This is a genomic window from Streptomyces sp. NBC_00259, assembly GCF_036181745.1.
Lineage (GTDB): Bacteria > Actinomycetota > Actinomycetes > Streptomycetales > Streptomycetaceae > Streptomyces > Streptomyces pratisoli.
Window position 1 is genome coordinate 2572530 of sequence record NZ_CP108080.1, and the last position, 57671, is coordinate 2630200.

A 57671-nucleotide genomic window follows, 5' to 3' on the forward strand; every position below is an offset into this window, starting at 1 on the left:
CGCCCCGGTGAGCATGCGGCGACGGATCAAGGGCGCCGGCATCTGGTACCAGATCAGCGCCGGAGCGTACAAGGGCTACTGGATCGGCGAGGCGTTCCCCAACGCCTTCCTGCGCGGTGAGTACCTGCCGACGGACTACCGGGTGCAGCGCACGCTGACGTTCCGCACCAACACCGACATCCCGGTGTACCAGTTCGGCACGAACGGTGTGGTCGGCACCACCAAGAACGTCAAGTACGCGACCGCCACCACGGCAACCTTCGACCGGAGGTCCATCGTGAACGGCCGGGCGATGTGCCGTATCTCGGCCGGTGAGCTCGCCGGCTACTGGGTCCCCGCGAACCAGGTCGTGACCGACGGAGCCTGATCACCTCCGCACACCACCCAGAGCAGATACGGGCCGCCCGCCTCCGGCCGCACAGCCGGAGGCGGGCGGCCGTATGCTCGCCGGGAAGCCAGACACCGGAAGGCACAGAAGTGAACTACAGGGTCCAGCCCACCGCCCAGGTCGACGAGACCGCCGAGATCGGCGCCGGAAGCAGTGTGTGGGAGCTCGCCCAGATCCGTGAGGGCGCCCGCCTCGGCGAAGGCTGTGTGATCGGCCGCGGTGCGTACGTCGGTACGGGCGTACGCATGGGCGACAACTGCAAGCTGCAGAACTACGCGCTGGTCTACGAGCCGGCCGAGCTCGGTGACGGTGTCTTCATCGGCCCCGCCGTGGTCCTCACCAACGACCACAACCCGCGCTCCGTCGACCCCGAGGGCAAGCAGAAGCGCGGCGGCGACTGGGAGGCCGTCGGCGTGAAGATCGCCGACGGTGCCTCGATCGGTGCCCGCTCGGTGTGCGTAGCCCCCGTCACCATCGGCCGCTGGGCGATGGTCGCCGCGGGCGCCGTCGTCACCAAGGACGTGCCGGACTTCGCGCTCGTCGTCGGTGTCCCGGCACGGCGGATCGGCTGGGTCGGCCGGACCGGCGTCCGCCTGACCGAGCGCGCGGGCGAGCCGGGCGTGTGGGAGTGCCCGCAGACCGGCTCCCTGTACGAGGAGAAGGACGGCGTCCTGACCGAGCGCTGACGGGCCGCGCAGACCCGTTACGGGGTGACGCGCCGCGTCACCCCGAGAAGGCCGGGAGGCCGGCTCAGGCATCCGATCGAGTCGGCCGTCCCCGCTTCCGCGTGTCCGTCACCGCTCCCACCCCGGGGCTCCCCATAGGATCCGCAGCCATCGCTGATCTTCCCCGGGGGGCTCAGGCATGGCTGAGGACAGCCGTTCCACGCTCGACCGCAGACGGTTCGTCCGGCTCGCGGGCGGCGCCGTGCTCGGCAGCGCCCTGGCCGGTGCCGGCGCCGGCACCGCGCAGGCGGTCATCGGCGCCCCGGCGCTGCCGCCGCCCCTCGGCCACCCTCACCAGCCCCAGGTTCCGCCCGTGCCCCCACTGCCCGACCAGCTCTCGGGAGGCAAGGTGACTCCCCCCGCACCGTCCCTCCGTGTCCCGTACGCCCAGGGCACCCCCGCCCCGGCGGCCGTCCGGGAGGCGCTCCCGGACACGCCGCCGTTCACGTTCCGGACCTCCGGCTACACGGCGGCGGACCTGCCGGAGCAGCTGCGGCCCTGGCGCGACCGGCCCACGGCGTGGGCCGCTGTCACCCCGGACACCGCGCACACCTATCTCGATCCGGCAGGCGTCATCAAGTACCGCCCGAGCAGGTCGGCCGCCGGGTACGACCAGCCGGTCACCCAGATCCAGTTCGGCCTCGGCTGCGTCGCCGCCCACCGCACCGCCGGCGACCCGGACCGCAAGGCCCTCTTCCTCAAGCGCGCCAAGGCCCAGGCGCACCGCCTGATCGACAACCGGGTGGAGAGCCGCGGCGCGTGGTACTTCCCGTACCCGTTCGACTTCACGCACAGCACCCACAGCGGGATCTCCTACCGCGCCCCCTGGTACTCGGGCATGGCGCAGGGCGAGGCGATCAGCCTCTTCATCCAGCTGTCCCAGCTCGACGGAGTGACGGCCGCGGAGCGCACGCTCTACCGGACGGCCGCCGACGGCGCCTTCGCCTCGCTGCTGCGCGGGGACGACGCCGCCCCGTGGGTCGTGAACCGTGACAGCGAGGGCCACCTGTGGATCCAGGAGTACCCGGTCGACGCGCCCGGCACGTCCGACTGCACGTACAACGGCATGATCTTCGCCATGTTCGGGCTGTGGGACTACGTCCGGGCCACAGGGAACGCACTGGCGGCCCAGCTCTACGACGGTGCCTGCACCACGGTCGACCACTACTTCCCGACCCTGCGCAACCGGCAGTGGGCCTCGCACTACTGCCTCACCCACCGGATCCCGACGCCTTCGTACCACCAGCACCACATCAATCTGTACCGGCAGCTGCACTGGCAGACCGGCAGCCCTCGCTTCGCCCACATGAGCGACCTGCTGACGGACGACTTCCCCGCGGGACAGCTGCCCGCGGACTCCCCTGTCGTCCTCGCCGCCGGTACACACACCCTGTACCGGTACGACACCAACACCGACGGTGACTTCCTCGCCTCGAAGGGCGACGCGGAACTCGCCCGCAGGACCGTGTCCCTGTCCCGGGCCACCCGGGCCACCGCGAGCCGGCGGCGGCGGATCATGGGCCGCGGGGTGGCGTACCGGATCGACACGGGCCCGTACGCCGGCTGGTGGGTGGGCGAGGCCTTCCCGAAGTCCTATCTGCTCGGCGAGTACCTGCCCAGCGTGTACCGGCCCCAGCGCTCGCTCGTCTTCCCCGCGGGCACCGGCGTGGTCTGCCGCCGTTTCGGCCGGGACCGGGCCGTCGCGGCGACGCGCACGGTGACGTTCGCCAAACCTTCCCGCGCGCCCTTCGACCGCCGGTCGGTCGTCAACGGCAGACCGATGTGCCGGATCGCGGCCGGGGCCCTCAAGGGCTTCTGGGTCTTCGCCGGCGATGTCGTCACCGACGGCCGCTGACCACGGCAGAAGCACCGCTGGAGCACCGTCGGGGGCGTAGGGCCCGCACGTACGGTCCCCGGTGACCCGTTTTCGGCCGAAGTACGCATACGGTTCACGAAATCGTTATGCGGCTGCCGTGTATGTCCGCAGCGGCGTTCTGACCATTGCATGCACACGACTGCCGCCCGGTGCGGCCCCGACGCCCGGGCCTGGTCAGTTCGCGGATTGCCTACCATTGCGAGCAGTGTGAGACCGTGACACGCCTGCCATCGCCCTGACCGAGAAGAAGAGTGCTCAGTGAAAGTCATCAGCATCGTCGGTGCCCGTCCTCAATTGGTGAAGCTCGCCCCCATCGCGGCGGCGTTCGCGGAGACCGAGCACGAGCACTTCATCGTGCACACCGGACAGCACTACGACGCCGATCTCTCCGACGTCTTCTTCGACGGCCTGGGCATCCCCGACCCGGACGTCCACCTCGGCGTCGGTTCGGGCAGCCACGGCGTGCAGACGGGCTCCGTGCTCTCCGCCCTGGACCCGGTCCTGGAGCGTGAGAAGCCGGACTGGGTGCTCGTGTACGGCGACACCAACTCCACCATCGCCGGTGCGCTCTCGGCGGTGAAGATGCACCTGCCCGTGGCGCACCTGGAGGCGGGCCTGCGCTCCTTCAACCGGCGGATGCCGGAGGAGCACAACCGCGTCCTCACCGACCACTGCGCCGACCTGCTGCTGGCCCCCACCGAGGAGGCCATGCGCCATCTCGCGAGCGAGGGCCTCGCCGACCGCGCGCAGCTCGCCGGTGACGTCATGGTCGACATCTGCCTGCGGATCCGGGACGCCGTGCGCGCCGGGGAGCACCCCGCGCCCGCGCTGCCCGAGGGCATCGACCCGTCGCAGCCGTTCCTGCTGGCGACGCTGCACCGCCCGGACAACACGGACGACCCGGAGCGGCTCTCCGCGATCATCGAGTCGATGGCGAAGCTGCCGGTGCCGGTGGCGCTGCTGGCCCACCCGCGTCTGGTCGCGCGGGCCGACGCGCACGGCATCGACCTGACGCAGGGCAACGTGCACGTCGGCCGGCCGCTGCCGTACGCGGGTCTGGTCGCCGCCGTGCTGGCCTCCACCGGTGTGGTGACGGACTCCGGCGGTCTGCAGAAGGAGGCGTTCCTGCTGGAGCGCATCTGCACCACGGTCCGGCCCGAGACCGAGTGGGTGGAAACCGTGGACACCGGCTGGAACGTCCTTGTTCCCGACCCGCACACCCTCTCCCCCGAGGAGTGGGCCGCGACGGTCACCCGTGCCGTGCCGACCGCCGACCCCGGCACCCCTTACGGCGACGGCAGGGCCGCCCAGAACGTTGTCCGGATCATGGAAGAGTGGAAGGGGGGCAGCCGGCACGCGTGACGGAGCACGGGCCCGGGCGCCGCACTCCCTCAGCGAGGGGCGACGCGGCGACAGGTGGCCCGAATCCGTACATGTCACCGTGCTAGCGTCACCGGTTATGTCAGCGTCTCCCAGGTCCGGGCTGCCCGCGGAAGGCAGGCGGCCTCATGTGATCTACCTCGCCATCGGATTCCCGCCGGCCGCCAAGAGCTCGGCGTACCGCATGCGCGAGACCGCGAACCAGTTCATCAACGTGGGCTGGGACGTCACCGTCGTCAACGTCGCCCAGGAGTCCTGGGAACGGGACTCCGGTATCGACCTCACCCTGCTGGAGCAGGTCGACCCCAAGGTCAGGATCGTCGAGCTGCCGCTGGCACGCGAGGATCTCGAGACGGACATCCGCCTCTACGACGAGGCGCGTGCGCTCAACCCCAACGGCTGGGTCGCCAAGCTGCGCCGCCGCCAGATGAAGCCGTTCCCGGAGCCCAATTTCGGCGAGTGGCGCACCGATCTGGAGCAGGCCGTCCTGAAGATCCACGAGGAGCACCCGGCCGATCTGCTGCTCGCCAGCTGTGTGCCGTACGTGAACCTCGCCGCGGCCTGGAAGCTGTGGGAGGAGAAGCAGGTGCCGTACGCGGTGGACTTCCGCGACGGCTGGTCCATCGACGTCATCGAGGGCGTCGAGGCCTTCGGCCGCGACTCCGAAGAGGGCCGCTGGGAGCAGAAGATCCTCGACGACGCGGTCTCGCTCTGGGTCGTGAACGACCCGATCGCCGAGCACTACCGCAGGCGCTACCCCGACTTCGCCGACCGGGTGCACGTCGTGCGCAACGGTTACGACGCCGACAGCTCCCCCGGCCGCGCCCACGCCCCGGACACCGAGTCCGGTCTGGTCTTCGGCTACCTCGGTACGGTCAACTTCACCCCCCAGCACCTGGAGACGGTGCTGAACGCCTGGAAGGCGGCACGGGAGAAGGAGCCGCTGCTGGCCAACGCGCGCTTCGAGGTGCGCGGCCACATCGGCAACGGCGCCGGCCGTGAGGCGAACCGGCACACGGAGATCCTCAAGCAGGCCGAGGCCGACGGCGTCCACTTCGGCGGCCCCGCCGCCAAGGCCGAGGTCGCCTCGATCTACGCCGGCTGGGACGCCATGGTGCTGATCCTGATCGGCGGCCGTTACGTCACCTCCGGCAAGGTCTACGAGTACATGGCCACCGGCCTCCCGATCGTGTCGGCGCACGTCGTCGAGCACGACGCGTCGAACGTGCTGGACGGGCACCCGCTGTGGACGGGCGCCGTCGGCATCGACGAGGAGGGCCTGACCGAGTCGTTCGTCAGGGCCGCGCACATGGCGGTGGAGACGAGCGACGAGGTGCACGCCGAGGCCATGGCCCACGCGGACCAGTTCACCCGTGAGGCGCTGATGACCGTGGCCGTGAAGAACCTCGTCGAGGAGTTCACGGCGAAGTACGCCGCCCAGGGCGCGGCGGAGCTCGTGAGCGGCGACACGGCGCCGGTCACCGGGGACGTGGCGCCCCTCGCCGAGAAGTCGATCGTCGCCGGAGGACCCACCCCGTGACCGAAGTCCTGTTCATCGCCGCGGCCAAGCCGCAGTTCGGCGTGCTCGCCGACTCGGTGCGCAAGTTCAACGCCCTGGGCGCGCGGGTGCACCTGGGGGCCACGTTCCACCTGGAGTCCTCCGCCGAGGAGGTCGTCTCCCTGGAGGTGGCCGGGCTGCACCAGCTGCCGCGGAGCGTCGCGCACCGCAGCCAGGCGCTGCGCCGCAAGGCCCGTACGTCCCCGCTCGGTATGCGGGTGTGGATGCAGTCCAAGGGTGACTCATGGCTGCGCAACCAGGCCCGTAAGGCGGATGTGCTGGTCGCGCTCGACCCGGGCGCCGTGTACACCGTGTGGCGGCTGGCGCAGTACAACCGCGGCGCCCAGGCCATGTTCGGTCTCGCGCCGGGGCTGAAGGCCGTCGAGGGTCTGCGTCCGCAGGGCGGCAGCGTCCAGCGCCGCTCGGTACTGCCGCCGCTCGACGCCGTCGCCCGTGATGTGCGCCGCTCCGTGGACGGGCTGCCGGCCGCGCTGCTGCGGACCGCGACCGCCCGGCCCGTGATGCGGTCCACGGTCGGTGCCCGGCTGTGGCGCACCGCCGTCACCGCTCCCGGTGTGCCCACCAAGGTGCGCGCCGTGACGTCCCGCTACGTCGCCGAGGGCATGCAGTGGGCGGGCCGCACCAGCGGCGCCGCCATAGCGCTCGCGGACGCCGCGTCGAAGATCCCGGACCTCGGGCTCAAGGCGCAGCTGCTCGACGAGGGCGTGATGAAGGAGATCTCCAAGGGGATCAGCCCGCGTCATCTCGACCGGGCGGTCGCCGCCCAGCTCGCGCACGCGGACAAGGAGTTCACCGCGGGCCGCGTCGAGAAGGCGGCCTGTGCGCTGGACCGTGCGCTGTTCCTGGACTTCCACCGGGTGCTGCACATCGACCAGTTGTCCTCGCCGCTGGCGAAGGACGCCGAGGGCTTCGTCGCGCCGCTGTACCGCTCGAAGGCGATGCAGGCGCTGAGCCGTCCGCAGGGCCGCAAGGTCCCGGCGGCAGCGGCCCCCGAGGACCGTCCGCTGCGGCTGCTGGTGACGACGAGCGCCAACGACAACTTCCTCCGCCACATCCTGGATCACTTCGGGAACCACCCCGGGGTCGAGCTGCGCTATCTGGACCTGGCCGCGACGAAGTCGCTGAAGCGGATCGCGTGGGCGGGCCGGCGGATGCTGGAGGACCGGCTCTCCGGCGGCACCAGCGACTACCAGGAAGAGGTCGAGCGACTGATGCGCCCGCACCTCGACTGGGCCGACACGGTCTTCCTGGACTGGTCGGTGGGGCCCGCCGCGATGCTCACCACCATCGACCCGGGCGACACCCGGATCGTGGTCCGGCTGCACAGCTACGAGGCGTTCACCCGCTGGCCGCACATGACGGACTTCTCGCGGATCGACGACCTCGTCTTCGTCGCCCCGCACGTCAAGGACCTGGCCGCCTCGCTCGTCCCGCAGCTGCGCGGTGAGCAGGCGCCCCGCTTCCACATCATCGACAACGCGATGGACCTGTCGGGCTTCGCCCGTCCGAAGCCCGCCGAGGCGCGTTTCAACCTGGGCCTGATCGGGATAAGCCAGGTCGCCAAGGACCCGAAGTGGGCCGTGGACGTCCTGGAGCGGGTACGCCGGCACGACGAGCGCTACCGGCTGATCCTGGTCGGCGGCGACATGGACCCGAAGACGAGCCGTGCGACCCGCGACTACCGCCGCGAGTTCGAGAAGGAGCTGGCTCCGCTGGAGGAGTCCGGCGCGGTCGTCCGGCTCGGCCCGACGGACGACGTCCCCTCGAAGCTCGAGGAGATCGGCACCATCATCAGCTCCTCGGTCCGTGAGGGCTGCCACGTGGGTCTGATGGAGGGTGCGGCGAGCGCCGCGGTCCCGGTCGCCCGTGACTGGCCGTTCTACGCGGGCAAGCCCAACAGCGCCCGGACGCTCTACCCGGAGGGCTGGGTCGTCGGCTCCCCGGAGGAGGCGGCCAAGCGCATCCTGGAGGCCACCGCCTCCGAGGAGGCGTGGCGGGACGCGGGCAAGCTCGCGGCCGAGCACGCGCTGGCGGCGTGGGACTGGCCCGTCGTGCGGAAGCACTTCGAGAAGCTGTTCCTCGGCGAGAGCTGAGAGCCGTACGTGGAAGGGCCCCCGGGACATCGTCCCGGGGGCCCTTCCACGTGGCGCACGCCGTCTCAGGGGTGGCGCAGCTGCCAGCCCGCCCACGCGGACTCGACCATCTCCCGCACCTCGTGGTGCGCGCTCCAGCCCAGCTCCTCGCGGATGCGGTCGGCGGAGGCCACGACCCGGGCCGGGTCGCCGGGGCGGCGTCCGGTGACCTCGGGCTTGACGTCGGTGTGACCGGTGACGTCCTGGATGATGCCGACCATGTCGGCGACGGAGACGCCTTCGCCCCGGCCGATGTTGAGGATCAGCCGGGCGTCCGGGTCGGCGGCGAGCCGGCGGGCCGCGGCGACGTGCGCGGAGGCGATGTCCTCGACATGGATGTAGTCGCGGATGCAGGTGCCGTCGGGCGTCGGGTAGTCGTCGCCGAAGATGCGCGGCGACTCGTCGGCCGTGAGGCGCTCGAAGACCATCGGGACGAGGTTGAAGACGCCGTCGTCGCCGAGCTCGGGGGTCGCCGCGCCCGCGACGTTGAAGTAGCGCAGCGAGGCGGTGGCCATCGGGTGCACCTTGCCGACGGCCGAGACCAGCCACTCCCCGGCGAGCTTGGTCTCGCCGTACGGGTTGATCGGCGCGCACGGCGTCTCCTCGGTGACGAGGTCGACGTCGGGCATGCCGTACACGGCGGCGGAGGAGGAGAACAGGAAGCGGCTCACCCCGGCGGCGACGGCCGCGTCGAGGAGGACCCGCAGTCCCTCCACGTTCTCCCGGTAGTAGTACAGGGGCTTCGCGACGGACTCGGCCACCTGCTTCTTGCCCGCGATGTGCACGATGCCGGTGACGGCGTGCTCGCGCAGGACACGGTCCACGGTGTCACGGTCGAGGACCGTGCCGACCTCCAGCGGAACACCGGCGGGCAGCCGCTCGGTCCGCCCCGTGCTGAGATCGTCGAGGACGACGACGCGCTCGCCGCCGTCGGTCATCGCCTTCACCACATGGGAGCCGATGAATCCGGCGCCGCCGGTGATCAACCAGGTCATGGGGAACCCTCCTGCAAGCGGGCCCTGCCCCACAGGTGCGCGGGGCAGGGCCTCAGGTCGTTACGTACGGGACGGGCCGTCCTCAGCCGCCGATGACGACGCGGCGGACGCCCTCCCAGCGGGCCGGGTCGGTGGTGCGGCGGCCGTCGACCAGGACGGTGACGTCCGGCAGGTCGGAGGCGGCCAGCTCGCGGTACTCGGCGTGGTCGGCCTGGAGGATCGCGGCGGTGACCGTCTCGCCCCGGTGCGGGGTGAGGCCGTGCGCGGCCAGCTCCTCGTCCGTGTACATCGGGTCCGAGACGAACGGCACCGCGCCGCGCGCCTTCAGCGCCTCGACGGTCGGGAAGACACCGGAGAACGCGGTCTCCTTGACGCCACCGCGGTAGGCGGCGCCAAGCACCAGCACCTGCACGTCCTTCAGGTCGCCGTAGGCGGCGGCCAGCAGATCCACGGCGTACTCCGGCATGGCGGCGTTGGCCTCACGGGCCGAGCGCACGACGGTCGCCTCCGGGTCGTTCCACAGGTACATCCGCGGGTAGATCGGGATGCAGTGGCCGCCGACGGCGATACCGGGCTGGTGGATGTGGCTGTAGGGCTGGCTGTTGCAGGCCTCGATGACCTTCTTGACGTCGATGTCGTTCTTGTCGGCGAACCGGGCGAACTGGTTGGCCAGACCGATGTTGACGTCGCGGTAGGTGGTCTCGGCGAGCTTGGCGAGCTCGGAGGCCTCGGCGGTGCCCAGGTCCCACACGCCGTTCGGCTGCGGCAGGTCGGCGCGCTCGTCGAAGTCGAGGACCTGCTCGTAGAACTCCACACCGTGCTTGGCGGAGGCCTCGTCGATGCCGCCGACGAGCTTCGGGTAGCGGCGCAGGTCGGCGAAGACCCGGCCGGTCAGGACCCGCTCCGGGGAGAAGACGAGGTGGAAGTCCTCGCCGGCGACCAGGCCGGAGCCCTCCTGGAGCATCGGCGCCCAGCGGGTGCGGGTGGTGCCGACCGGCAGGGTCGTCTCGTACGAGACGAGGGTGCCGGGCTTGAGGCCCTTGGCGATGGCCTTCGTGGCGGAGTCCATCCAGCCGAAGTCCGGGGTGCCCTCGGCGTCCACGAACAGCGGGACGACGACCACGACGGCCTCGGACTGCGCGACGGCCGCCGCGGTGTCCGTGGTCGCGGACAGCAGCCCGGCGTCGACGGCCTGCTTCAGCTTGACGTCCAGGTCGTGCTCGCCGGGGAAGGGCTCGGTGCCGGCGTTGACCAGCTCGACGACCTTCTCGTTGACGTCGGCGCCGATGACCTTGTGGCCCTTGGCGGCGAACTGCACGGCGAGCGGAAGCCCGATCTTGCCGAGCGCGACTACACAGATATTCATCGGGTCAGTTTCCTCTTCACACGGGACATCAAGTGGCGCAGCGGGCTGCCCTCGCCGGACGGCGGGGACTCCCAGAGCGGAGCCGTGGTGATCACCAGCCGTCCCTTGGCGTTCGCGTTGGCGGAGATACGGTACGGGACCTTCTCGCGCCAGCGCCGTGCCAGGGGCAGCGGCAGGCCCAGGGTCTTCACCGGGACCTCGTACGTCGAGCCTGCCACGTCCAGGTAGGCGCGGACGCCGAGCTTGGCCCGCACGGGCTTGACGGGGATCCGGGCGGTGAGCACCGTCCCCGTGCCGTCGGCGGTGGTGGTACGGCTCAGCTCCCCCGCCGGGGCGGGCAGTTCGGTGCCGACGGGCAGCCGGCGGGCACCCGGCTTGTCGGCGCTCTTCGGCATGGCCTTGTTGGCGAGCCTGATCACGGCGGAGCCGGTCTCACCGGCGACCGGGACGCGGACCGCGAGGGCCAGCGTCAGGTCCTGGCCCAGCTGCTCCCACTGGGCGGAGACGAGTCCGGTGCCGTCGGCGAGCTGCTTGGGCACCGCTTCGCCGATGACCTCGAAGAGCCGGTCCGGGAGGTCCAGGGCCGGGTCGCGGAAGCCCGGATAGCGGACGAACGCGCGGCCGTCCTCCAGCAGCAACGGGGGCGCTCCCCCTACGCCCTGCGGGCGTAGGGGGACCCCCAGGGCGGCCTCGTCGCTGATGGCGCGGATCAGCTCGGAGACGGCGCCGCGCTGGGCGAGGCCGATCCGGACCCGTCGCTTGACGTCCATCGAGTCGCGCAGCGGCTCGGTGAAGTAGTCGTCGGCGAGGGCGGCGATCCCGGCACAGACCTGGACCTGCGTCTCGTGGTCGAGGGCCGGGAAGTCGTCCTGGACCAGCTTGGCGAGTTCCCAGGTGAAGTGGCGCTTGAACACCGCGTCACGCTGGGGGCCGGCCTCGATGAGCCCGGCCGTGAACTTCATGATCTCGGCGGTGCAGCGCAGCCTCGCCAGGTGGTTCGCGCGGTACGTGATGTTGCTCGCGTCGCCGCGCTTCACCGCGTAGTAGTACGTGTAGTCCGCGAGGACCGAGATCTTCCGCGCCCGGACGCACGCCTCGATCGTGAACGGCTGGTCGCTGCCCACGGGGAGGTCCTCGGGGAAGCGCAGCTTGTGCCGCTCGACCAGTTCGCGCCGGAACAGCTTGGTGTTGGCCAGCGTGAACGGCAGCGCCGAGTCGTACAGGCTGATGTCCGGGTCGCTCTTCTTGTAGAGCGCCTGATGGACGTACCGGCCGTTCGTGCCGACCATCTTGCCGACGACGACATCGGAGCCGTGCTCGTCGGCACAGGCCACCATGCGCTTCAGCGCGTCCTTGCCGAGGTAGTCGTCGGAGCCGATGAAGTACACGTAACGGCCGGTGGCCACCTCCAGGGCCCGGTTGCTGGGCGCAGCCGGGCCGCCGGAGTTGGCCTGGTGGATCACCTTCACGGTGCCGGGGTACCGCTCCGCGAAGCGGTCGAGTTCCCGGCCGCTGTCGTCGGTCGAGCCGTCGTCGACGGCCACGACCTCAAGCCGGTCCACTCCTATGCTCTGGTTCACCAGCGAGTTCAGGCACTCGGTCAGGTACGGCATCGTGTTGTAGACGGCGACGACGACGGTGACGTCGGGAGTGGTCAACTGGCCACGTCCTCCGGCGTCAGCTGCACGGTGGCACCGCTCTTGGCCGAGTCGATGACGGCGGCGGCGACCTCGACGGTCCGCAGACCCTGGCGCAGCGTGCAGATGTCCCGCGACTTGCCGAGGACGGCGTCCCGGAACAGCTCGTGCTCGACGAGGAGCGGCTCGCGCTTCGGGATGGCGTAACGGATCATGTCGCCCTCGGAGACACCGCGGAAGGCCTGGAGGGCCTCCCACTCGGTGGTCACGGCCGCGTTCGAGTAGAACGTCAGGTCGGCGGTGAGGGTGTCGGCGATGAAGCAGCCGCGCTCGCCGGTGACCGAGGTGAAGCGCTCCTTGAGCGGGCTCAGCCAGTTGACGAGGTGGCTGACCATCGTGCCGTCGGAGAGCTTGCCGACGGCCGAGACCATGTCCTCGTGCGGGCGGCCCGACTTGGACACGGTGTGCGCCGCGATCGACGTGTACTGCTGGCCGGTGACCCAGGCCGTCAGGTCGATGTCGTGGGTGGCGAGGTCCTTGACCACGCCGACGTCGGCGATGCGGTGCGGGAAGGGGCCCTGGCGGCGGGTGACGACCTGGAAGACGTCGCCGAGCTCGCCGGCCTCCAGCCGGGAGCGGAGGCTGCGCAGCGCCGGGTTGCAGCGCTCGATGTGGCCGACGCCGGCGACCAGGCCGCGCGACTCGAAGGCCTCGACGAGGCGGCGGGCGCCCGCGACGGTGTCGGCGAGCGGCTTCTCGATCAGCGCGCCGACGCCGGCCTCGGCCAGCTTCAGGCCGACTTCCTCGTGCAGCGCGGTCGGGCAGGCGACCACGGCGTAGTCGATGCCGAGCGCGATCAGCTCGTCGACGGTGGACAGCACGGGGGCGCCCTGCGCCCAGCCGTTCTTGTCCCCCATCGGGTCGACGACGGCGACCAGCTCGACGCCGTCCAGCCCGGCCAGTACGCGGGCGTGGTGGCGTCCCATGGAGCCCAGGCCGATCAGTCCGGCCCGCAGTCCAGCAGCAGTCACAGCTTCTCTCCCAGCGCGTTCACGGCGGTGACGATGCGCTCAAGGTCGTTCTCGCTCAGCGAGGGGTGGACGGGGAGCGAGACGACCTCGGCGGCCGCACGCTCGGTCTCCGGCAGGTCCCAGTGACGGCCGGCCTTCTGGTCCGGCTCCCAGTACGGCTTCAGCCGGTGGATGGGCGTCGGGTAGTAGACGGCGTTGCCGACGCCCGCCTCGGTGAGGTGCGCCATGGCGGCGTCGCGGTCTCCGCGGACCCGGATCGTGTACTGGTGGTAGATGTGGCGCGCGCCCTCGGCGACGACCGGGGTGACGACGCCGGCCGTGGTGATGTGCTCCGTCAGGTACGCGGCGTTGGCGATGCGCTGCTCGGTCCAGCCGCCCAGCTTGGCGAGCTGGACGCGGCCGACGGCGGCGGCGACGTCCGTCATGCGCATGTTGGCGCCGACGATCTCGTTGGCGTACCGCTGCTCCATGCCCTGGTTGCGCAGCAGGCGCAGGGTGCGGGCGATCTCCGCGTCGGCCGTGGAGATCATGCCGCCCTCGAGGCTGTGCATGTTCTTCGTCGGGTAGAAGCTGAACGTGCCGCCGGAGCCGAAGGCGCCGACCGGGGTGCCGTTCAGCGCGGCCGCGTGCGCCTGGCAGGCGTCCTCGACGACGGCGAGCTTGTGCTTCTCCGCGATGGCCATGATCTTGTCCATCGCGGCCGGGTGGCCGTACAGGTGCACCGGCATGATCGCGGCGGTGCGCGGGGTGATCGCGGCCTCGACGGCGGCCGGCGACAGGCAGTACGAGTCGGCCTCGATGTCGGCGAAGACGACGTCGGCGCCGACCAGGCGGACCGCGTTGGCCGAGGCGGCGAACGAGAACGACGGGACGATCACCTCGTCACCCGGGCCGATACCGAGAGCCATCAGAAGGAGGTGCAGCGCAGAGGTACCGGAGTTGACAGCCACGCAGTGGCGGCCGTCCACGAGCTCCGAGAAGCCCTCCTCGAACGCGGCCACCTCAGGGCCCTGAACTACCCGGCCGCTGCGCAGTACGCGCACGGCTGCTTCGATCTCTTCCTCACCGATGACCGGGCGGGCAGCGGGAATGGGCTGCGCGTTGCTGCTCGGCATTGGACGTCCTCCTTGAACACCGCGAGAGCTCTTTATGGCAGAGGTCCGGGGTCTGCGGGGCGTCTGTGGGCCGCGCGAACCCCTCCGGCGTGATGGCCGACGCCCTACCGAGGAATGCTGGGACCGGTCTGTCCCTAACCGGGCCGGTCACCGACCGTAGTCTCCGGGCGGGGCACCGGCACGGCAGCAACCGCCGTCACATTATCAGGGATTTCCTAGGCAATTTCTGGGCCGTTAACGGACCCAGGCATCAATTGCGAAACAAAAGCCGTGTCCCGCCCCCCGGTGGTGGGGGACGGGACACGAACGTTCAACGAGCGATCACCGATTGTTCAGCTTCCGGCGGGCCCGCCCGTGGAGGCCGTCACGGTGGGCAGCGCCTGCTGCTCCGCCGCGGCGGTCTTCTTGGTCGCCGACTTGGTGGCCTTCTTGGCGGTCGTCTTCTTCGCCGCGGTCTTCTTGGCCACCGTCTTCTTCGTGGCGGCCTTCTTCGCCGTGGCCTTCTTGGCGGTCTTGCGGGCCGCCTTCTTGGCCGGGGCCTCCGGAGCCTCGTCGGCGGGGGCCTCGGCTCCGGGCTCCTGCCCGGCCTGCTCCGCCTGCGGTGCGGCGGCGACCACGACGACCGCGGCCTCCTCCGCACCGGACGGCGAACCGGCCGGGGCGGTGACCTTGCGGGTCACACGCCGGCGGGCGCGCGGCGGCGCGGCGACCGGGGTCTCCTCCACGGGTGCCTCGGGCTCCGGGGCGGCCGGGATCCCGGCGGCCTCGCCCGCATCGGTGACGATCTCGGCGGCCTCGCTGCCCTTCGGCGAACCGGCCGGGGCCGTCGCCTTGCGGGTCGCCCGGCGGCGCGTACGGCCCGCGGGGGCGGGCTCCTCCGCGGCCACCGGCTCGGCGGCCGGGGCGGGTGCCTGGGCGGCCTCCTCCACCGGCTCGGCCCGCTTGGACTCGGCGCGCTTGGACTCGGCCTGCTTCGGCGCACCCGCAGGGGCGGTCGCCTTACGGGTCGCCCGGCGGCGACGGCCACGGGTCGCTGCGGCCTCGGCCTCGGCGGCGCTGCCGTACAGCTCCTCGTCCGGGGCGAAGGCGGGCTCGGGCAGGGCCACGGGCGCGGCGGCCTCCGCCGCGACCTCGGCCTCGCTCTCCTCGACCTCGGCCGGCGGGGCCTCGGCGCCCTGGGCCTCGACGACGACCTCGTGGTCGTGCTCGTGCTCGTGGACGTGCTCGGCGCCACCGCGGCCGCGCTTCTTGCTGCGCTTGCCGCCGCCACCGCCACCGGCGGTGGACGGCTGCTCCATGTGCACGATCACGCCGCGGCCGTTGCAGTGGACGCAGGTCTCCGAGAACGACTCCAGCAGACCCTGGCCGACCCGCTTACGGGTCATCTGGACCAGACCCAGCGAGGTGACCTCGGCGACCTGGTGCTTCGTACGGTCCCGGCCCAGGCACTCCAGCAGTCGCCGCAGCACCAGGTCCCGGTTGGACTCCAGCACCATGTCGATGAAGTCGATGACGACGATGCCGCCCAGGTCGCGCAGCCGCAGCTGGCGCACGATCTCCTCGGCCGCCTCCAGGTTGTTCCTGGTGACGGTCTCCTCGAGGTTGCCGCCCTGACCGGTGAACTTGCCGGTGTTGACGTCGACGACGATCATCGCCTCGGTCTTGTCGATCACCAGCGAACCGCCGGACGGCAGCCAGACCTTGCGGTCCAGCGCCTTCATCAGCTGCTCGTCGATCCGGTACGTCGCGAAGACGTCGACCTCGGAGGTCCAGCGGTTCAGCCGGTCCGCCAGGTCGGGCGCGACGTGCGAGACGTAGCCCTGGATGGTGTCCCACGCCTCGTCACCGCTGACGATGACCTTCGAGAAGTCCTCGTTGAAGATGTCGCGGACGACACGGACGGTCATGTCCGGCTCGCCGTAGAGGAGGGTCGGGGCGTTGCCGTTCTTCGCCGTCTTCTGGATCTCCTCCCACTGCGCCTGCAGCCGCTCGACGTCGCGGCTCAGCTCGTCCTCGCTGGCGCCCTCCGCGGCGGTGCGGACGATGACGCCCGCGTCCTCGGGGACGATCTTCTTGAGGATGGTCTTCAGCCGGGCGCGCTCGGTGTCGGGCAGCTTGCGGCTGATGCCGGTCATCGAACCCTCGGGCACGTACACCAGGTAGCGGCCGGGCAGGGAGACCTGGCTGGTGAGCCGGGCGCCCTTGTGGCCGATCGGGTCCTTGGTGACCTGGACGAGGACGGACTGGCCGGACTTCAGCGCGGACTCGATGCGGCGCGGGCCGTTGGCCATGCCGAGCGCCTCGAAGTTGACCTCGCCCGCGTACAGGACGGCGTTGCGGCCCTTGCCGATGTCGACGAAGGCGGCCTCCATGGACGGCAGGACGTTCTGCACCTTGCCGAGGTAGACATTGCCGACGTAGGAGCTGGACTGCTCCTTGTTGACGTAGTGCTCGACCAGCACGTTGTCCTCGAGGACGCCGATCTGGGTGCGGTCGCCGTTCTGCCGGACGACCATCACGCGCTCGACGGCCTCGCGGCGCGCCAGGAACTCCGCCTCGGTGATGATCGGCACCCGGCGGCGGCCCTGCTCGCGTCCCTCGCGGCGGCGCTGCTTCTTCGCCTCCAGGCGGGTGGAGCCCTTGATGGACTGCACCTCGTCCGACGGCTCCGCCTTGGGCCGGGGCTCACGGACCTTGACGACCGTACGCTCCGGCTCGTCGTTGCCGGGCTCGGTGTCGGAAGCCTCACCGCTGCGACGGCGGCGGCGACGACGGCGACGGCTGCTGCTGGTGCCGGCGGCGGACGGGGTGCCGGGCTCGGCGTCCTCGTCGTCCTCCTCCTGCTCGGCGGCGGCCTCCTCGCCCTCGGCCTCCTCCTCGGCGGACTCGGTGTCCTCCGCCTCGCCCGACTCGCCACGGCGGCGACGGCGGCCACCACGGCGGCGGCGGCGCGAAGGACGGTCCTCGTAGTCGTCGCTCTCGGTCTCGGTCTCGGTGTCCGGCTCCTCCGCCTCGACCTCGGCCTCGTCGGCGGGCTCGGCCTCGACGGTCTCCACGGCCGCGGCGGGCTCGCCACGGCGGCGACGGCGACGACGCGTGGTGGTCTCGGCGGCCGGGGCGGGCTCGACGGCCTCTTCCTCGTCGTCCGGCTCGGTGGCGGCCGCGGCAGCCGCGGCGGCGGTCTCCGGGGTCTGGAACATCGGCTCGGCGAAGACCGGCGCCTGGAACACGGGCACGGCGGGCCTGGTGGCACGGCGCCCACGGGTGGGCTCCTCGGCCTGCTCGGGCTCGGCGGCGGCCTGCGGCGCGGCGGTCCTGCGCCGGCCGCGGCCGCGCGAGGCGGCCTGCGCGGCGGCCTCGACCTCGGCCTCGTCGGCGGCGATCGTGGCCACGACGTCCGCGGGCAGGCCCTCGCCCGCCGCGGTCTCCTCCTCCTGCGCGGTCGGTGCCCCGGCGGGGGCGGCCGTCCGGCGGGTGGCACGGCGACGCGTGCGACCGCGAGGGGCCTCCTCGGCGACGGGCTCCGCCTCGGGGCGGTCCTCCACGGCCTCTTCCTGCCGGTCGCCCTCGGCTTCGGCGGGAGCGGCCGTCCGGCGCGTGGCACGGCGACGCGTACGACCGCGAGGGGCCTCCTCGGCCGCTTCGGCCGTGGTGCCCTCGGTCGTGGTCGCCACGGACGTGGTCTCTTCGGTACGGGTCTCTTCGGTCCCGGCGGCGGCCTCGGCCTGCTGCGGCGTGCCCGCCGGGGCGGTTGCCCGGCGGCGGGTACGGCGCGCGGGCGCCTTGGCGGCCCCGGTCTCCGTGGCGTTCTCGCTCACGGCACCTTCCTCGATGTCTTCGTCGGCGGCGACGGCCTCGGCCGCCTCCACCGGAGCAGACGAGATCGCGGGCGCCTCGACGGAGGCGGGCTCGGCAACGACCTCGGCGGGAGCCGGCGAACCGGCGGGCGCGGTGACCTTGCGCGTCGCCCGGCGACGGGTACGCGGCGCGGGCGCCTCCACGGCGGCCTCCACGGCGGCCTCGGCAACGGTCTCGGCGGTGGACTCGGCGGCCGACTGCGCGGCGACCGGTGCGGCAGGCTCGGCGGCGGCCTCGACGGGCGCGGGCGGACCCGCGGACGCGGTCGCCTTGCGTGTCGCCCGGCGACGGGTACGCGGCGCGGGCGCCTCCACGGCGGCCTCGGCAACGGTCTCGGCGGCCGGGGCGGCGGCCTCGGCGGCCGGCGCCTCCGTGGCCGGTATGGCGGCCGAGAGCGAGGCGGTCACATCGGCGACGGTCTCCACCTCGGCGGCGGCCGTCGGCGGGCCCGCGGGGCGGGACGCACCACGGCGACGGCGCGGAGGCAGCGTGTCGCTGGGGGTGGAATTCTCGTTTTCTTCGTTGTCCCCGGTCGTACCGGGGTCGTTCGGCTCGAGCATGCGGGCGGTTCTCCCGTCACGCTCCCGGGCGCCGAGCCTCGATCCGGTCCGGAGGGCACGTCCCGCCTGATGAGTGCGGGGCCTCCGTCCGGGGCGCGGGCGCCGCACGGGAGCTGTATGTCTGGCTCGCCGGTTCCGTACGCGATATACGCACGGCCTGGCGAAAGTCTCCTGGTCAGTGCGCTGCCCGACCCAGGTGGCTCCCGAGTACGAGGGCGGCGCTACGACGACTGCTCCCTACGCGGAACCGGTACCCGCAGGTACCGTCGCGGCGGATCCGGCGACCCCTGAGCGATCGGCTGGGGCGGCCGTGACTGCCTCGCGGTCGGGCGCGAGCGGGTCGGTCACCGTGCCGGACTCCTCGTCGAAGAGCCCCTGCGCCAGCCTGGTCACCGCTGCGGGGACCGGCGGCGCCAGGTCGGCCACAGCGTGGAGACCGGACAGGACGTCGTCGGGTCGCACGGCAGGTGTCACGTGCCGAACAACCAGCCGCAGTATCGCACAGGGCCCCTCCCCGGGCCTATCAGGCTGTGGACAACTCGCCTGCAGGCCGGCCACCGCACCACGTGCGTCGAAGGTCCGCAGCCCGTTCTTCGTCCGGCGCTGGACCTCGACGGTCTCCGCCGCGACGAAGGCGGCCACGGCCTTCTCGGCCTCCTCCACGGCGACGCCGTCGAGCCGCAGCTCCCACACGGACGCCGTCAGCCGGTCGGCGAGCCCTGAGGTACGGGCCTCGACCGCGTCGATGACGTCGAGCCCGGCCGGCAGCGACTCGTCGAGCAGCTCGCGCAGCTTCGCGGGGTCGCGGGCCTCGGTGAGCGCGATCTCCAGGTACTCGGCCTCGGAGCCCGTGCCGGTGGGCGCGGCGTTCGCGTACGACACCTTCGGATGCGGGGTGAAGCCCGCCGAGTACGCCATCGGTACCTCGGCGCGCCTCAGCGCACGCTCGAAGGCGCGCTGGAAGTCGCGGTGACTGGTGAACCGGAGGCGGCCGCGCTTGGTGTAGCGCAGTCGGATGCGCTGCACCGCGGGTGCGGGCGGCGGGCCTTCGGGCTGTCGCTTGCCCAGTGGTTCTTCTCCTCGGTGCGGGGCGGGCGCCTGCGGGCGCCGCCCTTCGTGGCCTGCGGTACCCCTGGAGGGCGGCCCGTCCGGCTCACCCCCGCTCGTGCAGGGAGATCTCGGGTCCGGGCGCCACGCCGGGGACAGTCGGTAGGTGTTGCCTGCCTTCCAGGTTACGCGCCCGGACGGATGCCGGTTCCACGGCCCGGGGCTCACGTGCCCCGCCGACCAGCGCCCGCCAGGCGTCCCGGCGCGCCTTCCGCACGGTCTCCCGGGCGGAGGCGAGCGCCCCTCGCGCCGCCCGCCCTGCCTCGACGGCGGCCAGCCTCGCCGGAGCCCAGACCCGGTCGCGGACGACGTGGCCCACCGGGGTGCAGACGCTCCGGTAGAACCAGGCGGCCGGACGCCCGAAGAGGTTCCGGCCGCACCACTTCAGGGCGCGCCCGACGGCCCGCGAGACGTACCCGGCGACGCGCCAGGCGACCTCGAAGGCGTCGGCGATCTCACGGCCGACGGCGGCGAGGAAGCGTCCGAGGGGAGTGAGGATCCAGCGGTACCCGAAGGCGGCGGGCACGACGACCAGGATCCGGAACAGCCATCCGAGCGCGGCCCACAGGCCACGGCCCACCGGGGCGACGCCATGCACGTACACCCAGGTCACGCCGTGCCCGATCGGCGTCAGCACCCACCGGTACAGCGCGATCCACGGCCAGAGGAGAACGGCCCACAAGAGCCACCCGACGCCCTTTCCGAGCGGCGTGAACAGCCGGGCGTACACCCAGCCCAGGGCGCGGGCCAGTCCGTGGCCGACCGGGGTCAGCACGACCCGGTACAGCCACGCCAGCGGAGCCGCGACACCGTGGACGGCCACCGGCACGACCACGTACCGCCACAGTCCCACCCAGGGCCAGTAGAAGACGGCCTTGAACAGCCACGCCACCACCGTGGCGACCGCCGCGACGATCCGGCCGATCAGCCATCCGACCGGGGCGAGCACCGTCTCGTACAACCAGTCCCAGGCCCGGCCGAGCGGCCGCAGCAGCGCGCGCTGGAGCGCCCGTCCGCACACGACGAGCGCGTCCCAGACCATGCGCACGGGAACGACGACGAGCAGCACCACGATCCGCACGGGGATCCTGATGGCCACCGTCAGGCAGCCTTCGGGTGCCGGCTGCCGCTCACGCTTCTCCACGTCCATGAGCAGGGAGACGCACAGGCCGGGCCAGGGGTTCTCGCCCTGCCGGGTCGTCGCAGGAGTGTGACGAGAGACCCCCGGCGGCCGCGGCCTGTGGCGGTACGGGAACGCCATCGGCCCTGTCGTGCGACAGGGCCGATGGCGTTGCGCGGTGCGTGTCGTCCGGCGTCCTACTTGTTGACGACCGTCAGCGGCAGGAGCTTCTTGCCCGTCGGGCCGATCTGGATGTGGGTGTCCATCTGAGGGCAGACGCCACAGTCGAAGCACGGCGTCCAGCGGCAGTCCTCGACCTCGGTCTCGTCGAGCGAGTCCTGCCAGTCCTCCCAGAGCCAGTCCTTGTCGAGGCCGGAGTCCAGGTGGTCCCAGGGCAGGACCTCCTCGTACGTACGCTCACGGGTCGTGTACCAGTCGACGTCGATGCCGAACTCGGGCAGCGTCTTCTCCGCGCACGCCATCCAGCGGTCGTACGAGAAGTGCTCGCGCCAGCCGTCGAAGCGGCCGCCGTCCTCGTAGACGGCGCGGATGACGGCGCCGGTGCGGCGGTCACCGCGCGAGAGGAGGCCCTCGACGATGCCCGGCTTGCCGTCGTGGTAGCGGAAGCCGATGGAGCGGCCGTACTTCTTGTCGCCGCGGATCTTGTCGCGGAGCTTCTCCAGACGGGCGTCCGTCCCCTCGGCGGAGAGCTGCGGGGCCCACTGGAACGGCGTGTGGGGCTTGGGCACGAAGCCGCCGATGGAGACCGTGCAGCGGATGTCGTTCGCGCCGGAGACCTCGCGGCCCTTCTGGATCACCTTGGTCGCCATGTCGGCGATCTGGAGGACGTCGTCGTCGGTCTCGGTGGGCAGGCCGCACATGAAGTACAGCTTCACCTGGCGCCAGCCGTTGCCGTACGCGGTGGAGACCGTGCGGATCAGGTCCTCCTCCGAGACCATCTTGTTGATGACCTTGCGCATGCGCTCGGAGCCGCCCTCGGGGGCGAAGGTGAGGCCCGAGCGGCGGCCGTTGCGGGTCAGCTCGTTGGCCAGGTCGACGTTGAAGGCGTCCACGCGGGTGGAGGGGAGGGACAGACCGATCTTGTCCTCCTCGTAGCGGTCGGCGAGGCCCTTGGCGATGTCGCCGATCTCGCTGTGGTCCGCGGAGGACAGCGACAGCAGGCCGACCTCCTCGAAGCCGGTCGCCTTGAGGCCCTTCTCGACCATGTCGCCGATGCCGGTGATGCTCCGCTCCCGCACGGGGCGCGTGATCATGCCGGCCTGGCAGAAGCGGCAGCCGCGGGTGCAGCCGCGGAAGATCTCCACGGACATCCGCTCGTGGACGGTCTCGGCCAGCGGCACGAGGGGCTGCTTGGGGTACGGCCACTCGTCGAGGTCCATGACGGTGTGCTTGGACACCCGCCACGGCACGCCCGACTTGTTCGGGACGACCCGGCCGATGCGGCCGTCGGGGAGGTACTCGACGTCGTAGAAGCCCGGGACGTACACGCCGCCGGTCTTCGCGAGGCGGAACAGCAGCTCCTCGCGGCCGCCGGGGCGGCCCTCCGCCTTCCAGGCCCGGATGATCTCGGTGATCTCCAGGACGGCCTGCTCGCCGTCGCCGATGACCGCGCAGTCGATGAAGTCCGCGATCGGCTCGGGGTTGAACGCGGCGTGGCCGCCCGCGAGGACGATCGGGTCGTCGATCGTGCGGTCCTTGGCCTCCAGCGGGATGCCGGAGAGGTCGAGAGCCGTGAGCATGTTCGTGTAGCCGAGCTCGGTGGAGAAGCTCAGGCCGAGGACGTCGAAGGCCTTGACCGGGCGGTGGCTGTCGACGGTGAACTGCGGGACGTCGTGCTCGCGCATGAGCGCCTCGAGGTCCGGCCAGACGCTGTACGTACGCTCGGCGAGCACGCCCTCGCGTTCGTTCAGTACCTCGTAGAGGATCATGACGCCCTGGTTGGGCAGTCCTACCTCGTAGGCGTCCGGGTACATGAGCGCCCAGCGCACGTCGCAGCTCTCCCACGGCTTGACCGTGGAATTCAGCTCACCACCGACGTACTGGATGGGCTTCTGCACATGCGGGAGCAGAGCTTCGAGCTGTGGGAAGACCGACTCGGCAGACATCAGGAACCTTTGTGGGCGGGCAGGGAGCGACTCTCAAGCGTAACCCGATCGGAAGGCACCCCCCGCCCGCCCTGGAGAGGGGCGGACGGCGGTCAGCCGGCGAGCGCGGCGCGCAGCCGGGGGTCGGCGGCCTCGGCCCAGACTCCCGGCAGTTCACGCTCGCGCTCGGCGGCCGATGCCTCCTCGTGCCCGAACAGCAGTCCCCAGGTGAACGCGGTCTCCCCCGCGGCATGGGCCTGGATCCCGATGTCCCGCAGGGTGTCGCGGGCGACGACGCTGTCCTGGTGGTCGCCGAGGACCGTCTGGACGGCCTTCATGCGCTTGGCGAACTTCTTGGCGGGCTTGCCGAGGGCGGGGGTGACGGCCTCCGCCGCGTAGCGGGCGCGCTTGGCGGCCTTGCGGGCCTCGTGCATGGCGAGGTCGCGGTCATGGCCGGCGGGGAGGCCGAGCGCGTGCCCGACGCGTCCCGCGAGACGGCCGTAGTCCTTGATCACGGCCTTGGGCAGGGTGTCGACGGGCTTCGCGGTGGCGGCACCCAGCAGCGGCGGCTCGTCGAGGAGCGCGTCGAGGGCGTCGAGGAGCGCGAGATAGCGCTTGGTGTCGAGCACGGCGACGGAGCGGCGCCGTGCGTCGGCCCGGTGCGCGGTGGCCCAGATCCGCAGCCGGCTGCGGACCGGGCCGAGGATCACCGGCCTCGGCAGGTCGTCGATGCGGCCGCGCAGCCGCTCGGCGAGCACCTCCTGGTCGCGTGCGACGCCCAGCTCCCCGGCCAGCCACTTCAGCTCGTCGCCGAGCGGGTCGGTGACCTGCCGGTCGATGATCTTCCGGAACGTCTTGAAGGCGCTGCGCATCCGGCGGGTCGCGACGCGCATCTGGTGCACGGCGTCGGGCAGGTCGCGCCGTACGGCGGGGTCGAGGGCGACGATGGCGTCCCGCTGCTCGCGCAGATAGGCGAGGACGTGCGCGCCCGCGTCCTCGCTCCGGGGCCGTGCACCGCGGGACTTGACGCCCTTCGCGGCCTCCGGCGCCTTCGGGGCGCGCTCGCCGCCGGGGTGCCCGAAGGCGTCGGCGTACCGCGAGGAGCCCTGTTCCGCGTCGGGCCCGGTGTCACGGCCCGGGCGGGCCGGCCCGTCGGCGGTCTCCACGGACCCGTCGGTCGCCGCCCGCTTCCCGCGCTTGCCGTCCTTCCCGGCGGCCGCTGCCGCGGCCGCTCCGGGTGCCGGGTACTCGGGCGTCGTCTCCTCGAGCGCCCGTGCGAGTTTCGACGAGGACGACGAGGGGCTGATGCCCGCCTTGCGGAGGCGTTTGCCGACCGCGTCGAGCAGGGCGGGGTCGGCGTCGTCGGCGAGTTCGACCTCGATCTCGGTCCACTCCGCCGTACGGCCGCCCGGTGTCAGCCGTTCCGCCCGTACGGAGTCGACGGACAGTTCGGCGAGGAGTTCGCCGCTGTCGTCGACGAGATGGCTCACGTCCCGGGACGACCACAGCCGGACGACGGGGACGAGCGAGGCGTCGCGGACGCGGGAGCGGACGAGGCCGGCGAGGGTGCGGGGCAGGGTGTCGCCGAGAGGGGCCTGGATCTCGTCCCGGATGCCGGTGGAGACCGGGAACTTCAGGTGCCAGCCCTCGTCGTCGCCGCCGGTGCGCCGCCGCAGCGTGATGCTGTCGGCGGCGAGACGCAGGTCGGTGGTGTCGTAGTAGACGGCGTCCAGCTCCGTCACGCCTTCGGCGACGACGTCCGTGACCCCGGCCACGCGGGTCAGGTCGGGCACCTTCGTGTCGGTGGTGGCTTCGTACTTCCGCTCGATCTCTCGCTTCGTGTCCGCCATGAACCGAATCTAGTCGCCCCGGCGGCCGTACGTCAGTCCGCCGGAGCCGGCTCAGGCCGACATCGGCCGCTGCACCTTGATCGACTGGAGCAGTCCGACCGCCACCCACACCGCGAACATCGACGAGCCGCCGTACGACACGAACGGCAGTGGCAGCCCGGCGACCGGCATGATGCCGAGGGTCATGCCGACGTTCTCGAACGACTGGAACGCGAACCAGGCGATGATCCCGGCGGCGACGATCGTGCCGTACAGCTCGGTCGTCTCACGGGCGATGCGGCAGGCGCGCCACAGCACGACGCCCAGCAGGAAGAGGATGAGGCCCGCTCCGACGAAGCCGAGTTCCTCACCGGCGACGGTGAAGACGAAGTCGGTCTGCTGTTCGGGCACGAACTGGCCGGTGGTCTGGGATCCCTTGAACAGTCCGGTGCCGAGCAGACCGCCGGAGCCGATCGCGATACGCGCCTGGTTGGTGTTGTAGCCGACGCCGGCCGGATCGAGTTCGGGGTTGGCGAACGCGGCGAAGCGGTTGAGCTGGTACTCGTCGAGCAGTCCGAGCGCCGTGACCAGTACGGCGCCGCCGACGCCCGCTCCGATCAGCCCGAAGATCCAGCGGTTGGAGGCGCCGGAGGCGAGCAGTACGCCCAGCACGATCACCACCATCACCATGACCGAGCCGAGGTCCGGCATCAGCATGACGATCGCCATCGGCAGGGCCGCCAGGCCGAGCGACTTCGCGACGGTGCCGTGGTCCGGATGGGCGTGGTCGCCCGCGTCGACCTGGGAGGCCAGCAGCATCGCCATGCCCAGGATGATCGTGATCTTCACGAACTCGGAGGGCTGGAGCGAGAATCCGCCGCCGATGACGATCCAGGCGTGGGCGCCGTTGATGGTCGCGCCGAGCGGGGTGAGCACCAGCGACACCAGCACGACGGAGATGCCGTACAGCACGGGTACGGCGCCGCGCAGCGTGCGGTGCCCGAGCCAGACGGTGCCCACCATCAGGGCGAAGCCGATGCCGGTGTTGAGGAGGTGACGGAAGAAGAAGTAGTACGGATCGCCGTGGTTGAGCTCGGTGCGGTTGCGGGTCGCGGACCAGACGAGCAGTGAGCCGATGAGCGACAGCGCGATCGCCGAGCCCAGCATCGGCCAGTCCAGCCGGCGCACCATCGAGTCGCGGGCGAAGAGCTTCGCGAGGGCGCCGCGCTCGGGTGCGTACCGCGAGACCGAGAAGCCATGAGGTCCTGCCATGTGTCAGTCCCTCCGCCCCGTGGCGGCGGGCGGGCCCGCGAGGGTCTTGTCCTCTTCCGGCTCCGGCTTCACCGGCTCGTACGGCGTGATCTGAGGCGCGTCGATGGAGCCGTCGGGCTGGATCTTCGGCAGCGCCTTCTCCGGCTCCGGCAGCAGGGCCTTCTTCAGGTCCTGCTTGCCTTCCATGTCCAGTCCGTAGAGCGCGTTGTAGATGTTGCGCACCGCGGGGCCGGACGCGCCGGAGCCCGTACCACCCTGGGAGATCGTCATGACGATCGAGTAGTCCTTGGTGTACGTGGCGAACCACGAGGTCGTCTGCTTGCCGTGGACCTCGGCCGTACCGGTCTTGGCGTGCATGGGGATCTTGTCCTGCGGCCAGCCGCCGAATCGCCAGGCGGCGGTACCGCGGGTGGCGACTCCGGCGAGCGCCTCGTTCATCAGCTCGCGCGTCTTGGCGTTCATCGGCAGCTTGCCGTGCGACTTCGGCTTGATCTCGCGGACGCTCTTGCCGTCCGCGCCGATGACGGCCTTGCCGACGGTCGGGTTGTAGAGCGTGCCGCCGTTGGAGATGGCCGCGTAGATGGTGGCCATCTGGATCGGGGTGACGAGCGTGTCGCCCTGGCCGATGGAGTAGTTGACCGAGTCACCGGCGCGCATCAGATTGCCTTCGAGGCAGTTCTCGTAGGAGAGCTGCTGGATGTAGTCGCCGCCCTTCTTGCCGATCTTGCACCAGTAGTCCTTGTTCGCCTCCCAGAACTTCTGCTTCCAGCGGCGGTCCGGGATGCGGCCGGTGACCTCGTTGGGCAGGTCGATGCCGGTCTCGGCGCCGAGGCCGAACTGGTGGGCGGTGCGGTAGAACCAGTCGGCCGCGTTCTTCTTCGGCTTGAGGCCGCCGTCCTTGCGCCACTGCTGGTGGGCGAGGGCGTAGTAGACGGTGTCGCAGGAGACCTCGAGGGCCTGGCCGAGGGTGATGCTGCCGTGGCCCTGGGACTCGAAGTTCTTGAAGACCTGGTTGCCGATGGAGTACGAGCTGGGGCAGGGGTAGCGGCCCTTGAAGTCGTATCCGGCGTTGACCGCGGCGGTGGTGGGGACGACCTTGAAGATGGAGCCGGGGGCGGCCTGTCCCTGGATGGCCCGGTTCAGCAGCGGGAAGTTGGACTTCTTGCCGGTGAGCCGCGCGTAGTCCTTGGCGGAGATGCCGCCGACCCAGGCGTTCGGGTCGTACGTGGGCTGGGAGGCCATGGCGACGACACGCCCGGTCTTCGCCTCCATGACGACGACGGCGCCCGAGTCGGCCTTGTAGTTGGTGTTGGTGTTGTCGTCGAAGACCTTGCGGGCTTCCTTCATCGCGTTGTTGAGCTCCCACTCGGCGACCGCCTGCACGCGGGCGTCGATGGAGGTGACGACGTTGGCGCCGGGCTCGGCCTTGTCGGCCTGGGCCAGGCCGATGACCCGGCCGAGGTTGTCCACTTCGTAGCGGGTGACGCCGGCCTTGCCGCGCAGGTCCTTGTCGTACGTGCGCTCGAGTCCGGAGCGGCCGACCTGGTCGGAGCGTAGGAACGGCGAGTCCGTGTCCTTGGCCTTCTCGATCTCCTCGTCCGTGACGGGCGAGAGATAGCCGAGGACCTGCGAGGTGTTGGCCTTGCCGGGAGCGGCGTAGCGGCGCACGGCGGTGGGCTCCGCGGTGATGCCGGGGAAGTCCTCGGCGCTCTCGCGGATCTTCAGGGCCTGCTGGGTGGTGGCCTCGTCGGTGACCGGGATCGGCTGGTACGGCGAGCCGTTCCAGCAGGGCTGCGGGGTCTTGGAGTCGCAGAGCCGGACCTTGTCCGTGACGTCCTTCGGCTTCATGCCGAGGACGGCGGCGAGCCGGGTGAGGACGCCCTTGCCGTCGTCCTTCATCTTCATCAGCTCGGTGCGGGACGCGGAGACGACGAGCCGGGTCTCGTTGTCGGCGAGCGGGACGCCGCGGGCGTCCAGGATCGAGCCGCGCACGGCGGGCTGGACGACCTGCTGTACGTGGTTGCTCTTCGCCTCGTCGGTGTACTCGTCGCCGTTGCGGATCTGGAGATACCACAGACGTCCGCCGAGCGTGGCGAAGAGGGAGAAGACCAGGACCTGGATGACGATGAGCCGGATCTGGACGCGGGGAGTCCGCCCGGTCTCGGGAATGTTGCTCACGCTGCCGATACCCCCTCGGTCACAGTCGCTTGACTCCCCTGATGCGGCCGGCGCGGGTGGCCCGCGTCCTTGCCGCCTTGATCCGCAGCCCGCCGCGCTGGCGGCCGATGCGCAGTCCGGTGCCGGTCGATGCCCAGCCGCTGGAGACATCGGTGCCGCCGCCCTGGGACTCGGCGAGCGGATCGTTCTCGGCCCGTCTCGCGAGCGCCATGATCAGCGGCACGGTGAACGGCGCGAGCAGCAGGTCGTAGACGGCGGCGGTGAACAGCAGCGAGCCGAGGCCGACATGGCGGGCGGCGGTGTCCCCGACGAGGGCGCCGACGCCCGCGTACAGCAGGGTCGAGCCGATGGCCGCCGCGACGACCACGACCATCGGGCCGGTCGCGGACGTCAGCCGGCCGTTCTCGGGCTTGGCGAGTCCGGCGAGATAGCCGATGACGCACAGCACCAGGGCGTAGCGGCCGGCGGCGTGGTCGGCGGGCGGGGCGAGGTCGGCGAGCAGTCCCGCGCCGAAGCCGATGAGGGCGCCGCTGGTGTGCCCGTACACGAGTGCGAGCGCCAGCACGGTGAGGAGCAGCAGATCGGGTACGGCTCCGGGGAGCTGGAGGCGGGCGAGGACGGTGACCTGGATGACGAGGGCGACCACGACGAGCGTGGTGGAGAGCAGCATCCGGTTGAAGCGCATGGGTTCAGCTCCTCCTGCTACTCGTCGTCGCGGCCGGTGACGGCGGCGGTGCTGGTGGCCTGGGGATCGCCCTGGCCCTGATTCTGATCCTGATCCTGGTCCTGCGCCTGATCCCCGCCCTGGGCCTGGTCCCGGGTCTGGTCCTGCGTCTGGTCCCGGGTCTGATCCCCGGTCTGGTCCTCGCCCTGAGCCTGGCCTTCGCCGTTCGCCGACGGGGTGACCGTGACGGTCACCGTGGGCGTGGGCGTCGGCTTCGGCTTCGCCGGCAGGACCGTGTCGCGCGGGTCCGTACGGGGCGCCTGGACGACGACGCCGACGATGTCCAGCTTGGTGAAGGCGGCGTACGGACGGACGTAGATGTTCCGCGTGAGGGCGCCGCCCGCGGGGTCGACCCGGACGACCTCGCCGACCGGCACCCCGGGCACGAACGGCTTGTCGCCCTGCGAGCCGAAGGTGACCAGCCGGTCGCCCTTGCGCACCTTGGCCTTGCCGTTGAGGAGCTGCACGGACAGCGGCCGGTCGCCCTGACCGGTGGCGAAGCCCAGCTCGTCGGTCCGCTCCATGCGTGTACCGACCGTGAAGTCGGGGTCGTTGGCGAGAAGCACGGTCGAGGTGCCCGGGCCGACGGTGGTGACGCGGCCGACCAGGCCGTCACCGTTGAGGACGGTCATGTCGCGCTGGATGCCGTCACGGGAACCGGCGTCGATGGTCACCGTCCAGGAGAAGCCCTGGGCGGCTCCTATCCCGATGACCTCGGCACCCTTGATTCCGTACTGGCCGGTCGCCGCCTTCTTGAGCATGCCGTCGAGCTGACGGAGCCGGCTGCGGTTGCGGTCGTCGCTGCCGAGTCTCGCCTTGAGGGCCGCGTTCTCCCGCTCCAGGACGGCGATACGGTCGTGGCGCTCGCCCGAGTCACGCACCGCCCCTATGGCGTTGCCGACCGGGTCCACCGCGGCCGCGACACCGTTCTCGACCGGTCCGAAGACGGCGGCGGCGGCCTGCCGGGCGCCGTCGACCGGTGACTCCTCGCCTCCGCGGATGTCCACCGTGATCAGTGCGAACGCGATGGCGACCAGCAGGACCAGGAGCAGCCGGCTCTCTTTCGTGTCCCTCACGTGCGGCGGCCGTGCCTTCCTCGTCGGAATGTGAATGCCGTGCTCTGTGGTGCGTGTTGTTGCCTGTTGTTGCGTTGCTTTGTGCCGTTATATCAACGTTCGGCCGTACGGGGCGGGGTGACCCGGACGGCCGATGCCGACCCCTGCGCTATCGGCGGGGCTGGGCGTCCAGCACCTGCTGGAGCGCCTCGAACTCCTCGACGCACTTGCCCGAACCGAGCGCCACCGAGTCCAGCGGGTCCTCGGCGATGTGGATGGGCATACCGGTCTCACGGCGCAGCCGCTCGTCGAGGCCGCGCAGCAGAGCGCCACCGCCCGTGAGGACGATGCCCCGGTCCATGACGTCACCGGACAGCTCCGGCGGGCACTTGTCGAGGGTGGTCTTCACGGCGTCGACGATCGCGTTGACCGGCTCCTCGATGGCCTTGCGGACCTCGGCGGCGGAGACGACGACGGTCTTCGGCAGGCCCGAGACCAGGTCGCGGCCGCGGATCTCGGTGTGCTCCTCCTTGTCCAGCGCGTACGCCGAACCGATGGTGAGCTTGATGTTCTCGGCGGTCCGCTCACCGAGGAGGAGGCTGTACTCCTTCTTGATGTGCTGGATGATCGCGTTGTCCAGCTCGTCGCCGGCGACCCGGATCGACTGTGCCGTGACGATTCCTCCGAGGGAGATGACGGCGACCTCGGTGGTGCCGCCGCCGATGTCCACCACCATGTTGCCGGTGGCCTCGTGGACCGGGAGGCCGGCTCCGATGGCGGCCGCCATCGGCTCCTCGATGATGTGCACCTGGCGCGCGCCGGCCTGGGTGGATGCCTCGATGACCGCGCGGCGCTCGACCCCGGTGATACCGGAGGGCACACACACGACGATGCGCGGGCGGGCCGCCCAGCGACGCTTGTGGATCTTGAGGATGAAGTAGCGGAGCATCCGCTCGGTGATCTCGAAGTCGGCGATGACGCCGTCCTTCAGCGGGCGGACCGCCACGATGTTGCCGGGGGTACGGCCGATCATCTTCTTGGCCTCGGCACCCACCGCGAGGATGCCGCCGGTGTTGGTGTTGATGGCGACCACGGACGGCTCGTTGAGGACGATCCCCCGACCCCTGACGTACACCAGCGTGTTGGCGGTCCCGAGGTCGACAGCCATGTCACGGCCGATGAACGACATAGAGTTCCCCTTGTGTCCCATGAGGATGCGTCGGGCCTTCCCAAATCGAGCTTTGATGGCTTATTAGGTCGGCGAGGAGGGTGCTGCGCAGGTGCTGTGGCGTGAAGGCTTTCATCGTAGTGCTGCCTGCACGGACTCCGCGCGCTGGGCCCCGCCTCGGTAAGGGTGACGACGAGTCGGAGCGATGCGTTCCCGATATCGCGACACGTATGCCGAAGGGCGACCGAAATTCCTTCGGTCGCCCCAGGGTCCGAGCGCTGTATGGCTGATGGCCGATCAGGAAAGACCGGGGAAGAAAATCTTCAGCTCACGGGCCGCGGACTCCTCGGAGTCCGAGGCGTGGATCAGGTTCTCCCGGACGATCGTGCCGTAGTCGCCGCGGATGGAGCCGGGGGCCGCGGCGATCGGGTCGGTCGGGCCGGCCAGGGCGCGCACTCCCTCGATGACGCGCTCGCCCTCGACGACCAGGGCGACGACGGGACCGGAGGCCATGAAGCCGACGAGCGGCTCGTAGAAGGGCTTGCCCTTGTGCTCGCCGTAGTGCTGCTCCAGGGTGTCCTGGTCCAGCTCGCGCAGCTCCAGAGCGGTGATCTGCCAGCCGGCCTTGCGCTCGATACGGCCGATGATCTCGCCGATCAGGCCGCGGCGTACGGCGTCGGGCTTGAGCAGGACGAGCGTGCGCTGGCTCACGTGCGGGGCTCCTTCGAGTGCGGGTCTCGGGACACGTTCTCAGGACCGGTCCCGAGAACATGGGGTGGGGAAAGCGTGGAGGAAAAGCGGGTCGTACTGGTCCCAGAGGCTACAGGGCGTCCCGAGTCGTCTGTCACGCAGCGTCAGGCTCTGCGGGACCCCCCTCGGCCTGCTGCGCCGCCCAGCGCGCCTTCGCCTCGTCGACCTTGCGGCCGTAGTGGACCGACGCCCACCACAGGCCCGCGAAGACCGCGCCGAGGAAGAACATCGTGGGCACCACGAAACCGCTGGCGATCAGGCCGAACTGCAGGGCCCAGCCGAGCTGCACCCCGCCGGGGCGGGTGATCATCCCGCACAGCAGGACCGACAGCAGCATCGCGACACCGCTCACGGTCCAGACCGTGGCCGACGACAGACCGGGATCCTTCATCGCCACCAGTCCGGCGAAACCGATCACGAAGAACTCGCCGATCAGTGTGGACGCACAGAGCGTACGCATGGGATTCAGCCCCTCCCCAGCAGCAGCCGGGCCTCGCCGACCGTGATCACGGAGCCGGTCACCAGGACGCCCGCGCCCGAGTACTCCGCCTCCTCCTCGGCGAGCGTGATCGCCGCCTCCAGCGCGTCGTCGAGCCGCGGCTCGACGACCACCCGCTCGTCGTCGCCGAAGACCTCCACGGCGATCGCGGCCAGCTCATCGGCGTCCATCGCGCGATGGCTGGAGTTCTGCGTGACGACGATCTCCGTGAAGATCGGCTCGAAGGCTTCGAGAAGGGCCTTCACGTCCTTGTCGGCACTCGCGCCCACCACACCGACGAGCCGCGAGAACCCGAACGCCTCCGTGATGCCCTCGGCGGCCGCCCGCGCTCCCGCCGGGTTGTGCGCGGCGTCCAGGACGACGGTCGGGCTGCGGCGCACGACCTCCAGCCGGCCCGGGGACACGACGGACGCGAACGCGGTACGCACCGTCTCCAGGTCCAGCGTCCGCGCGTGCTGCGCGCCGATCCCGAAGAAGGCCTCCACCGCGGCCAGGGCCACCGCCGCGTTGTGCGCCTGGTGGGCGCCGTACAGCGGAAGGAAGATCCCTTCGTACTCCCCGCCGAGTCCGCGCAGCGTCAGCAGCTGGCCGCCGACCGCGACCTCCCGCGAGCCGACACCGAACTCCATGCCCTCACGGGCCACCGTCGCGTCCACCTCGACGGCCTTCTTCAGCATCACCTGCGCCGCGTCCACCGGCTGCTGCGCGAGGATCACCGTCGCGCCCTGCTTGATGACGCCGGCCTTCTCGCCCGCGATCTCGGCGGGCGTGGTGCCGAGCCGGTCCGTGTGGTCCAGGTCGATCGGGGTGATCACGGCCACCGAGCCGTCGATCACGTTGGTCGCGTCCCAGCTGCCGCCCATGCCGACCTCGACCACGGCCACGTCCACGGGCGCGTCGGCGAACGCGGCGTACGCCATGCCCGTGAGCACCTCGAAGAAGGAGAGCCGGAACTCCTGGGCGGCGTCGACCATCTCCACGTACGGCTTGACGTCCTGGTACGTCTCGATGAAGCGCTCGGCGTCGATGGGGGCGCCGTCCAGGCTGATCCGCTCGGTGATCGACTGGACGTGGGGCGAGGTGTACCGACCGGTGCGCAGCTCGAAGGCGCCGAGCAGCGCCTCGATCATGCGGGCCGTGGACGTCTTGCCGTTGGTGCCGGTGATGTGGATGGACGGATAGGCACGCTGGGGCTCGCCCAGCACGTCCATCAGGGCGGCGATCCGGCTGACGGACGGCTCCAGCTTCGTCTCGCCCCAGCGGCCGGCGAGCTCCTGCTCGACCTCGCGGAGTGCCTTGTCCACCTCCGGGTCGGCGGGCCGGCTCGGCACCTGCTCGCCGAGGGGCGATCCGGCCTGGGTGCGCAGCGTACGGCTCCCGGCCTCGATCACCGCCAGATCGGGGTCACGGTCGGTCTCGGCGTCGACGATCGCTTCGAACTCGTCGTCGCGCTCGTCGAAGGGCTCTGGCTGCTGGTCACTCACCATGCCAGTTTACGGAGCGCCGCCGACAAGCCGGACCGAGACCCGGCCGCACCGCCGCGGGAGACCGCCGGAGCCCCGTGGGAGCCGCGCCGGATCAGAGCCCGGCAGGGAGCAACGCCCGTACGTGGTACGCGCCGTCCCGCGGGCCGGCCGTCAGCGTGCCGCCCATGCTCTCCACCCGCTCCCGCATCGAGAGCGTGCCCGTACCGCTGGACACGGGCTCCCGGTCCGGGTCCTCGTCCCCCAGCGGATTGCGCACCTCGATCCGCAGCCGGGGTCCCTCCACACCGATCCGCACGCTCACCGTCTCCCCCGGCGCGTGCTTCGCGGCGTTCGTCAGACACTCCTGCACCACCCGGTACACCGCCGTCTGCCGCAGCGGCGAGATGCCCCGGGCCTCGTCGGCGATCGTCAGCTCCACCGGACTGCCGATCCGCGCGCCCTCCTCCGCGAGCGCCCGCAGCCCTTCGAGACCGGGCGTCGCGTTCCGCTCGTCGGCCCGCCGCACGATGATCTCGTTCAGTGTGTGATGGGCCCGCCGCGCCGTGTCCGCCAGCTCCTCGAAGTCCGCGCCGTGCCGCTCGCCCCGCGCCCGGGACGCCAGCACCTCGGCGCGCACCGCGAGCACCGTCAGCTCCCTGCCCACCAGGTCGTGCACGTCCCGGGCCACCGAGGTGCGCTCCTGCTGCACGGCCTGGAGCGCCGCCGCCTCGGCCTGCCGCGCGTCCAGCTCCCTCAGCAGGTCCTGCCGGTGCGCGGCGATCCCGACGCCCGACGCGAGCACCCCGATGGGTACGACGAGGCTCAGGAAGTCGCTCAGCGAGTCACCCCGGTGGGACGGCCACAGGGGCGTGCTGAACAGGGTGTACGCGAGTGCCACATATCCCAGCGTGCCCACGATGCCCGCGGCGCGGCCCCGGAAGCGTCCCAGCGAGTACAGCGCGAACTGGATCAGCGTCAGCTCGTGCAGCCAGCCCAGGAAGGCCAGCCCGACCAGGTACGGCGCCCATGGCAGCCGGCGCCGCAGCAGCAGCGTCGCCGCCCCCGCCGCCAGAACGGTGGTCGCGCTCACCCGGCCCAGTGAGTTGTCCGCCTCCGCGACCCCGGGGACGTCGAGCAGCATCAGCGCGAAACAGCTCAACGCCGTCACGGCGTCGACGGCGCGCGACGACACCGCCGCGCGGTCCGCGTACCTCCGCACCGCGGCGACGGCGCGGCGCAGCGCGAGGGTGGCGGGCGTGTGCGGCACGCCCTCCATCATCCAAGGTCCACCGGACCCCGCACCCGCGCGGCAGCCCGCGGAGCCCGACCGGTCGGACGCAGCACGCAAGAGGTCCGGGGTCCCGGGGGCTCAGCCCCGGGACCCCGGACCTCTGCAAGGACGGATCCGGCCTAGCCCTGCGGCAGGCTCGCCAGCTGGGCGGCGATGCGCTCGATGTCCTCGTCCGCCTTGGCGAGGCGGCCGCGGATCTTGTCGACGACATTGTCCGGGGCCTTCGCCAGGAACGCCTCGTTGCCAAGCTTGGCCGTGGCCTGCGCCTTCTCCTTCTCGGCCGCCGCGAGGTCCTTCGCGAGCCGCTTGCGCTCCGCGTCCACGTCGATCGCACCGGAGAGGTCCAGCGCGACCTCGGCGCCCGCGACCGGCAGCGTCGCCGTCGCGTGGAACGAGTCACCCTCCGGCTGCAGCCGCAGCAGCTGCCGGATCGCGCCCTCGTGCGGCGCCAGCGCGGTGCCGGTGAGCGTCAGCCGGGCCGGGACCTTCTGACCGGGCTGGAGCCCCTGGTCGGAACGGAACCGGCGGACCTCGGTGACTACCCGCTGGACCAGCTCGATCTCCTGCTCGGCGCCGGCGTCACGGAAGCCGGAGTCGGTCGGCCACTCGGCGATGACGACCGACTCGCCACCCGTGAGCGTGGTCCACAGCGTCTCGGTGACGAACGGGACGACCGGGTGCAGCAGCCTCAGCGTGACGTCGAGGACCTCGCCGAGGACCCGGGCGGAGACCTTCGCCGGCTCGCCGCCGCCCATGAACGTGGTCTTGGACAGCTCGACGTACCAGTCGAAGACCTCGTCCCAGGCGAAGTGGAACAGCGTGTCGGACAGCTTCGCGAACTGGTAGTCCTCGTAGTACGCGTCGACCTCGGCGACCACCGAGTTCAGCCGCGACAGGATCCAGCGGTCGGTCGCCGACATCTGCTCGGGCGACGGCATCGGGCCCTCGACCGTCGCGCCGTTCATGAGCGCGAAGCGCGTCGCGTTCCAGATCTTGTTCGCGAAGTTGCGCGAGCCCTGGACCCAGTCCTCGCCGATCGGGACGTCGACGCCCGGGTTGGCACCGCGCACCAGGGTGAAGCGCAGCGCGTCGGAGCCGTACTTGTCCATCCAGTCCAGCGGGTTGACCGCGTTGCCGAAGGACTTCGACATCTTCTTGCCGAACTGGTCGCGGACCATGCCGTGCAGCGCGATGGTGTGGAACGGCGGGGTGCCGTCCATCGCGTACAGGCCGAACATCATCATCCGCGCGACCCAGAAGAAGAGGATGTCGTAGCCGGTGAGCAGGACGGAGTTCGGATAGAACTTCGCGAGGCTCTCGGTCTGCTCGGGCCAGCCCAGCGTGGAGAACGGCCACAGGCCGGAGGAGAACCAGGTGTCGAGGACGTCGGTGTCCTGGGTCCAGCCCTCGCCGGACGGCGGCTGCTCGTCGGGGCCGACGCAGACGACCTCGCCGTCCGGGCCGTACCAGACCGGGATGCGGTGGCCCCACCACAGCTGGCGCGAGATGCACCAGTCGTGCAGGTTGTCGACCCAGTCGAAGTACCGCTTCTCCATCTCCTGCGGATGGATCGTGACCCTGCCGTCGCGGACCGCGTCACCCGCGGCCTGCGCCAGCGGGCCGACCTTGACCCACCACTGCATGGACAACCGCGGCTCGATGGTGGTCTTGCAGCGCGAGCAGTGACCGACCGAATGGGTGTACGGACGCTTCTCGGCGACGATCCGGCCCTCGGCGCGCAGCGCGGCGACGATGGCGGAACGGGCCTCCAGGCGGTCCAGGCCCTGGAAGGGGCCGTGTGCGGTGATGACGGCGCGCTCGTCCATGACGGCGAGGTTCGGCAGACCGTGCCGCTGGCCGATCTCGAAGTCGTTCGGGTCGTGCGCGGGCGTCACCTTGACGGCGCCGGTGCCGAACTCCGGGTCGACGTGCTCGTCGGCGACGACGGCGATACGGCGGCCGGTCAGCGGCAGCTCGATCTCGCGTCCGACGAGGTGCTTGTAGCGCTCGTCCTCGGGGTGGACGGCGACGGCCGTGTCGCCCAGCATCGTCTCGGCGCGGGTCGTCGCGACGACGATGGAGTCGTCGCCCTCCCCGTACCGGATCGAGACGAGCTCGCCGTCGTCGTCCTGGTACTCGACCTCGATGTCCGAGATGGCCGTCAGACAGCGCGGACACCAGTTGATGATCCGCTCGGCGCGGTAGATCAGCTCGTCGTCGTAGAGCTTCTTGAAGATGGTCTGGACGGCCTTGGACAGGCCCTCGTCCATGGTGAAGCGCTCACGCGACCAGGCGACACCGTCGCCCAGGCGCTTCATCTGCCCGGAGATCTGGCCGCCGGACTCGCTCTTCCACTGCCAGACGCGCTCGACGAACGCCTCACGGCCCAGGTCGTGGCGGGACTTGCCCTCCTTCGCCAGCTCGCGCTCGACGACGTTCTGCGTGGCGATGCCGGCGTGGTCCATGCCGGGCTGCCACAGCGTCTCGTAGCCCTGCATCCGCTTGCGGCGGATGAGGGCGTCGATCAGCGTGTGCTCGAAGGCATGGCCCAGGTGGAGGCTGCCCGTGACGTTCGGCGGCGGGATGACGATCGTGTACGGAGGCTTCTCGCTCTTCGCGTCGGCCTCGAAGTAACCGCGCTCTACCCAGCGCTCGTACAGCTTCCCCTCTACCTCGGCCGGCGCGTACTGGGTCGGCAGTTCGGGGGTGCTGGCTGGCTGATGCTGAGTGTTCTCGGTCACGGGCCACAGTTTAGAGGTGTCACGGGCCCGTTCTGAAACGGGAATGTTCCGTAACGGTGTGGGCCCCGGCTCCACGGCACCGCGCGGTTTCCGCCAGGATGTTCGGACAGCATAAGTATCTGGAGGGGAACCCAGGAATGAGCTACAACCAGCCGGGCCCGTACGGCGGTCAGCCCCAGCAGCCCGGCCCGTACGGCCAGCCGGGTCCTTACGGCCAGCAGCCGCAGGCGCCCCAGCCCGGTTACGGCTACCCGCAGCAGGCTCCGCAGGGCGTCCCGCCCCAGCAGCAGGGCTACGGCTACCCCCAGCAGCAGCCCGGCCCGTACGGCCAGCCGCCCCAGCCCCCGTACGGCGCGGGCCCGGGCGCGTACCCGCCCCCGCCGCCGGCCCAGGGCGGCGGCAAGAAGACGGGCCTGATCATCGGCGCCGTGGTCGTGGCGGTCGCGGTGATCGGCGGCGGCGTCTGGTGGTTCACGGCGGGGGGCGGCGGTTCGTCGGTCGCGGCGGACACCAAGGGTTACAAGCTCACCCCGGCGGCTTCCGTCGGTGAGTACAAGAAGGACAAGGACAGCCCCGAAAAGCTCTCCGAGAAGGACAAGAAGGAGGTCGAGACCCTGCTCGGTATCAAGAACCCGCAGCAGGCCGGCGCCTCCTACAAGGCCGGTGACCCGAGCGAGCCGATGAAGGGCAAGGCCCTGAGCCTGACGGGCCTGTGGGGCGACATCTCCGATCCCGAGAAGGCACTCGACGGCTGGTTCAAGAAGCTGGAGGAGGGTGACAAGGAGGACGGCTCGGACTCGGAAGACGTCAAGGTCGAACTCGTGGGCGAGCCTTCCACGGTGAAGCCGGAGGGCTTCGACGGCGCCATCATGAAGTGCCAGAGCGCCAAGTTCACGCCCACCGGCGACGCTTCGTCGGGCCTCGGGGCCAAGACGTTCGAGGTGCCCATGTGCGCCTGGGCCGATTACAGCACCATCGCCGGCGTGAACGTCATCGACCTGGCCCAGTTCCTGGGCACCGGTGGCAAGGCAGTGCCCCAGGACGAGGTCGCGTCCCTCACGGCCAAGCTCTACGACACCTCGCGCACCAAGGTCTGAGCCTCGGAGCGGACAACGTACAAGGGCGCCCGGCCGGTTCACCGAACCGGCCGGGCGCCCTCATGTTGCCTGTGGTTACGCGGACTTCTCGTGGCGGCCGTCGTTCTTCACGATCCGCGGCACCAGCGTCGGGTTCACGTTGTTGTGGACCACGTCCGCCGTGATGACGACGCGGGCCACGTCCTTGCGGGACGGCACCTCGTACATCACCGACATCAGGACCTCTTCCATGATGGCCCTGAGCCCACGCGCGCCCGTGCCGCGCAGGATCGCCTGGTCGGCGATGGCCTCCAGGGCCGGGCGGTCGAAGTCCAGCTCCACGCCGTCGAGTTCGAAGAGGCGCTGGTACTGCTTCACCAGGGCGTTGCGCGGCTCGACCAGGATCTTCAGCAGGGCCTCGCGGTCCAGGTTGTGGACCGAGGTGATGACGGGCAGACGGCCGATGAACTCGGGGATCATCCCGAACTTCACCAGGTCCTCCGGCATGACCTCCTGGAACTGGTCGCTCGCGTCGATCTCCCGCTTGGAGCGGATCGTGGCGCCGAAGCCGATGCCCTTGGCGCCCGCACGCGACTCGATGATCTTCTCCAGGCCGGCGAAGGCGCCGCCCACGATGAAGAGCACGTTGGTCGTGTCGATCTGGATGAACTCCTGGTGGGGGTGCTTCCGGCCGCCCTGCGGCGGGACGGAGGCCGTCGTGCCCTCCAGGATCTTCAGCAGCGCCTGCTGGACGCCCTCGCCCGAGACATCCCGGGTGATCGACGGGTTTTCGCTCTTACGGGCGACCTTGTCGATCTCGTCGATGTAGATGATCCCGGTCTCGGCCTTCTTGACGTCGTAGTCGGCCGCCTGGATCAGCTTCAGCAGGATGTTCTCGACGTCCTCGCCCACGTACCCGGCCTCGGTGAGCGCCGTGGCGTCCGCGATGGCGAACGGAACGTTGAGCATCCGGGCCAGGGTCTGGGCGAGAAGCGTCTTGCCCGAGCCCGTAGGGCCCAGCAACAGGATGTTGGACTTGGCGAGTTCGATCGCGTCGTCCCGCCCGCCCTGGCCGTTCTCACCCGCCTGGACGCGCTTGTAGTGGTTGTACACCGCGACCGAGAGGGCCTTCTTCGCGGGCTCCTGCCCGACGACGTACCCCTCGAGGAACTCGTAGATCTCGCGCGGCTTGGGGAGTTCCTCCCACCGCACCTCGGAGGTCTCTGCGAGCTCCTCCTCGATGATCTCGTTGCAGAGGTCGATGCACTCGTCGCAGATGTATACCCCGGGGCCTGCGATGAGCTTCTTCACCTGCTTCTGGCTCTTTCCGCAGAATGAGCACTTGAGCAGATCGCCGCCATCACCGATGCGTGCCACGAGGTGCTTCCCCTTCGCCGTGGAGCGCTTGGTTCAGCGGCTCCTGGTGCCTCATATCCGACGGTACCTTGCCGGGCCCCTCGTTCGGGCCCCCCTTGGCGCGGTTCACATTGACGTGTACCGCGCCAAGGGCAGGTCGAGCGTCAGGCGGCCGCAGCGGCCGTGCTCTTACGGGTCGACACGATCTGGTCGACCAGGCCGTACGCCAGGGCGTCCTCGGCCGTCAGGATCTTGTCGCGCTCGATGTCCTCACGGACCTTCTCGATCGGCGTGGAGGAGTGCTTGGCCAGCATCTCCTCGAGCTGCACACGCATGCGCAGGATCTCGTTGGCGGCGATCTCCAGGTCGGAGAGCTGCTCACGTCCGGTCTGCGAGGACGGCTGGTGGATCAGGACACGGGCGTGCGGCAGGGCCATCCGCTTGCCGGGGGTGCCGGCGGCCAGCAGGACGGCCGCGGCGGAGGCCGCCTGGCCCATGCAGACCGTCTGGATGTCCGGCTTCACGAACTGCATCGTGTCGTAGATGGCGGTCAGCGCGGTGAAGGAACCACCGGGGCTGTTGATGTAGATCGAGATGTCGCGGTCCGGGTCCATCGACTCCAGGCACAGCAGCTGCGCCATGACGTCGTTGGCGGAGGCGTCGTCGATCTGCACGCCGAGGAAGATCACGCGCTCCTCGAAGAGCTTCGCGTACGGGTCGTACTCGCGCACGCCCTGGGAGGTGCGCTCGACGAAGCGGGGGACGACGTAGCGGTTGTCCACCTGCGGGCCGGTGTAGAGGCCGCTCGCGGAGACTGCGGGGAACTGGTTCATGGTCGTGTTCACCATCCTGGTGGCGTTCAGTGGGCTGGGGCTGAGGGGCGGGCGGGGTGCCGGTCCGGTCCGGGGGCTCGGGCCCCCGGCTGCCGGACTCAGGCGCCGGTGCCGCCGCCGCCCGGAACGCCCGAGGCGGCGGAGATGATCTCGTCGATGAGCCCGTAGTCCTTGGCCTCCTCGGCCGTGAACCAGCGGTCGCGGTCGCCGTCGCGGATGATCGTCTCGACGGTCTGGCCGGAGTGGCGGGCGGTGATCTCGGCCATGCGCTGCTTGGTGCGCAGAAGGTACTCGGCCTGGATCTTGATGTCCGAGGCCGTACCGCCGATACCGGCCGAGCCCTGGTGCATCAGGATGTCGGTGTGCGGCAGTGCGAAGCGCTTGCCCGTGGCGCCGCCGGTGAGCAGGAACTGGCCCATGGAGGCGGCCATGCCCATGCCGATGGTGACGACGTCGTTCGGGATGTACTGCATGGTGTCGTAGATGGCCATGCCGGCCGTCACCGAGCCACCGGGGCTGTTGATGTAGAGGTAGATGTCCTTCTCCGGATCTGCGGCCAGGAGAAGGAGCTGCGCAGTGATCTTGTTGGCAATGTCGTCGTCGACCTGCTGGCCCAGGAAGATGATGCGCTCGCCGAGCAGCCGGCTGTAGACCTGGTCGCCGAGGCCTCCACCGATGGACGGCTCACCGGCGGCGTTAGGCATCAGAATCGTCACGTAATCCACCTGCTCGTCTCTGACGGCTGTGGCCGTCTCAGCGTTCTGGAACCTGGGGGCGGGAAATCCCCGCTGGCGGGTACTCCCGGGCGGGTAATCCCCCGCCCTCGTACTCATGGACCCTAACGCGCTGGTGGGCGGGCGCCATCCCGGTTCCCGAACTGTTCGCTCGGAGCGCAAGCTAGGGGGCGCGCGCCAGTACGAATACGCCCGCCGACGGGGCGCCCGTACGCCGACGGGCCCGGCCTCGCGCGGTGCGCGGCCGGGCCCGTCGTACGGGTTCAGCGCGGGGCTCGGGCTCCCCGGTGGACCGGGGGACCCGACGAGGCTCAGGCCTCGGTCTTGTCCTCGTCGCCGGTGGCCGCGGCGGCGCCCTCGGCGGCCTCCTCGGCCTCGTCCTCGTCGTCGCTCATGTCGACGATCTCACCCTTGGTGTCCTTGACCGTGGAGGCCTCGACGACGACGGCGAGCGCCTTGCCGCGGGCCACCTCGCCGACGAGCATCGGCACCTGGCCGCCCTCGACGACCGCCTGGGCGAACTGGTCGGGGGACATGCCGGAGGAAGCGGCGCGGCGCATGAGGTGCTCGGTGAGCTCCTCCTGGCTGACGTTGAGCTTCTCCTTGTTGACCAGCTCGTCGAGGACGAACTGGGTCTTGATGCCCTTGACCGCCTGCTCCTTGGTCTCGGCGACGAACTCTTCCTCGGTCTTGCCCTGGATCTCCAGGTACTTGGCGAGGTCGAGGCCCATCTGGCCGAGCTGGTGGTGCTCCAGGTTGTGCTTGCGTGTGTTGATCTCGTCCTCGAGGAGCTTCTCGGGGATCGGGACCTCGACCAGCTCCAGGAGCTTCTCCAGGACGCGCTCCTGGGCCTGGGTGGCCTGGTCGTACTGCTTCATGTTCTCGAGGCGCTTGCGGCTGTCGGCCTTGAGCTCGTCGAGGGTGTCGAACTCGCTCGCCATCTGCGCGAACTCGTCGTCCAGCTCGGGGAGCTCACGGGCGGCGACCTGGGTGACCTTGACGGAGACCTCGGCGTCCTTGCCCTCGGCGGAGCCGCCCTTCAGCTGCGAGGTGAAGGTGGCCTCGCCGCCGGCCTCCAGGCCGGTGACGGCCTCGTCGATGCCCTCGAGGAGCTCTCCGGAGCCGATCGTGTACTGCACGCCCTCGGCGACGCCGTCCGCGAGGACCTCGCCGTCGACCTTGGCCTCCAGGTCGATCGTCACGACGTCACCCTCGGTGGCGGCGCGCTCGACCGGGGAGGTGGAGGCGAAGCGGGTGCGGAGCTGCTCGACCGACTTCTCGACGTCCTCGTCGCTGACCTCGATCTCGTCGACCTCGACCTCGATGCCGGAGTAGTCCGGGATCTCGATCGCCGGACGGACGTCGACCTCGGCGGTGAAGTTCAGCGTCTCGCCGTCCTTCAGCTCCGTGATGTCGACCTCGGGCTGGCCGAGCGGATTGATCTCCGCCTCGTTGACCGCCTCGGTGTAGAACTTCGGAAGCGCGTCGTTGACGGCCTCCTCCAGCACCGCACCGCGGCCGAACCGCTGGTCGATGACCCGGGCCGGGACCTTGCCCTTGCGGAAGCCCTTGACCGTGACCTGCTGGTTGATCTTCTTGTACGCCGCGTCGAGGCTGTCCTTGAGCTCCTCGAAGGGCACCTCGACAGTGAGCCGAACCCGGGTCGGGTTCAGGGTCTCCACGGCGCTCTTCACGGTTCGGTCTCCTTGGTGGCTGAATACTGGGGTTCTGCTGGGCCCACCACGACGGCTCACTACGACAGTGACTCCGGTGGCGGCTCAGCGGATCGTGCCCGGCTCTTCAGACACTCGTCAGACACACGGGCACACAGATTGCATAGTAACCGCAAGCAGGATGAGCCCCACAATGCGATCTTGGTGCGGGTGTGATCGTGACTCGTTGGTCGGGGTGGCGGGATTTGAACCCACGGCCTTCCGCTCCCAAAGCGGACGCGCTACCAAGCTGCGCCACACCCCGTCGGTGCGACACGTAGGGTACATGCCCACAGGCAGTGGTCAGGTCCCTTTGTCAGCGCGCACACGACGCCGACCCACGACGCACACAATGCGGTGTGCGACGAAGGGCGGAGACCCGCTACGATGCTCTTCGTGCCGCAGCCTTCACGACCTGTGGCGCGGTCCTCGCGGGCGTAGCTCAATGGTAGAGCCCTAGTCTTCCAAACTAGCTACGCGGGTTCGATTCCCGTCGCCCGCTCTTGATGGCTCAGGGCCAGGTCAGAGGTCAGTTCCTCTGCCTGGCCCTGATGCGTTTCCGATCTTCGATCCGGCCTATGTGCCCGCTGCGTGCCCCTTCCGGCCGGGATCTTGCTTGCGAGCCTGCTCGACGACCGCGCTCACGGCCTGGCCGATCAGGCGCTCTCGCTCAGCCGTGGCGTGCTGGTAGACCAGTGCGGCGCGGGCGGTGCTGTGACCCATCCTGGTCATCAGTTCGCGCGTACTGGCGCCGGTCGCCGCAGCGAGGGTGTTTCCCGTGTGGCGGAGATCATGGAAGTGCAAGCCCTTGATCCCGGCCTGGCCACACGCCTTGCGCCACACCTTGTTGAAGTGGTTCCGGCGCGGCGTCGCCTTCTTGGCCCCGATGAATACGCGTCCGTCAGGGCCCGCCTCGGCATAGATCGCCAGGTGCGTGATCAGGTCGGTCACGATCACTTCCGGGATCGCAACGGTGCGCTTGCCCGCAGCGCTCTTGGGCTCCTTCAACATGCGCTTGCCGCTGTGCAGTTCGGCGACGTTCCGGCGAACGCGTAAGGTACCGGCATCGAGGTCGAGATCACGGCGGTGCAGGCCGATCAGCTCGCCCCAGCGGAGCCCCGTGAACGCCGCCAGAAGGACGAGTGCCCGGTACCGGGGCTGTATCGCCCTCGCGACGGCATAGACCTCCTGGACCGTTGCCGTGGGTCGCTCAGGAGTGGGAGCGACGCTCGCGCCCTTGACCCGGCAGGGGTTCCGCCTGATCAGCCGGTCCTCGACAGCGGTCATCAGCACGGCCCGCAGCAGCGCGTACGACTTGGCGACTGAAGAAGCGCCGGCGCCCGCGTCCAATCGTGCGACTCGCCAGGCCCGGACCATGGCCGGGGTGATGTCGGCCAGCGCAGCACTGCCGAACGTCGGCACGAGGTGATTCCGCAGGAGCGACCGGTAGAGGTCGGCCGTCGAAAGGCTGATGCCCCGCTCGGTGATCCACGTCGCGGCGTACACGCCGAAGGACACCTTGGCCGCGTCGGGATCGGTCCAGTCCCCCGCCCGCAGCTCGGATTGCTTGTCGGCCAGCCAGTCATCCGCCTCGCGCTTCGTGCGGAAGGTGTGCGGGGCCGGGCGGTCGATGCCATCGAGCCCGAGGTAGCGAGCCTGATACCGGCCGGACGCCAGCTTTCGTACGCGGCCGAACGACCGCTTCTTGCCCGCCATCAGGCCACGCTCCGCAGCTGTCGTCGGACGGACGGCGCAACCGTGTTGGCCTCGATGTAGGCCACGACCGCCCGTTCGGGGATGCGGACGTGTCGACCGACCTTGACGTACTCGATCCGGCGTTCCTCTATCAGTCGCCGGGGGAACCGGACGGTGGTGCCGAGCAGTTCGGCAACTTGGTCAACGGTGAGCAGTCGATCCATGGTCACCACTCCCCCGTGGTGTCGAAAGCTTCGAGTTCAGCGCGGGACTCGCGTGCCAGTTGGCGGTTCTGTTTGATCTCTTGGGCGATGGTCTCGGCGAGCCAGGATTCGCCGGGGGTGTGTCCTTGTCCGGCGTACTCCCAGTGCGCGATCACGAGGGTGGTGTCCTCTGTGTCCTCGTCGTCCTGGTCGAGGCCAGGCAGGCCCTTCTCACGGCGTTCCTGTTGGGCGCGCCAGTCGGCTCGTGCTCCTCGGAGGGCTCCGAGGGTTGTGGAGTAGCGGGGCGTCTTGGTGGAGAAGTGGCCGCGGAAGCCGAGCATGTGGGACCAGTGCGCCAGCAGCCGATCTGGATAGTCCGCATCCAGGCCCCAGCAGGCTTCGATCAGGCGCCGGGTGTGATCGGGCAGGCCCGGGTGAAGGTCGAGTTCCCGGAGCTCCCCGATACGGCGGTCGAGGGTGCCAGTGGTCTCTGCTGCCTTGGTGGCGTACTTGGCGACGTAGGAGCCCACGGCCCGTTCACTGACATCGGCCCGGCCTTCGAGAGACCCGATGGGCTGGACGTCGATCTGTGTTCCCCAGCGCAGGGTCCGGGCGGGGAATCGGCCGGCGGCCCGGACGGGGACCGTGGCGCGTGCGGCGGCGGCCTGGATCGCGTCGTCGAGGAGTTCGACGGTGGCCCAGGCCGGGGCTGGGGTGTCGGGCCCGTCTGGTCCGTCGATGCGAATGACCGCATGGAAGTGGACCGCGCCGCGCTTTTGGAACTCGGCGACCTTGCCGAACGAGACCCTGGCCACTTCCTTGCAGGCAGCCTGCGTGAGTCCGGCGCGGGCAGCGACTTCCCGGCGCAGGTAGATGGTGAAGCGTTGCCACAGCTGCCCGGCGTGGTTGTTCCACAGCACGGCCCCGGCGTAGTCGTAGCGCTCGGGGTTGATCGCCGTACCGAGGGCGGGATCGTCGTCCTGGTGCTGGACGCCGCAGCGGCAGCGGCCGGAGTCGGGGCGGTTGTGGACCGGGCCGAATGAGGGGGCGGTGAGGGTGGTGAACACGCGGGGCTGTTCGGCCACGGTGTCGGGGATGCCCTTGCCGCCGACGAGCCCGGACATGATCAGGTGGTAGGTGTCCCCGGCGTAGGTCCAGGCGCAGGACGGGCAGCGCGAGGCGCGGCGGTTGCCGCAGGCTATCCGCAGCCGTCCACCCGGCTCGCCGCTCGTGGAGTACTCGAAGAACTCCCCTGTGCGCGTATCCACTGTGCGGGAGTGGCCGGACAGGTGGATCGGCTGGGCACAGCCGCCCGTGCGTCGGATCTGTTCCTTCCAGCGCTCGAAGCGGGGCGAGTTGGCCACCCGCAGCATGTCGACCAGGACCATCGGGGCAACGCCCACGGCAGCCGCGGTGTCAGCCACGGCCGCCGAGGACGGAACGGTGTGCGTCACGCGATCACCCACTTCGCCGGGTAGGCGGACCCGAGGGCGTGCGGGTTGTGGCCGGGGCAGTTCATCGCGTACTCGGTGGTCGGGTCGTCGGCGTCGTCACGGTCGCGGATCCAGCCCGATCCGTAGCACCGGCAGTTCCCCTCCACCCCCGGACGATCGCCCCGCTCCATCGCAGCGCCCGACATCCCCAGGCCCGCGAAGCACGTGACCAAGCCAGCCATGCGCTCCGCCTTCTCGAAGCGGCCACCGTCCGGGAAGCGGAGCGCATGCGCCCGCTGCTGATCAGCAGTGGTCAGATCAGCGAGGCACAGCAGCCGGTAGCCGTAGGCATACGCGGCCGAGCGGTACAGCTCACCGAGACGGAGCCGAGCCGCACCCTGCACGATCCACGCACAGAGCTGGGAGTAGTCACGACCCCTCTGGCGGTAGCCGGTCGGCATGTCCGAGGCGTAGAGCGCGACCGCCCGTTCGCAGTTCGACAGATCCCGGACGGAGACAGACACCGGGACGAGAGGGGCCGCAGCGTGCGCAGCGGTGAGCGTCGCAGGCATGATGGAAGTTCCCTTCGTGGGACGAAGGAGGGCGGCGGACTGCTTGGCGGTAGATGCGTCGCCCTCCGGGTTTTGCGGCCGGTGACAGCCACATGACATAGCTTGCTATAGAGCAAGGTAGAGCACAAGAGGTGGCGCGGCATAGGCTGTGCTATGTCGCGCTAGTCGGTACGCTCGCCGCATGACGGTTGAAGCCCACGACCCCAGGCCGAAGAAGGTCCAGATCGCCGACGCCTTGCGCGGTGAGATCGCAGCGCTCCCAGCGGGATACCGGCTCGCTTCACTGCGGGAGTTGGCGGAGCGGTTCAAGGTCACCACCGTGACCGTGGGAAGCGCGCTCAAGGTGCTTGCCGATGAAGGCGTGATCGTCTCGGTGCCGACGCGGGGGTACTTCGTACAGTCCCCGACGGGCACGAACGAGGCCGGGCAAGATGCCAGCGAGCCTGTTAACCGAGACGAGATCAACGCTATCCACTCCGAGATTCAGCAACTTGCCGCCCGAGTGGCCGAGTTGGAGAAGCGCGCCCAGTCCCCGAGCAGTGCCTGACAGTGATCCACCATGCGGGCGGTGCGACCGGGTAACTAGGGACAGGCCTGGTGTCACTGGGGGACAGCCTTGGTGCCAACCCCCTGTCACCCCCCGTGTCACCAGCTCCTTGAGTGCCAGACTCGAAGGCAAGCACCCCGACGGGAGGGCAGCACATGAGCGACGAACGGCCGGCATGGGCGCGACGGATCGCCTCAGAGCGAGAAGCCCGGCAGTGGTCACAAGCCGAAGTGGTTGCCGCCCTGCGCGCCCACGCTCCGAAGCCGCTGCCCGAGGGCTCCAGCATGGTCCGCCAGTGGAAGCGGTGGGAGTCCGGCGAGGTCATGCCGAGCGACTTCTACCAACCGATCATCGCGGCCACGTTCGGGACCGTCACGCATGCGATCTTCCCGGTAGCCGGGCAGCGGGACGGGAACGCCGAGATCGTCGCCGCCAGCGGCATGGAGACGCTGGACATCATCAGCAGGCTTCAAGCATCCGACGTCGACAACGCCACGCTTGACGCCCTCCGGATCACCACCGACCGGCTGTGCTCCGAGTACCCGTATCTGCCGAGCGGGCAGCTCGCCGCCGAGGGCAGGCAGTGGCTCAAGCGCGTTGCGGGGCTCCAGGCCCAGCGGCTCACCCTCGCGCAGCACCGGGAAGTACTCACCCTGTCAGGCTGGCTGGCACTCCTGATCGGATGCGTCGAGTACGACATGGGCGACCGGGCCGCAGCCGAGAGCACCCGGAAGGCAGCCCTGTCTTTAGCTCGTGAGTCCGGTAACCCGGAGATCTCCGGTTGGGCCCATGAGATGCGCGCGTGGTTCGCACTGACGACCGGTGACTACCGCGGAATCCTCGCGGCGTCCCAGGCCGGGACGGAGTCAGCTCCCTCGCATGGCGTGGCCGTGCAGCTCGCCGCCCAGGAGGCGAAGGGTTGGGCGAGGCTGGGTGACCGGCGACAGACCGAGGTGGCGTTGGACCGAGGGCGCAAGCTCCTCGAAGGGATGCCGTACCCCGAGAACCTGGATCACCACTTTGTGGTGGACCCGGCGAAGTTCGACTTCTACGCGATGGACTGCTACCGGCTGCTCGGAGAGGACCGCTTCGCCGAGAACCTTGCCCACGAGGTGATCCGGGCGGGCACCGACTTCGATGGGTCCGAGCGATCACCGATGCGCATGGCGGAGGCACGGATCACGCTCGGAGTGGTCGCAGCCAAGCAGGGCGACTTGGACCAGGCCGTGAACTACGGCGAGTGGGCGCTGAAGGGCGACCGGCAGTCGCTGCCGTCCCTGCTCATGGTCAGCCGCGAACTGGCGGCCATCGTGAACCGTGACTTCGCCAACGAGGCGACGGGCCGGGAGTATCTGGATCACCTGACCGCGCTGAGTCGCGCCAGCTAGGCCTGTTACAGGTTTCTCTACCTCGATCAAGGCGGCTCGCTCCGCTCGCCGCGCGCGGCCCCGGCTCCAGCGCCGGGCCCCGACGCTCCTGTCTCCGCCCCGCTCCGGGCCCCGGCTCCGCCGGCCGCGCGGCTAGAGCGAGCACACCTGATGCGGTGGACGGTAGCCCGCTGTGGCTGGGGCGGTCGGCTCCGCGGCTTTAGGCAGCCACCATGGGGCGAGCCTCGAAGATCGGGGGCCCACATCGGGCTATTGCGGGCAGGTCCAGAGACTGCCCGAGTCGCGGAAGCTTACGGGCCCCCGACCTCTCGCCCCATGGCAGCTCCCGCCCAAAGCCGCTCCACCGACCTCAGCCTGTCGCCAGTCCCCAAGTGGTCGCCACCAGCCCCCAACCACCACCGAGGACGAACCAGCCGCCGAGGAATCGCTGAAAGTCGTAGGAGGCAAGGAAGCCCTGCTGTCGGCCCCACTGGCGCTCGTGTATCCGCTCGGGGATCCCCCGGAAGTTCACCACCAGGGCGAGGCCCAGCAACACGAGGACGGCACACAAAGGCAGAACCAACCACGGCGGCGCCGTGCCACGACTGGCCAGTACGACCCCCAACACGTACCAATCCGCCCAAGGCTCCATGAGGCGATCATCCCAGCCACGTGCCCCATCCGTGCCCGATCGGTCGGAGATGAGCGGGGAACAACGGGGAACCACGGCGGCTTCGCCGCTACCCTCCAGGTCAGCGGCCTCGCAGCTCAGCAGGCGTCCGCATACGTGGTCTTCCAAACTAGCTACGCGGGTTCGATTCCCGTCGCCCGCTCTTGATGGCTCAGGGCCAGGTCAGAGGTCAGTTCCTCTGCCTGGCCCTGATGCGTTTCCGGTCTTTCTGAAACCTGGACCATCCGACCGCACTGTCGCGTCTCGGCCAGACCGTTCCGTCACTCCTGTCACGAGGCCTGAAACCCGCCATCCGCCCGACGCAACTCTCCAGCGGCAAGGACGACATACGCAGCCCCGGCGAAGAGCGTGCCGGGGATCGCGAGCATGCTGCGCTGATCGCTCTCGAGCACTGCCACGTACTGGCTCCGCGACACCTCGATCGCGCCGCGCGCGTAAGGCGCTGTGTCGAAGGCGAAGTATCGGTCACCCTTCATCTCCGGCGCCTGCAAGTTCCCCTCATCGGAGGGGAGCGTCAGCACGACGCCCGCGATGGCCAGCGCCCCAAGCCCTGCCTGCACCTTGGCGGGCGGACACCGGAACGCCAGCCACACCGTGTGACGATCCGCTCCGCTCCGGATGATGCGCACCAGGGCAGCCATGAAGGTCGGGAACAGGAGCGCCGCGATGATCGCCACCGGCCATTTCGAGCCCGTCAGCGGCAAGGTCCCTGGCAGCCACGTGAGCCCGGCGAGCAACAGCAGCACGGTACTCAGCCCGGCCGCGATCCCCCCATGCAGCTTGAAACTCCACCCCATGCCTCCGGAGCTTGGCACACGCGCCACCCCGCTCGCGGGCGGTCAGAATCTGATCGCGTTGATCGAGTCGGCCAGCGAGTTGAGGAAGTTGTTGATCGACGGCGCCATGCCGGTCGAGGCGAGGAAGAAACCGAACAGGGCCGCGACTATCGCGGGTCCGGTCTTGATCGAGCCGCTACGGATCATCACCACGAGGATGATCGCCAACAGCAGCACCACAGACAGCGAAATGGCCACAACTGATCACACCCTCGGTCGGTCCGCCTTGCCCGCCCGGGAGTCGTGCGGCCCAGCACTCCCCCGGTCCCACCATGGTGCCACCAACCTCCGTGCGACGACGGCCACCTGACGCACCGTCGACGGATGGATCGGGCCACATCCACCGGGCGCCGACCCGTGGGGCGGCGCCGTAGCACCGTTTACTGCTACCCGCCGGTGCGAAATACACACACCCCGGTCACAGGAAATTCAGGCAATATTCGGTGAGCAAATTCACCCTTGCATTGCGGCTCGGCGATTCGCCCCGTTTAAGGGGGATTAATTGGGGCATATTGGGCGTTTGGTGGTCGTGTCGGTGGCGAATGCACGACTTCTGCGAGCGGGTTTTACGTATTCGATTGAACGCGGTTAGGGTGCCTCGAATGTTCCACGCGCCGAATGGATTGCAGAGGGACCGGCTCCCCGAGGCTTCCCGCGAGCCGGAGCCCGTCCGCGACACGATCGCGACAACCGCGACGAGCGTGACGGCCGCGTCAGCGACCGCCGCGAAGGCCACGACCGCGCCTGGGGCCGCGGCCGAACCGGCCAAGAGACGCGACGCCTACTTCGACAACGCCAAGTACCTGGCGATCGTGCTGGTGGCGGTGGCCCACGCGTGGGAGCCGCTGATGGACGGCAGCCGCGCCACCAGGGCGGCGTACATGTTCGTCTACACCTTCCACATGCCGGCGTTCATCATCATCTCCGGCTACTTCTCGCGGAGCTTCACGGCCCGGCCCGACCAGCTGAAGCGGCTGGTGAGCGGGGTCGTGGTGCCGTACGTCGTCTTCGAGGTGGCGTACACGCTCTTCAAGCGCTGGGCCGACGACGACCCGGACTACCCGTTCAGCATGAACGATCCGCTCTATCTGACCTGGTTCCTGATCGCGCTGTTCGTGTGGCGGCTGTCGACGCCGCTGTGGCGCTCGGTCAAGTGGCCGCTGGCGATCGCCCTGGCCCTCGCGGCGATCGGAACGCTCACCCCGGGGATGGGCCAGAGCCTCGACCTCCAGCGGATCCTGCAGTTCCTGCCGTTCTTCGTGCTCGGTCTGTCGATGAAGCCGGAGCACTTCCAGATGCTGCGGCGCCGCGAGGTGCGGCTGCTGGCGCTGCCGGTGTTCGCGGGCGCGGCGGTGTTCACGTACTGGGCGGCGCCGGACGTCCGGATGGGCTGGTTCTACCACTCCAGCAGCGCCGTGGAACTGGAGGCGCCCTGGTGGACGGGGCCCCTCATGACGCTCGGGCTGTTCGTCTGCGGGCTGGTGCTCACCGCGGCCTTCCTCGCCTGGGTGCCGCGCCGCAGGACCTGGTTCACCGTGCTGGGCGCGGGCACCATCTGCGGCTATCTGCTGCACGGCTTCCTGGTGAAGTCCCTCGACTATCTCGGACTGGTGGCGCAGCACCCCTGGCTGGCCGAGCCCGCCGGGGAGATCGTGGTGACGCTGGCGGCCGCCGCGGCCGTGACCCTGCTCTGCACACCGCCGGTGCGCCGTGCGCTGCGGTTCGCGACGGAGCCGGAGCTGTCGTGGGCGTTCCGGCGGGACGTCACCGAGCTGTCAGGCCGAGCAGCCGGCGCATCGTCGCGTACTTCTCGCTGAGGCGGGCCCGGGTCGGCCCGTCGAGCACGGCGAGGCGGGCCGGGTCCGCGTTGTGCGCGAGGTCGGACTCCTTGACGAGGAGGGCGCCGGGGGTGGCGAGGATGCGCCGGGCATACGCAGCTGCCTCCTCCCCCGGACGCTTCGTCATCGCGTCGACCATGTCCTTGACGGACTGCGGGAGTTCGGCGGCCTCCAGCCACTCCCGCGACAGTACGTCGTCCTCGACCGCGTCGTGCAGCCAGGCCGCGGCGATCTGTTCGTCGGTGCCGCCCCTGGCCCGTACGCCCTCGGCCACGGCCTGGATGTGCTCGGCGTAGGGCCGTCCCGCCTTGTCCGTCTGGTGCGCGTGGGCCTCGCGGGCGATCGCTTCGACCTGGGCGAGCGTGAGGTGGGGCATGCGTCCGACTCTACGGGCGCCGGACCGCTCGCGGAGCGGTCACAGGCGTTCGGGAGGTCAGGGGGCGTTCGGGAACTCAGGGCTCCCGGCGGACGAGCAGCAGGGCGCGGTCGTCGTTGACGTCCTTCGCCACGGCTTCTATGAGATGCCAGGCGGCACCCTCGAATCCCGTCGCCACATAGCGGTCGGCCTCACCGGTCAGCCGGTCCATGCCCTCGGCGATCTCACGGTCGTTCGCCTCGACGAGTCCGTCGGTGAACAGCATCAGCACGTCGCCGGGGCACAAGGTGCCCTTGATGGGGTCGAACTGGGCACCGTCGTAGACGCCGAGGAGCGGGCCCTCGGCGGACTTCTCCTCCCAGCGGCCGGTGCCGGAGTGGAGCTGCAGGGCGGGCAGATGGCCCGCGGAGAGCAGCTCGTAGTCGCCGGAGTCCAGGTCGAGGACGAGATGGATGGAGGTGGCGAAGCCCTCGTCCCAGTCCTGGCGCAGGAGATAGCCGTTGGCCGCGGGCAGAAAGCCGTGCGGCGGGAGGGAGCCGAGCAGGCCGCCGAAGGCTCCGGACAGCAGCAGGGCGCGGGAGCCGGCGTCCATGCCCTTGCCCGAGACATCGGTGAGGACGACTTCGAGGGTGCGGCCGCCGTTGGTGCGGGCGGCGACGACGAAGTCACCGGAGAAGGACTGGCCGCCGGCCGGGCGCAGCGCCATCTCGCGGTGCCAGCCCTTGGGCAGCCTGGGCAGGGCGCTCTGCACCCGGATGCGTTCACGGAGGTCGAAGAGCATGGTGCCGCCGCGTCGCCAGGGCACGCCGACCCGGGCCCGGAACTGGGCGATGAGCAGCCCGAAGAATCCGCAGGCGGCCACGACCAGCACGGTTCCGGGTGTGACCCGCGCCGGGCCCTCCATGTACGGGCCCAGCATCAACGCCTCGACGATCAGGGCTCCGGCCGCGGCCGCGTACAGCCCCAGCAGGCTGGCGGGCCGCAGCAGCAGTCCGCCGGCGACGATCGGCAGGACGAGGGCGGCTGGCGCGCACCAGACCGGCATCAGGATCGTGCCGCAGGCGATCGCCGGCACGGTCAGCAGCAGCCCGACCAGCGCGATCCAGTCGGAGCCGTCGCCACGGAAGTAGTCGACACCGGATTTGCGCAGCGCGGTGCGGGCCCGGTGCATCGATTTGCGCCACCGGGCCGTGTACGAGTCTGCTGCGCCACGTGCCATCGTCGGCGACCCTATCCACCCGCTCGGGCGGCGTGCAGGGGGACCCCATGACATTGCGTTCGAAATCGGGTCGCGACGGGACGCTCCGCGCTGGTACTCATGGCTCATGGCGACTGCGACTGAACTGCGGATGCTCCAGCGCGAGCAGTGGGACCGGTGGTACGGGAAACTGGAGCTCGCCTTCGGCGGTGTCCCGGAGAGCCGTGAGGAGCGCGAGCTGTGGAGCGCGCTGACCGAGTGCGATCGCTCGATGGGCGCGTGGGACGGCGACGAGTGCGTCGGTACGGCCGGGGCGTTCGGTTTCCATGTGTCGGTGCCGGGCGGGGCGTTCGTGCCCGCGGCCGGCGTGACGATGGTGAGTGTGGCGGCCACGCACCGGCGGCGCGGGGTGCTTACGTCGATGATGCGGCGCCAGCTGGACGACGTCCGCGCGTGGGGCGAGCCGCTCGCGGTGCTGACGGCGTCCGAGCCGGACATCTACGGCCGGTTCGGCTACGGCATCGCGACACATCAGCTGACTCTGGACATCGACACGACCCGGGCGCGGATCGCCGCGCCGCCGGGGACGGACGACGTGCGGCTGCGGTTCGCGCCGGTCGAGGAGTCGGCCGAGGCGTGCGAGGCGGTGTATCTGCGCACGATCGGTTCACGGCCCGGGATGTTCGCGCGGAAGCCGGGCTGGGAGCGGCTGCCGCTGCTCGATCCGGCGTCCGAGCGGGAGGGCGCCTCGCCGATGCAGTGCGTGCTCGCCGAGCGGGACGGTGAGGTCGTGGGCTATGTGCGGTTCCACAACAAGCCGGAGTGGGACGCGTTCGGCCCGGGCGGCTCGATCACGCTGCGGCAGATCGACGCGCTGGACCCGGCGGCGTACGCGGCGCTGTGGCGCTTCCTCTTCGACATCGACCTGACGTCGCGGGTCCAGGCCCGGAACCGGCCGGTGGACGATCCGCTGCTGGGGCTCGTCACGGACGTCCGGCGCTGCGGTGTCCGGGTGCGGGACTCTCTGCACGTACGGCTGGTGGACCTGGCCGCGGCGCTCGCGGCGCGGACGTACCAGGCGCCTGTGGAGGTCGTGTTCGAGGTCGAGGACGCGTTCTGCCCCTGGAACGAGGGGCGCTGGCGGCTCATGGGCGACGCCAAGGGCGCGTCGTGCGAGCGGACGACGGCCGCGGCGGACCTGGCGCTGTCCGCAAGGGAGTTGGGGGCGGCCTATCTGGGCGGGGTGACGCTGTCGTCGCTGGCGGCGGCGGGACGCGTACGGGAACTGCGGGGCGGCGCGCTGGCGGAGGCGTCGGTGGCGTTCGGCTCCGACGTCGCGCCGTGGCTGCCGCACGGGTTCTAGAACGGCCCCGGCGGCGCGCCCGAAGCGGAACAGCGGCGCCGGCGGAAGAACTGCGCCGACGGAACAGCCGCGCCGCCGGAACAGCGGTGCCGGCTAGGCCCGTTGGCAGGCCGGGCACCAGAAGAGATTGCGGGCGGCGAGATCGGCGGTGCGGATCTCGCCGCCACAGATGTGGCAGGGCTGGTGCGCCCTGCGGTAGACGTAGACCTCGCCGCCGTGGTCGTCGACGCGGGGCGGGCGGCCCATGGCCTCGGGGGTGTGCTCGGGGCGGACGGTGTCGATGCGGTTGTGGCGTACGCCTTCGCGCATGAGCGCGACCAGGTCCGCCCAGACGGCGTGCCACTCGCGCCGGGTGAGGTCCTTCCCCGCCCGGTACGGATCGATGCCGTGCCGGAAGAGGACTTCCGCGCGGTAGACGTTGCCGACGCCCGCGATGATCTTCTGGTCCATGAGCAGGGCCGCCACGGTCGTACGGGAGCGGGAGATCCTGGCCCAGGCCCGGTCCGGGCCGTCGGACGGGCGGAGCGGGTCGGGCCCGAGGCGGTCGTGTATCGCCTGCTTCTCGCCGTCCGTGAGCAGCGCACAGGTGGTGGGGCCGCGCAGGTCGACGTAGGACTCGGGGTTCGCGAGCCGCAGCCGCACCGTGTCGGTGGGCGGCGGCAGGGGCGCGCCGCCGAAGTTCACCTTGCCGAAGAGGCCCAGGTGGATGTGGATCCACTCCTGGCCGCCGAAGCCGAGGAAGAGGTGCTTGCCGTGCGCGTCGGTGCGCTCCAGCACCGTGCCGTCGAGCAGCGCGGCGGAGTCGGCGAACTTGCCCTGCGGGCTGGTCACCCGCACGGACCGGCCGCCGAACCGTTCCCGGTAGTCGGCGGCCAGTCGGTGGATCGTGTGCCCTTCGGGCATCAGGCGGTCGGCTCCTGCGGGTGGTGGGCCGGGACCGGGGGCAGCTCGCCGGTGGTCTCGTACGTCGAGAGCATCTCGATACGGCGGGTGTGACGCTCCTCACCCGAGTACGGGGTCTTGAGGAAGACCTCGACGAAGGTGGTCGCCTCGTCGGTGGTGTGCATCCGGGCGCCGACGGCGACGACGTTGGCGTCGTTGTGCTCACGGCCGAGGGTGGCGGTCTGCACGCTCCACGCCAGCGCGGCACGGACGCCCTTGACCTTGTTCGCGGCGATCTGCTCGCCGTTGCCGGAGCCGCCGATCACGATGCCGAGGGCGTCCGGGTCGGCGGCCGTCCGCTCGGCGGCACGCAGGCAGAACGGCGGGTAGTCGTCCTGGGCGTCGTAGATGTGGGGACCGCAGTCGACGGGCTCGTGGCCGTGAGCCGTGAGCCACTCGACGAGGTGGTTCTTGAGTTCGAAGCCGGCATGGTCGGAGCCGAGGTACACGCGCATGATCCGAGTGTGGCACGCGAGGAGCGGGGCAGGCGTCAGCGGGGTCGTACCGAGGGCCCTGTCGGAGGAGCCGCGCAGGGTCCGGAGCGCGATGGGGCGAAGTGGCACACCTCACGAAACGGAGTGAGCTCTTCCATACCGACGGGTCACCGGTTTGAATGCGGAGGCTCGTCACCCGAGCGACTCGCACACGTAAGGAATCGTCCATGAGCTCGCAGCCGACCCTTACGAAGGCAGGCGTAACGCCCGGAGAACCCGGGAATTCGCAGCCTTCGGACGGTCTCAAGGCCGGCCTGAAGAATCGCCATCTGTCCATGATCGCCATCGGTGGTGTGATCGGCGCAGGACTGTTCGTCGGTTCCTCCGGCGGCATCGCCGCGGCCGGCCCCGCCATCCTGGTGTCGTACCTGCTCGTCGGCGCGCTGGTCGTGTTCGTGATGCGGATGCTCGGCGAGATGGCCGCCGCGAGCCCGAACTCTGGCTCCTTCTCGGCGTAC

Annotated in this window: 47 protein-coding genes and 2 tRNA genes (2 of these 49 cut by a window edge); 13 read left to right on the forward strand and 36 right to left on the reverse strand. The window is 70.4% G+C overall.

Features of this window, described 5'->3' with window-relative positions; all coding sequences use genetic code 11:
* The 6 genes from OG766_RS11575 to OG766_RS11600 all read left to right on the forward strand — a co-directional run.
* Positions 1-367, forward strand: the 3' portion of a protein-coding gene (locus tag OG766_RS11575; protein WP_328725229.1) for a hypothetical protein. Its footprint begins 185 nt before the window's first position; the window shows 367 of its 552 coding nt (coding positions 186-552); the start codon falls outside the window, past its left edge; its stop codon occupies positions 365-367.
* 110 nt (positions 368-477) lie between these two features.
* A complete protein-coding gene (locus OG766_RS11580) occupies positions 478-1074 on the forward strand; it encodes an acyltransferase (RefSeq protein WP_266374247.1) in 597 nt (198 codons plus the stop codon).
* A gap of 178 nt (positions 1075-1252) precedes the next feature.
* The gene (locus tag OG766_RS11585) at positions 1253-2968 is read left to right on the forward strand and encodes a D-glucuronyl C5-epimerase family protein (protein WP_266374245.1); all 1716 of its coding nucleotides are present in this window, start codon (positions 1253-1255) and stop codon (positions 2966-2968) included.
* Between the two features lie 279 nt (positions 2969-3247).
* Positions 3248-4351 (forward strand): non-hydrolyzing UDP-N-acetylglucosamine 2-epimerase, encoded by a 1104-nt coding sequence (wecB, locus tag OG766_RS11590; RefSeq protein ID WP_266374244.1) that lies wholly within the window; start codon positions 3248-3250, stop codon positions 4349-4351.
* 148 nt (positions 4352-4499) lie between these two features.
* On the forward strand, positions 4500-5909 hold the full coding sequence (locus tag OG766_RS11595; RefSeq protein ID WP_266377990.1) for a glycosyltransferase: 1410 nt from the start codon (positions 4500-4502) through the stop codon (positions 5907-5909).
* Positions 5906-8041, forward strand: a complete 2136-nt coding sequence (locus OG766_RS11600) for a glycosyltransferase family 1 protein (protein ID WP_328725231.1) — start codon at positions 5906-5908, stop codon at positions 8039-8041. Before OG766_RS11595 ends, OG766_RS11600 begins: the two co-directional genes overlap by 4 nt.
* Before the next feature lie 65 nt (positions 8042-8106).
* Here the strand turns inward: OG766_RS11600 and galE are convergent, their stop codons facing one another.
* From galE to OG766_RS11700, 20 genes are all read right to left on the reverse strand, one after another.
* The gene (gene galE, locus OG766_RS11605) at positions 8107-9075 is read right to left on the reverse strand and encodes a UDP-glucose 4-epimerase GalE (protein WP_328725233.1); all 969 of its coding nucleotides are present in this window, start codon (positions 9073-9075) and stop codon (positions 8107-8109) included.
* 82 nt (positions 9076-9157) lie between these two features.
* Positions 9158-10441 (reverse strand): nucleotide sugar dehydrogenase, encoded by a 1284-nt coding sequence (locus OG766_RS11610; RefSeq protein ID WP_328725234.1) that lies wholly within the window; start codon positions 10439-10441, stop codon positions 9158-9160.
* Positions 10438-12099 (reverse strand): glycosyltransferase family 2 protein, encoded by a 1662-nt coding sequence (locus tag OG766_RS11615; protein ID WP_266374238.1) that lies wholly within the window; start codon positions 12097-12099, stop codon positions 10438-10440. The genes OG766_RS11610 and OG766_RS11615 overlap by 4 nt, the downstream gene beginning before the upstream one ends.
* On the reverse strand, positions 12096-13109 hold the full coding sequence (locus OG766_RS11620; protein WP_328725235.1) for a Gfo/Idh/MocA family protein: 1014 nt from the start codon (positions 13107-13109) through the stop codon (positions 12096-12098). The genes OG766_RS11615 and OG766_RS11620 overlap by 4 nt, the downstream gene beginning before the upstream one ends.
* A complete protein-coding gene (locus tag OG766_RS11625; protein WP_266374235.1) occupies positions 13106-14224 on the reverse strand; it encodes a DegT/DnrJ/EryC1/StrS family aminotransferase in 1119 nt (372 codons plus the stop codon). Before OG766_RS11625 ends, OG766_RS11620 begins: the two co-directional genes overlap by 4 nt.
* 332 nt (positions 14225-14556) lie before the next feature.
* Complete coding sequence (locus OG766_RS11630; RefSeq protein WP_328725236.1) at positions 14557-18642, reverse strand: Rne/Rng family ribonuclease; 4086 nt, start codon at positions 18640-18642, stop codon at positions 14557-14559.
* Between the two features lie 237 nt (positions 18643-18879).
* A complete protein-coding gene (locus OG766_RS11635) occupies positions 18880-19668 on the reverse strand; it encodes a TIGR03936 family radical SAM-associated protein (protein ID WP_266374233.1) in 789 nt (262 codons plus the stop codon).
* Between the two features lie 127 nt (positions 19669-19795).
* Positions 19796-21010, reverse strand: coding sequence for a hypothetical protein (locus tag OG766_RS11640; RefSeq protein ID WP_266374232.1), 1215 nt, complete (start codon positions 21008-21010; stop codon positions 19796-19798).
* 56 nt (positions 21011-21066) lie between these two features.
* A complete protein-coding gene (locus OG766_RS11645) occupies positions 21067-22995 on the reverse strand; it encodes a TIGR03960 family B12-binding radical SAM protein (RefSeq protein ID WP_266374231.1) in 1929 nt (642 codons plus the stop codon).
* Between the two features lie 92 nt (positions 22996-23087).
* Positions 23088-24824, reverse strand: a complete 1737-nt coding sequence (locus tag OG766_RS11650) for a CYTH and CHAD domain-containing protein (protein ID WP_266374230.1) — start codon at positions 24822-24824, stop codon at positions 23088-23090.
* A 51-nt stretch (positions 24825-24875) separates the two neighbouring features.
* Positions 24876-26075: a rod shape-determining protein RodA gene (gene rodA / locus OG766_RS11655; protein WP_266374228.1), complete on the reverse strand. Its 1200-nt coding sequence runs from the start codon at positions 26073-26075 to the stop codon at positions 24876-24878.
* A gap of 3 nt (positions 26076-26078) precedes the next feature.
* Positions 26079-28253 (reverse strand): penicillin-binding protein 2, encoded by a 2175-nt coding sequence (gene mrdA / locus OG766_RS11660; protein WP_266374226.1) that lies wholly within the window; start codon positions 28251-28253, stop codon positions 26079-26081.
* Between the two features lie 19 nt (positions 28254-28272).
* Positions 28273-28938 (reverse strand): rod shape-determining protein MreD, encoded by a 666-nt coding sequence (gene mreD, locus OG766_RS11665; RefSeq protein WP_266374225.1) that lies wholly within the window; start codon positions 28936-28938, stop codon positions 28273-28275.
* Between the two features lie 17 nt (positions 28939-28955).
* On the reverse strand, positions 28956-30053 hold the full coding sequence (mreC, locus tag OG766_RS11670) for a rod shape-determining protein MreC (RefSeq protein ID WP_328725238.1): 1098 nt from the start codon (positions 30051-30053) through the stop codon (positions 28956-28958).
* A 148-nt stretch (positions 30054-30201) separates the two neighbouring features.
* Positions 30202-31221: a rod shape-determining protein gene (locus OG766_RS11675; protein ID WP_266374222.1), complete on the reverse strand. Its 1020-nt coding sequence runs from the start codon at positions 31219-31221 to the stop codon at positions 30202-30204.
* Between the two features lie 276 nt (positions 31222-31497).
* A complete protein-coding gene (ndk, locus tag OG766_RS11680; RefSeq protein ID WP_328725239.1) occupies positions 31498-31911 on the reverse strand; it encodes a nucleoside-diphosphate kinase in 414 nt (137 codons plus the stop codon).
* Between the two features lie 133 nt (positions 31912-32044).
* On the reverse strand, positions 32045-32410 hold the full coding sequence (locus OG766_RS11685; RefSeq protein WP_266374220.1) for a DUF4233 domain-containing protein: 366 nt from the start codon (positions 32408-32410) through the stop codon (positions 32045-32047).
* A 5-nt stretch (positions 32411-32415) separates the two neighbouring features.
* Entirely contained in the window at positions 32416-33933 is a 1518-nt protein-coding gene (gene folC / locus OG766_RS11690) for a bifunctional tetrahydrofolate synthase/dihydrofolate synthase (RefSeq protein ID WP_328725240.1), read from the reverse strand.
* A 94-nt stretch (positions 33934-34027) separates the two neighbouring features.
* Positions 34028-35191: a sensor histidine kinase gene (locus tag OG766_RS11695; RefSeq protein ID WP_266377987.1), complete on the reverse strand. Its 1164-nt coding sequence runs from the start codon at positions 35189-35191 to the stop codon at positions 34028-34030.
* Between the two features lie 134 nt (positions 35192-35325).
* Positions 35326-37947 carry a valine--tRNA ligase gene (locus tag OG766_RS11700; protein WP_328725241.1) on the reverse strand — a complete coding sequence of 874 codons (2622 nt, stop codon included), beginning with the start codon at positions 37945-37947 and terminating at the stop codon, positions 35326-35328.
* Positions 37948-38084: 137 nt separating this feature from the next.
* Here OG766_RS11700 and OG766_RS11705 point away from each other — a divergent pair, with 137 nt between their 5' ends.
* Complete coding sequence (locus OG766_RS11705; protein WP_266374217.1) at positions 38085-39044, forward strand: hypothetical protein; 960 nt, start codon at positions 38085-38087, stop codon at positions 39042-39044.
* A 75-nt stretch (positions 39045-39119) separates the two neighbouring features.
* Here OG766_RS11705 and clpX read toward each other — a convergent pair whose 3' ends face one another.
* From clpX to OG766_RS11730, 5 genes are all read right to left on the reverse strand, one after another.
* Positions 39120-40400: an ATP-dependent Clp protease ATP-binding subunit ClpX gene (gene clpX / locus OG766_RS11710; protein ID WP_266374216.1), complete on the reverse strand. Its 1281-nt coding sequence runs from the start codon at positions 40398-40400 to the stop codon at positions 39120-39122.
* A gap of 143 nt (positions 40401-40543) precedes the next feature.
* Positions 40544-41227 carry an ATP-dependent Clp protease proteolytic subunit gene (locus OG766_RS11715; RefSeq protein WP_323137238.1) on the reverse strand — a complete coding sequence of 228 codons (684 nt, stop codon included), beginning with the start codon at positions 41225-41227 and terminating at the stop codon, positions 40544-40546.
* A gap of 83 nt (positions 41228-41310) precedes the next feature.
* Complete coding sequence (locus OG766_RS11720) at positions 41311-41916, reverse strand: ATP-dependent Clp protease proteolytic subunit (RefSeq protein ID WP_093654246.1); 606 nt, start codon at positions 41914-41916, stop codon at positions 41311-41313.
* Between the two features lie 341 nt (positions 41917-42257).
* Positions 42258-43640, reverse strand: coding sequence for a trigger factor (gene tig / locus OG766_RS11725; RefSeq protein ID WP_266374214.1), 1383 nt, complete (start codon positions 43638-43640; stop codon positions 42258-42260).
* A gap of 206 nt (positions 43641-43846) precedes the next feature.
* Positions 43847-43923, reverse strand: a tRNA-Pro gene (locus tag OG766_RS11730).
* Between the two features lie 166 nt (positions 43924-44089).
* Here OG766_RS11730 and OG766_RS11735 point away from each other — a divergent pair.
* Positions 44090-44160: transfer RNA gene (locus tag OG766_RS11735), tRNA-Gly, on the forward strand.
* A 74-nt stretch (positions 44161-44234) separates the two neighbouring features.
* Here the strand turns inward: OG766_RS11735 and OG766_RS11740 are convergent.
* The 4 genes from OG766_RS11740 to OG766_RS11755 are packed head-to-tail and all read right to left on the reverse strand — an operon-like array spanning position 44235 to position 47561.
* Positions 44235-45374 (reverse strand): tyrosine-type recombinase/integrase, encoded by a 1140-nt coding sequence (locus OG766_RS11740; RefSeq protein ID WP_328725242.1) that lies wholly within the window; start codon positions 45372-45374, stop codon positions 44235-44237.
* Positions 45374-45577, reverse strand: coding sequence for an excisionase family DNA-binding protein (locus OG766_RS11745; protein WP_328725243.1), 204 nt, complete (start codon positions 45575-45577; stop codon positions 45374-45376). The genes OG766_RS11740 and OG766_RS11745 overlap by 1 nt, the downstream gene beginning before the upstream one ends.
* Positions 45578-45579: 2 nt before the next feature.
* The gene (repSA, locus tag OG766_RS11750; protein ID WP_328727469.1) at positions 45580-46980 is read right to left on the reverse strand and encodes a replication initiator protein RepSA; all 1401 of its coding nucleotides are present in this window, start codon (positions 46978-46980) and stop codon (positions 45580-45582) included.
* A gap of 26 nt (positions 46981-47006) precedes the next feature.
* Complete coding sequence (locus OG766_RS11755; RefSeq protein ID WP_328725244.1) at positions 47007-47561, reverse strand: hypothetical protein; 555 nt, start codon at positions 47559-47561, stop codon at positions 47007-47009.
* 181 nt (positions 47562-47742) lie between these two features.
* Between OG766_RS11755 and OG766_RS11760 the strand changes: the two genes are divergently transcribed.
* Both OG766_RS11760 and OG766_RS11765 read left to right on the forward strand, forming a co-directional pair.
* The gene (locus OG766_RS11760; RefSeq protein WP_328725245.1) at positions 47743-48108 is read left to right on the forward strand and encodes a GntR family transcriptional regulator; all 366 of its coding nucleotides are present in this window, start codon (positions 47743-47745) and stop codon (positions 48106-48108) included.
* 155 nt (positions 48109-48263) lie between these two features.
* Positions 48264-49496, forward strand: a complete 1233-nt coding sequence (locus OG766_RS11765) for an XRE family transcriptional regulator (RefSeq protein ID WP_328725246.1) — start codon at positions 48264-48266, stop codon at positions 49494-49496.
* A gap of 349 nt (positions 49497-49845) precedes the next feature.
* Here the strand turns inward: OG766_RS11765 and OG766_RS11770 are convergent, their stop codons facing one another.
* The 3 genes from OG766_RS11770 to OG766_RS11780 form a co-directional block, all read right to left on the reverse strand.
* Positions 49846-50127 carry a hypothetical protein gene (locus OG766_RS11770; protein ID WP_328725247.1) on the reverse strand — a complete coding sequence of 94 codons (282 nt, stop codon included), beginning with the start codon at positions 50125-50127 and terminating at the stop codon, positions 49846-49848.
* A gap of 308 nt (positions 50128-50435) precedes the next feature.
* Positions 50436-50963: a hypothetical protein gene (locus tag OG766_RS11775; protein ID WP_328725248.1), complete on the reverse strand. Its 528-nt coding sequence runs from the start codon at positions 50961-50963 to the stop codon at positions 50436-50438.
* 42 nt (positions 50964-51005) lie between these two features.
* Positions 51006-51200, reverse strand: coding sequence for a hypothetical protein (locus OG766_RS11780; RefSeq protein ID WP_266374212.1), 195 nt, complete (start codon positions 51198-51200; stop codon positions 51006-51008).
* A gap of 404 nt (positions 51201-51604) precedes the next feature.
* Here OG766_RS11780 and OG766_RS11785 point away from each other — a divergent pair, with 404 nt between their 5' ends.
* Positions 51605-52819, forward strand: a complete 1215-nt coding sequence (locus OG766_RS11785; protein WP_328725250.1) for an acyltransferase family protein — start codon at positions 51605-51607, stop codon at positions 52817-52819.
* Here OG766_RS11785 and OG766_RS11790 read toward each other — a convergent pair.
* Together OG766_RS11790 and OG766_RS11795 are read right to left on the reverse strand one after the other, a co-directional pair.
* The gene (locus tag OG766_RS11790; RefSeq protein WP_328725251.1) at positions 52767-53216 is read right to left on the reverse strand and encodes an HD domain-containing protein; all 450 of its coding nucleotides are present in this window, start codon (positions 53214-53216) and stop codon (positions 52767-52769) included. The two genes, OG766_RS11785 and OG766_RS11790, sit on opposite strands and share 53 nt — an antisense overlap.
* A 76-nt stretch (positions 53217-53292) precedes the next feature.
* Complete coding sequence (locus OG766_RS11795; RefSeq protein ID WP_266374209.1) at positions 53293-54435, reverse strand: PP2C family protein-serine/threonine phosphatase; 1143 nt, start codon at positions 54433-54435, stop codon at positions 53293-53295.
* A gap of 106 nt (positions 54436-54541) precedes the next feature.
* Between OG766_RS11795 and OG766_RS11800 the strand changes: the two genes are divergently transcribed.
* Positions 54542-55777, forward strand: a complete 1236-nt coding sequence (locus OG766_RS11800) for a GNAT family N-acetyltransferase (RefSeq protein WP_266374208.1) — start codon at positions 54542-54544, stop codon at positions 55775-55777.
* A gap of 93 nt (positions 55778-55870) precedes the next feature.
* On the opposite strand, the gene OG766_RS11805 is transcribed toward OG766_RS11800, so the two are convergent.
* Together OG766_RS11805 and OG766_RS11810 are read right to left on the reverse strand one after the other, a co-directional pair.
* Positions 55871-56680 carry an Fpg/Nei family DNA glycosylase gene (locus OG766_RS11805; RefSeq protein WP_266374207.1) on the reverse strand — a complete coding sequence of 270 codons (810 nt, stop codon included), beginning with the start codon at positions 56678-56680 and terminating at the stop codon, positions 55871-55873.
* A complete protein-coding gene (locus OG766_RS11810) occupies positions 56680-57174 on the reverse strand; it encodes a ribose-5-phosphate isomerase (protein WP_266374206.1) in 495 nt (164 codons plus the stop codon). Before OG766_RS11810 ends, OG766_RS11805 begins: the two co-directional genes overlap by 1 nt.
* 206 nt (positions 57175-57380) lie before the next feature.
* Here OG766_RS11810 and OG766_RS11815 point away from each other — a divergent pair, with 206 nt between their 5' ends.
* Positions 57381-57671, forward strand: partial view of an amino acid permease gene (locus tag OG766_RS11815; RefSeq protein WP_266374205.1) — the 5' portion only. Its footprint extends 1179 nt past the window's final position; only the first 291 of its 1470 coding nucleotides appear in the window; the start codon lies at positions 57381-57383; the stop codon falls past the right edge of the window.

Bases quoted from the DNA above. Each gene is read 5' to 3' on its own strand.
- OG766_RS11810 (WP_266374206.1), bottom strand. From the start codon at position 57,174: ATGCGCGTGTACCTCGGCTCCGACCATGCCGGCTTCGAACTCAAGAAC.
- OG766_RS11640 (WP_266374232.1), bottom strand. From the start codon at position 21,010: ATGGCGTTCCCGTACCGCCACAGGCCGCGGCCGCCGGGGGTCTCTCGT.
- OG766_RS11585 (WP_266374245.1), top strand. From the start codon at position 1,253: ATGGCTGAGGACAGCCGTTCCACGCTCGACCGCAGACGGTTCGTCCGG.
- OG766_RS11720 (WP_093654246.1), bottom strand. From the start codon at position 41,916: ATGCCTAACGCCGCCGGTGAGCCGTCCATCGGTGGAGGCCTCGGCGAC.
- OG766_RS11765 (WP_328725246.1), top strand. From the start codon at position 48,264: ATGAGCGACGAACGGCCGGCATGGGCGCGACGGATCGCCTCAGAGCGA.
- mreD (WP_266374225.1), bottom strand. From the start codon at position 28,938: ATGCGCTTCAACCGGATGCTGCTCTCCACCACGCTCGTCGTGGTCGCC.
- OG766_RS11800 (WP_266374208.1), top strand. From the start codon at position 54,542: ATGGCGACTGCGACTGAACTGCGGATGCTCCAGCGCGAGCAGTGGGAC.
- galE (WP_328725233.1), bottom strand. From the start codon at position 9,075: ATGACCTGGTTGATCACCGGCGGCGCCGGATTCATCGGCTCCCATGTG.
- OG766_RS11785 (WP_328725250.1), top strand. From the start codon at position 51,605: ATGTTCCACGCGCCGAATGGATTGCAGAGGGACCGGCTCCCCGAGGCT.
- OG766_RS11650 (WP_266374230.1), bottom strand. From the start codon at position 24,824: ATGGCGGACACGAAGCGAGAGATCGAGCGGAAGTACGAAGCCACCACC.
- OG766_RS11630 (WP_328725236.1), bottom strand. From the start codon at position 18,642: ATGCTCGAGCCGAACGACCCCGGTACGACCGGGGACAACGAAGAAAAC.
- OG766_RS11755 (WP_328725244.1), bottom strand. From the start codon at position 47,561: ATGCCTGCGACGCTCACCGCTGCGCACGCTGCGGCCCCTCTCGTCCCG.
- OG766_RS11705 (WP_266374217.1), top strand. From the start codon at position 38,085: ATGAGCTACAACCAGCCGGGCCCGTACGGCGGTCAGCCCCAGCAGCCC.
- OG766_RS11790 (WP_328725251.1), bottom strand. From the start codon at position 53,216: ATGCCCCACCTCACGCTCGCCCAGGTCGAAGCGATCGCCCGCGAGGCC.
- rodA (WP_266374228.1), bottom strand. From the start codon at position 26,075: ATGGCAGGACCTCATGGCTTCTCGGTCTCGCGGTACGCACCCGAGCGC.
- OG766_RS11795 (WP_266374209.1), bottom strand. From the start codon at position 54,435: ATGGCACGTGGCGCAGCAGACTCGTACACGGCCCGGTGGCGCAAATCG.
- OG766_RS11740 (WP_328725242.1), bottom strand. From the start codon at position 45,374: ATGGCGGGCAAGAAGCGGTCGTTCGGCCGCGTACGAAAGCTGGCGTCC.
- OG766_RS11610 (WP_328725234.1), bottom strand. From the start codon at position 10,441: ATGAATATCTGTGTAGTCGCGCTCGGCAAGATCGGGCTTCCGCTCGCC.
- OG766_RS11685 (WP_266374220.1), bottom strand. From the start codon at position 32,410: ATGCGTACGCTCTGTGCGTCCACACTGATCGGCGAGTTCTTCGTGATC.
- OG766_RS11745 (WP_328725243.1), bottom strand. From the start codon at position 45,577: ATGGATCGACTGCTCACCGTTGACCAAGTTGCCGAACTGCTCGGCACC.
- OG766_RS11715 (WP_323137238.1), bottom strand. From the start codon at position 41,227: ATGGTGAACACGACCATGAACCAGTTCCCCGCAGTCTCCGCGAGCGGC.
- OG766_RS11645 (WP_266374231.1), bottom strand. From the start codon at position 22,995: ATGTCTGCCGAGTCGGTCTTCCCACAGCTCGAAGCTCTGCTCCCGCAT.
- OG766_RS11625 (WP_266374235.1), bottom strand. From the start codon at position 14,224: ATGCCGAGCAGCAACGCGCAGCCCATTCCCGCTGCCCGCCCGGTCATC.
- OG766_RS11760 (WP_328725245.1), top strand. From the start codon at position 47,743: ATGACGGTTGAAGCCCACGACCCCAGGCCGAAGAAGGTCCAGATCGCC.
- OG766_RS11770 (WP_328725247.1), bottom strand. From the start codon at position 50,127: ATGGAGCCTTGGGCGGATTGGTACGTGTTGGGGGTCGTACTGGCCAGT.
- OG766_RS11775 (WP_328725248.1), bottom strand. From the start codon at position 50,963: ATGGGGTGGAGTTTCAAGCTGCATGGGGGGATCGCGGCCGGGCTGAGT.
- OG766_RS11805 (WP_266374207.1), bottom strand. From the start codon at position 56,680: ATGCCCGAAGGGCACACGATCCACCGACTGGCCGCCGACTACCGGGAA.
- OG766_RS11695 (WP_266377987.1), bottom strand. From the start codon at position 35,191: ATGGAGGGCGTGCCGCACACGCCCGCCACCCTCGCGCTGCGCCGCGCC.
- OG766_RS11675 (WP_266374222.1), bottom strand. From the start codon at position 31,221: ATGTCGTTCATCGGCCGTGACATGGCTGTCGACCTCGGGACCGCCAAC.